Below are 57,671 nucleotides of genomic sequence, written 5' to 3' on the forward strand. Positions count from 1 at the left end.
ATTATAAGGGCGGAGCGGGCGAGGTCGGCAAGGGCGCCGAGATCGTTCTATCCGTCAATGGTCGCGACGTCGCGCGAGGTCAGATGGACTCGACCGTCGCCGGCCGCTTCGGCGTCGACACCTTCGGCATCGGCGAGGACACCGGTCAGCCGGTCACCGAGGAGTATGACCCACCATTCCCCTTCACCGGAACGATCGAGAAGGTCGTCGTGGAGGTCCGATGAAGCGGTTCGATCCGTCCGCAACCCCTTGATCGAAAACGCTGCGCCTCTCCGAGCGGCGTTTTCGAGAGAGTGCGAGACATAACCGGAAACCGCGTCGAACACCCAGCGGCCAATCGCTCGCGCGTTGGAGGGCGATGCGATCCTCTCCTGGGCAGACCTATCGCCGCGCAATCTCGTCCTTGCGATTGTGGGCGCGCCTCACTCAAATGCACCGGCCGAGGACGAGACCGGACCCGTCTCGACGGCGGATGTCGCGTGAGGAGACCATGACAGACTTTTCCCGATTCACCGGGCTCACCGAGGCGCAGAAGGCGCTTTTGTCCCTCGAGGACGCGTGCGACAGGGCCGTGATCGAAGGCTTCGCCGGGGCGGACGAGGACACGCTCGCCCGCATCTCCGCCGTGCTCCACTTCTTCGAGGGCGTCCTCGAAGGGGTCTACGACCGACCCGCCGTGCCGAAATATGTCTACGCCTACGTCCCGGCCGATACCGGGTTCGCCTTCATCGAAAACCGAGGCGGGGCGGAGCGATAACGGCGCGCGCGATCGCCGAGGAGACGATGCGGGGGGCGCGCGAGAGGCCGAGGGGAACGAGCCCTCCCAAATAAGACGGCTGGCCGCCGCGGCCAAATTGGGCGATGTGCTGGTCTCACGCGGCGATTTCACGACAATGTGGTCGCATACACGCAATATGCTGTCGCACGAGCGCGGGGGCGCGGCCCGGTTGCGACCCTGCAAGGAGACTTGCCGAAATGAATGTGCCTCAGTTCGATGATGTCGTTCATGATATCTACGGGGTGGCGCTGAGCGCCGAACTTTGGCCGCAGACGCTCGACGCCGTCGCGGCGCTATCCGGGTCGAAAGGGGCGATCCTTTATGTGAAGACCCCCGACGGGTGGACCTTTCCGGTCCATTCGCCGAGCGTGACGCCCGCGCTCGAAGCCTATGTCGAGGAAGGTTGGGAAAGCCGCAATCCTTGGCTTCAAAACCGCTTGGAGGCGGGGTTCCGCATCGGTGACGTCTATCGCGATTTCGATGTCGTTACGCGCGAGGAAATGGACACGAACCCGTTCTATACGGAGTTCCTGCGCCGCTTCGGCCTCGGCCGGCAGATGGTTGCGATCATCTATTCCGAGCTCGGCAATCCGACCTGCTTCGTGGTGCACCGGGAGATGGCGAAAGGCCCGTTCGGAACGGACGAGATGCAGACCCATCTGCGGATCGCGCGCCACCTCGAACAGTCGCTGCGCATCAACACCCATCTCGGGCAACTCTCCTCCGAAAACGCATCGCTGTCGGAGGTGTTCAACACGATGAAGCGCCCCGCCTTCATCGTGGACGGGGACCTCAATCTCAAGAAGGCGAACAAAAAGGCCAGCGAGGTGCTGGGCCGCTTCTTCGTCAACGGGGAGGGGAAGCTGGCGCCCGCCGCCTCGCACGAGACGGAGACGTTGCACTCCGCCGTCCGGCGCGCCCACGACTTTGCCGGGCAGGAGGAGGGGGATCCGAGGCCGATCACATTGTCGAGCAAAGACGGGGACGAGCGGATCGTCGTCTGGAGTGCGCCCCTCGTGGGACATTCGGCGGACGGGCTTGGGCTCGACGCGCCGGGGCGTCACGTCCTGCTCCTCGCGCAACCGCTCAGCGATCAGCAGCGGATCGATCCGACGGTGATCCGCTCGGTCTATGCGCTCACCACCGGCGAGGCGCGCCTTGCATCGGTGCTCGCGGCAGGGCGGACGGTGAAGGAGGCTGCGATCGAACTCGGCCTGGCCGAGAGCACGGCGCGGCTGGTGCTCAATCGCATCTTCAAGAAGATGGGCGTCCACCGGCAACCCGATCTCGTCGCCCGCATCCTCGAACTCGGACGATAGGGCGACGGGACCGGCGGCGGCGAACGAAACCCCGCTTGGAGGCCGCGGGGTTTCTCATCGTCCGCGGCGACGACGCCTAGCGGTGTCGCGAGCGGGCGTTCGTGCTCAGCATCGACCCGACGACGACGCCGGCTGCAAATGCGAGGAGGCCGATCGAAGCCGACACGGTCGCGGCCGTACCGGGGTGCTCGCGCGCCGCTTCCGTTACCTCGTGCGCCTGATGGCGGACATGCCGCGCGACATCGCCGGCGCGCTTGCGCATCTCGTCATAGGTGAATTCAGCGTCCTCCATCGTGTCCGAGGCCTGCGATGCCAGGGACTTGCTAAGCCGACCCACCTCGCGCTTGAGGCTCGAGATCTGCCGTTCGAGGTCGGCTCGGACATCGTCAGTGATGTTTGCCATTTTGGACTCCGCTATCAGGAATACTGACAATTCCAGGACGTCAGTGGAGGTTCCCACCGCGCGCCCTCGCAATCTAGGTGGGGGCGCGGGGCCGAAAATCATAGGCGTTCGGTGATGACGATCCGGCAAGGTCGCACGGAATCGCGGAAAACGGGCCGCACGGCTGGAAAAAGCCAAGACCGGCCGACCCGCGTCGCGCCCTCGTTTTCGGCGAGGCGGCGGCGGAACGGATCGTTCGGTGCGGCGTTTCGCCCGTCAATCGCCGGTGCGTTTCGCCACGCGGGCGAGCATTTCCATCACCGTCGCGGCCGAATAGGGCTTCTTGATCGACGGCGTACCGGGGGCGGCCTCGTCCGGTAGGGTCAGCGTTTCGCCATAGCCCGTCGCGAAGACATAGGGCACGCCTTTCTGGTTGAGCGGCTCGATCAGCGGGAAGCTCGTCTCGTTGCCGAGATTCACGTCGAGCATCGCGACGTCGATATGCTCTTCCATGACGATCCGCATCGCGTCCGACAGGCTCATCGCGGTAAAGACGCGGGCGATACCGCCGTCGAGCAGGAACTGCTCGGCATCGAGCGCCATGATCATATTGTCTTCGACAAGGAGCGCCGTCAGCCCGGCAATGGCCTCCGTCGGCGGCACTTTCGGTGCGGGCGGCGGCGAGGGGGCGGCGTTCGAGGTGCCCAGCGAAACGACATTCGACGGCAGCACGAAGCGCGCCTCGAGGCCGGTAAGGCGCCATGACAGTGTCGCCTCGCCGCCGAGTTCGTGCGGAATCGAGCGCTCGATGATCGCCGATCCGAAGCCGCGGCGGGACGGCGCCTGGACCGGCGGACCGCCGCTCTCGCGCCAGTCGATCGTGCAGCAGGCATTGTCGTCGATCCGCCAGTCGACGTTCACGACGCCGAGCGAATCGGACAGCGCGCCATACTTGGCCGAGTTCGTCACCATCTCGTGGACGACGAGCGCGATCGTCGAGAATGCCTCCGCGTTCACCAGGATCGGCGGGCCGGTCAGCATAAAGCGGCCGGCTTTCTCACCGACATAGGCCTGCGCTTCGGTGCGCACGAGATCCTCGAGGCTGCGCGCGGCGAAGGCGGAATCGGTGATCTGATCGTGCGCGCGCGCGAGCGCCTGGATGCGCCCGCCGATGATGGTGGCGAAGTCGCCGATCGAACTCGCGCTGCCACGGCTTTGCAGGACGACGGCGCGGATCAGCGCCAAAATGTTGCGGACGCGGTGATTGAGCTCGGCGATCAGGAGCTCTTGCCGCTGCGAGGCGACGTCACGCAGGCGTTGGCTCTCCTCGTTGAAGCGCAGCAGCACTTCCATGATCGCAACGCGCAGCGCCTCGGCGGACTTGCGCTCCGAGGCTGTCCACGGCGCGGACCGGCCGCGCACGGTCTCCTGCCACGCCTCGAAGCTCTTGCGCGGGGTGAGGCGGGGCCCGTTGGGGCCGAAGGTCGTCTCCTTCTGGGACGGGTCGCCGGCCCAGGTCACGGTTTCCACCAGCTCGCGGCGGAAGAAGATGAGATAATCCCGCGGCGTGCGCGAGATCGGGATCGCGAGGAGCCCCGCCGCGCGGTGGGCGAATTCGTCCGCCTTCGGATAGACCGCGCTGATTTCATCCGTCGCGTAGACGCGGCTTGCGGCCGCCCGGTTCAAGAACCGCGCGAGCCCCGGCATATCGTCCGCGAAGGGGCACGTGCCGACGGAGCGGACGTGGCCCTCCGACCATACGGCAAACCCGTCGGAGGGGATCATCTCGCGAAAGTCGCCGGCAAAATCGACCAGCTCGTCCGGCGAGGGCGAAGTGGAGACGAGGCGGCCGACCACCTTGTCGTGAAGTTCGCGGGCGGCTTCTTCGACTTCGCGCATTTCCTTGGCGCGCCGCCCCTCGATGACGAGGGCAACGATCTGGCCGAACAGTTCGAGCGTCGAGCGCAGCTCCATCGAAAGCCGGCGCGGGGCATAATGATGGAGCGCGAACAGCCCCCACAGCTCGCCGCCGATCACAATGGAGATCGAGAAGGACGCGCCGACGCCCATATTGGAGAGATACTCGATATGGATCGGCGAGACCGCGCGCGTCACCGACAGGGACAGATCGAGCACCTCGCCGTGTGGATCGATGCCGGGGACGACCGGGATCGTGTCGCCGTTGACGTCGGCGATGATGCGGCTGCGATTCTTGACGTAGAGGCGCCGGGCCTGCGCCGGAATATCGGTCGCGGGATAGTTGAGGCCGAGAAAGGGCTCGAGCCCGCTGCGGGCCGATTCGCCGATGACGTTGCCCGATCCGTCCGGCGCGAAGCGGTAGAGCATGACCCGGTCGAACCCGGTGACGGCGCGAAGCTGGCGAACCGCCTCATTGTAGAGCGCGCCGAGCGTCGAGCAGCGTTCGATCCGCCCGATCATCGTCTTCACGAGCGTGCCGGAGTTGATGGGCGAGGGGACGAAGGGTTCCGCCTCGATCACGATCGAATGGCCGGAAATGCTGACCGCGAGGTCGAATCGCTGGCCGTGGCCGAAGAGATCGATCCCGAAAATCCGCTCCGAGCCCTCGCCGGGTGCGAGGCCCTGGAGCCGATCGCGGATGGCATGGATGCTCGAACCCGGCAGAATCTCCTGAAGCGGCAGGCCGAGACAATCCTCCGCCGCGCGGCCGACGATCTCACCGAGATTGGCCGAAACGTGTTGGACCATCCAGTCCATCGAGACGGCGACGAGATAGCCGAATGGCTGGATGCGACCAAGGAGATGGATCGGCTCGCGGTCGCAATTCGACAGGTCGACGGCGTTGATGTCAGGTTCGTCAGTCATGTGTCAGCGCCGATTGCGAATGTGCTCGCCGATTGAAATAGATTAAAAGCCGCTTGCGCCGCACATGCCACTCGCGCATAATCCGAAAGTCGGATTTGTGCGGCCAGTTCATCGAACGCGGCAAAAACCGGCCCTGGCGACGCGGCGGCGTTGAGATATGCCGTTCCGGGGCGCGCGGTCGCGTCGACGCCAAAAGTGTCATCGACAGGGGTGGCCGCAGACGGATCGCCCGTCGATCGGGACGCGCCTCGTCGTGCCCATTCCTTCAGAATCATCCGCGCTCCGAGACGTGAACCGTCGAGGACATAGACGACGCCAGCGGCTTCCGCCACTGCCTCGTGCATCGGCCACGCGCGGCCGACATCGGACACGATCGGTTCCGTCGGAAGTGGCGTCAGGCCGAGCGCTTCCATGTCCGCGCCGAGTTCATCGTCGAGCGGGCGGCGCAGCGGGAGGATCGCCGGCGGAACGGCCTTCGCGAGCCAGGGCTCCAACACAGTGTGGCAGACATGGTTCATCCGCACGAAGGCGCGATAAATCTCGGTTTCGGACGGGTCGGCCACCGCCTCGAAGCGGCGGTCGAGTTGCGCGTGTGAGGAGGCGGTGGCTTCGCGCAGATGGCGACGGAATTGCGCGGGATCGGCGACAGACACGGCGGCAGGTGGACAGACGGATTGCAGCATTCACGACCTATGGGGCCGCCGCGGGGAACAACGCAAGCGCACCCGATGGAAGACGACGACATTTAACTTCCCCCGAAGCCTACCTAGGGCGCTTTCATCAATTGTCTTCAAGCATGCGGCGCTGTTATCCAAAATAAGGGTGTGGCCGCCGATATGACGCACACAAGCGGCGTTGGCCCCGTACATCCTGGTTTCGAGCGGTCCGCCGGCCGTCAGCGGAGCAAATGGAGCCGCAACATAATTCTTAGAATATACCTGGTATATTAACGGCATCCCATTCAGCAGGGCACGCGTAGCCTGTGAATACGTGCGGCGTCCACCTTAAAGTGCGGCGACGCGGCCCGTGATCTCGTTCGCAGGCAAAGCCTCATGGCGATAGGAAGAGGCTTTTATTGCTGGATCTTTCCTTCTCGATTTGCCAAGTTCGGGCGATTGAAACGGCAGGCCAGCGGCCCCGATCCTCATGATCGGCCCGGCCGAGGCCGCGCGAGCGACGAGGTGGGCGTGTCGCCAGCTCCTTATCCGGTTCCGGCGAACGAAGAGGCGCGGCTGAAGCTCCTCGCCGAGTATCATATCGTGGATACGCCGCCGGAAGAGGAGTTCGACCTTCTGGCAAGGCTCGGCTCCCGCCTGTTCGATGTGCCGATCGTGCTCATCAGTCTGATCGAACGCGACCGACAGTTCGTGAAGGCGAATGTCGGCTTGGACGTGATCGAAACGAGCCGCGACACCTCCCTCTGCCAGTACGCGATCTTGCAGGACGAAATCCTCTTCGTCCCGGACGCCACGAAAGACAGCCGCTTTTCGGCCAATCCGCACGTCCTCGCGGCGCCGTTCGTCCGCTTCTACGCGGCCAAGCCGATCAGTGCCCCGACGGGGGAGCGGATCGGGGCCGTATGCCTGATCGATACGAGCCCGCGCGAGACGTTCTCCTCCGAGGACCGCAAGAATCTCAACGATCTCGCCAAGCTCGTCATGGATCAGATGGAAATCCACCGTCTCGATCATGCCCGGACGGTGAGTCAGGCCCGTTTCGAGAACATTGCCGCGGCTTCGGCCGATGCGATCATCTGCTTGAACGCGCGCGCGCAGATCACCTTCTGGAACCGCGCCGCGAAACGCCTGTTCGGTTACACCTTCCCTGAGATCGTCAACCAATCGTGCGACGCGATCTTCATCAATGGCGCACAGGCGATCCTGGAGCACGAGGAGAGCGCGGGAACGGACGACGCGGAGGAGGGGGCGGCACAGACCTTGGAGCTGATGGGCCTTCGCAAGGATGGCACCGAGTTTCTGGCCGAGCTCACGTTTTCCACCTGGAATGATGGCCGGTGGATGACCCTCGGCGCGATCGTCCGCGACGTGACCGAGCACCGCAAGGACGAGGAGCGCCTCTTCCGCCTCGCCGCGCGCGACCCGCTCACGGACCTGCCGAATCGCGGCGCATGGCGCGAATGCATTATGGCGACCTTGAGCGCGGAGGAGGCTGCGACGGTCTTCCTCCTCGATCTCGACGGCTTCAAGGCGGTCAACGACACGCTCGGTCATTATGCCGGCGATCTCGTGTTGAAGGACGTCGCCGCCCGGCTCCTCGCCGCGTGCAATGAGGCTCGGATCGTGGCGCGCCTCGGGGGCGACGAATTCGTGGTCCTTTATCTCGGTGAGGAGGAGCGGCGGGCGCGGGCGCTCGCGGCGAATATCGTGGCGATCCTGTCCGAGCCTTACGACATCATGGGCGAGCGAGTCGAAATCGGCGTCAGTGTGGGCATCGCCCTCGCGCCGGTCCATAGCGTGCAGGGCGAAGACCTTCTCGGCGCGGCCGATCTCGCCCTCTACCGCGCGAAGGCCGCCGGCAGGGGCCAGGCGCAGATGTTCGAGCCCACCTTTCGCGAGCTCGCGACCGCGCGGCGCAATTTCGAGCAGGCGCTTCACCGCGCTTACGATAATGGCGAGTTCGAGCTGTTCTATCAGCCGCAATACGAGCCCGGCAGCGGGCGGATGACGGGGGCGGAGGCGATCCTCCACTGGAACCATCCCGAACGGGGCTGCCTCGCGCCGGGTCATTTCATGGAGGTTCTGCGCGACATTCCGGTCGCCACCCGCACCGGGGAATGGGCGCTGTGGCAGGTCTGCGAGACGGCGGCGGCGTGGCGCAGGACCGTCCCGGATCTCAAGATGGGGATCGATCTCTTCGAGGCGCAGTTCCGGTCCGGGCGGCTCGTCCGCTCGGTCGAGGCCGCGTTAGAGGAGACCAATCTGCCGCCCGAGGCGCTGGTGCTCGAGGTCGCCGAATCGATCCTCCTGAAGGCCGATCCGATGACGGTGGGGCTGCTACAACAGCTCAGCGAAATCGGCGTCTGTCTGGCGTATGACCATTTCGGAACGGGCGTCGAATCGATCGCGCCTCTGCGCCGGCACCCGCTGTCGATCCTCAAGATCGACCAATCCCTCCTCCGCGCCCAGGAGGCGCGGGATCCGGGCGCCTCCGTCGTAACCGGCATTCTTTATCTCGGCGATCTTTTGGGGATGGACGTGATCGTCGACGGTGTCGAGACACGGGCCAACCTCGACGCCTTGGACCCGGCGAGCCGACTGATGGTGCAGGGTACTCTCTTCGGTGCGCCCACGAAGGCCGACGCGCTCGGTGAGATCTTGTCGCCGAACGGCGCCGCCGGCCGCGCCTAGCGATCCCCCCACGCACGGCCGATGACGGATGCTCGATGCCTGGGCACGCCGCCGCGCCGATGCGGGGGCGGGGCCCCGCTCTGCGGGCTTAGGTGAGGACTTCGACCGAAAGCACCGTCGGAAGATGGCGGGCGATCTCGTCCCAATGCTCGCCCTCATCGGCGCTCATGAAGATCGAACCGCTGTTGGTGCCGAAATAGAGCCCGGCCGGGGTCAAAGGGTCGCCCGCCATCGCCTGACGGAGAACGGTGAAATAGCAGGCCGTCTGCGGTAGTCCGTCGCGAAAGCCCTCCCACGTCGCGCCGCCATCGCGGGACCGCCAGACGGCGGCGGCAGCCTCCGGCGGAAAGCGGCCCGCCATGTCCCCGTTGAGCGGAATGGTCCAGATCGTATCGGGGTCGCGCGGGTGGACGCGGATCGGAAAGCCGAACATCGACGGGAGCCCGGCCGAAATATCGTCCCAGCTTCGCCCGCCATCGTTCGAGCGCCACACGCCATGATGGTTTTGTTGATAGAGCCGATCGGCATTCCCGGCCGCGCGCATCATGTTGTGCACACAATGGCCGATCTCGCCGCCTTCGGGGCCTGCGGGGTGGTGATGCTCGGCGGTGGCGCCTTGGTTGGAGAGGCGGTTGCGCCGGTCCCAGGTCGTCCCGCCGTCCTCCGTCGCGAAGACGCCGGCGGCGGAAATGCCGATCCACATCGTGCCGGGATCGCGCGGATGCGGCACGATGGTGTGGAGGACGAGGCCGGCACCGCCCGGATTCCACGTCTCGCGCGAGGGATGGTTCGCGAGGCTTTCGTTCACCGTCCACGACGCGCCGCCGTCCTCGCTCTTCAAGAGCTGGGCTGGTTTCGTCCCGGCATAGAGCGTGCCGTCGGCGAAGGAGAGGCTCCAGATCTGCGAGAAGGCGTCACCGAACGGAAGGGGCTCGTCGGTCCACCCGATCATCGCGGCGAAGGCGGCGTCGCCGGCGGCCCAGCCGTCCATCTCGCCCTTCGTGAGGCGCGTCAGCGACCAGGTCTGCCCTCCGTCGGACGTCGACCAGATGCCGGCGCCGTGAAAGTCGCTCCCGCCGCCGGCCCAGATCCGGCCGGTCGCCGGATCGCCGACGACATGGTTGATCGGCCATCCATCGCAAAAGGGCCCGCTGACCGTCCAACCGGAGCGATCCGCTCCGCCCGAGACCAGAAACGCGCCCTTGGTCGTGCCAACGAGGACCGTGATGCCATCGACCGACATGAGACCACTCCGATGCGCTGCTATGGCGTGCACCTGCTGAGCGAAACAATTATCACGGGTTCAACGAGAAGGCGAAGCGGTCCGTGCGGTCGAACTGGGGGCCTCACGCCGATGCGGCGCGATGCCTTCAATGCCTTGGCGCAACGCGGATGGAGGCACGCCCGCCGACCACGAGGCCGGCGGGCGGAATCAGCTCAGGCCGCGGTGTCGCGGATCGAGATCCCGGCGTTGGTGAAGTGCTCCTGCAACTCACCGGCCTGGAACATTTCGCGGATGATGTCGCAGCCGCCGACGAACTCGCCTTTGACGTAGAGCTGCGGGATCGTCGGCCAGTTGGAATATTCCTTGATGCCGCTGCGGACGGCGTCGTCCTCGAGGACGTTCACCGAACCATATTGGACACCGAGATAGTCCAGAATCTGCACCACCTGACCGGAAAAGCCGCACTGCGGAAAGTTCGGCGTGCCCTTCATGAAAAGGAGCACGTCGTGGGCCTTCACGGCGTTGTCGATCGTCTCGTGCACGTTACTCATGCCAATTCCTCGAGGGTTTGAGGATCAATCTATGCGTCGGGCGCGACGGTTTGTAGGGCGAGGGCGTGCAATTCGCCGCCCATGCGCCCCTTGAGGGCGTCGTACACCAGTTTGTGTTGCGCGACGCGGGTCTTGCCCCGAAAGGCTTCCGACACCACCGTCGCGGCGTAATGGTCGCCGTCACCGGCGAGGTCGCGAACTTCCACCCGCGCATCCGGCAGCGCCTCGCGAATGAGGCGTTCGATCTCGTGTTGATCCATGGCCATGGCCGGTCTCCCGTAGCGAGCGTTAGGCGGAATGGCGCGCCATGTACGACGGCATCCACCCTTCATGCGCGGACTTCAATTCCGCGCACGATACACTGAAGCGGCCCTCCACGGTCAAATTCTCGCCGCCCACCATGCCGATCGGCGCAATCGCCACGCCCGCAGTGATCGCGGCCTGCAGGAGCGCCTCGGGTTTCGCGGTGGACAGGACATATCGTCCCTGATCCTCGGCGAAAAGATAGATGTGGAGCGGGTCCGGAATCTCGAGTGTCGCGCCGAGGCCGGAGGCCATCGCCATCTCGGCGAGTGCCACGCCTAGCCCGCCCGCCGACACGTCGTGGCAGGCCGAGACGAGACCGCCGCCGATCGCCGCGCGCACGAAATCGCCGTGCCGCTTCTCGCGGTCGAGATCGACGGGGGGCGGCGGGCCGGCGCGCCGATCGCGCGTCACGTCGAGATAGAGCGACTGGCCGAGATGGTCGCCATGACCGCCGACGACGAAAATCGTCTCCCCGGCGGCGCCGAAGGCGAGACCGACGCGCTTGTCGATGTCGGCGAGGCGGCCGACGCCGCCGATCGCGGGCGTCGGCAGGATCGCCGCGCCGTCGGTCTCGTTGTAGAGCGAGACGTTGCCGGAGACGACGGGGAAGGCGAGGGCGCGCGAGGCCTCGCCGATCCCTTGGATGCAGCCGACGAACTGGCCCATGATCTCAGGCCGCATCGCGCTGCCGAAATTGAGGTTGTCGGTGATCGCGAGCGGCTCGGCGCCGACAGCGGTCAGATTGCGCCAGACCTCCGCCACAGCCTGCTTGCCGCCCTCGACGGGATCGGCCTGGCAATAGCGGGGCGAGACGTCGACCGTCATCGCGAGCGCGAGCGGGCCGTCACCGATCCGCACCACCGCCGCGTCTCCGCCGGGACCGGCGGCGACGTTGCCGGAGATCACGTTGTCATACTGCTCCCAGACCCAGCGCCGGGACGAGCCGTTGGGGCTGCCGACGAGATCGACGAGCGCGGCGGCGACGTCGTTCGGGGCTTCGAGGTCGGCGTCTTCGAGCGGGGCGGGGGCGGGCGGCGCGGTATAGGGGCGGTGATAGACGGGCGCCTCGTCGCCGAGCTCCTTGATCGGCAGATCGGCCTCGACGCGGCCTTTGTGGGTGATCTTGAAGCGCAGATCGTCGGTCGTCTCACCGACGATCGCCGAATCGAGCGTCCACTTGCGGAAAATCGCCTGCGCCTCTTCCCAATGCGCCGGGTCGAGCACCATGAGCATCCGCTCCTGGCTCTCCGACAGCATCATCTCGTAGGCCGTCATGTTCTCTTCGCGGCAGGGAACATTGTCGAGGTTGAGATGGATGCCGAGATTGCCCTTCGCGCCCATCTCGACGGCGGACGAGGTGAGGCCCGCCGCACCCATGTCCTGGATCGCGATCACCGCGCCGGTCTTCATCAGTTCGAGGCACGCCTCGAGGAGGCGCTTGCCGGCGAACGGGTCGCCGACCTGAACGGCGGAGCGCTCGGCCTGGTCCTCGGTCTCGAACGTCGCAGAGGCCATCGTCGCGCCGTGGATGCCGTCGCGCCCGGTCTTCGAACCGAGATAGACGACAGGCCGGCCGACGCCCTCCGCCTTCGACAGGAAGATCCCGTCCTGGCGCGCCAGTCCGACAGCCATCGCGTTCACGAGGCAGTTGCCGTCATAGGACGGATCGAACTCCACTTCGCCGCCGACGGTCGGAACGCCGAACGCATTGCCATAGCCGCCGATCCCCGCGACGACGCCGGCGAGGAGGTGGCGCGTTTTCGGATGGTCGGGCGAGCCGAAGCGGATCGCGTTGAGCGTCGCGATCGGCCGCGCGCCCATCGTGAAGACGTCGCGCAGGATGCCGCCGACGCCGGTGCCGGCGCCTTGATAAGGCTCGATATAAGAGGGGTGGTTGTGGCTCTCCATCTTGAAGACCACCGCGAGCCCGTCACCGATATCGACCACGCCCGCATTCTCGCCGGGCCCGTGGATCACCTGCGGCCCCGTCGTCGGCAGCGTCTTCAGATGCGGGCGGGAGGATTTGTAGGAACAGTGCTCGTTCCACATGGCCGACACGATGCCGAGTTCGGTCAAGGTCGGCGTGCGGCCGATCAGCGTCTTGAAACGCTCATACTCGTCTTCGGTCAGACCATGGGCCCGCACGAGATCCGGCGTGATATAATCTTCCATGGCCCCTCGCATACAGTTGTCACGGCGCTTATGGGCGCTAGGCCAGCGCGTCAAGGCGAAGAGGATCGCAACGCTATGAAGGTCGTCGTCCTCGCACTCATTTTCAGCATCCTGAGCGGCGGCGTGATGGCGCAGTCCATCCCCGGCGTCCCCTCCAAAAGCGGCGGTTCGGACGGTTCGAGCGGCCTCGAGCAAGCGGTGAAGACGCTGGAGGCGGCGGGCAACAACGTCTTCATCGTTCCGGCCGCGCCGACGGCCGCCACGGCGCCGACCATGGCCCCGATGGACAAGATGTTTCAAGCGAGGATGGAATTTGCGAGCCTCGTGCGCAATATTCCGCACCTTCCGGGCGATATCGCGAACGGCTTCCGAACCGTCGGCCGCGGCTCGATCACCTGGCTCGCGACCACGATCCTCTATATTGCGCTGACGCTGATGGTGGGCGCGGTCGCCTATCTCTATATGGCGCGGCTATTGAACCGGGTCGTCGGGGTGATCGGAACGGCGCCGCTCGATACGCGCGCAGGTCGGGTCGGGTATGCGCTTTCGGTGCTGCTGCGCCATCTCGGCGGCGCGGCCGCGCTTCTTGCGGCGGGCACCGTGACGCTCGCGATCGTGCAGCCGCAACCTTCGCCCCAGCGGGCGACGATCTTCACCGGGCTCCTCGCCGCGACCCTCTTCCTCGCGCTGCGCGCCGTGCTCCTCGCGGTCCTTGCGCCACGGGAGCCGCATGTGCGCCTCGCCCCGTTCGACGATGCGCTCGCGCAAGCTCTCTTCCGCCAGCTTCTGGGCGTCCTCCTGATCGCCGATTTCATCGGCTTCTTCGCGATCAGCTTTTCCCATCTGCCGCTCGCGCAGGCGAGCCGGCAGACCCTCATCCTCATCCCGGCGACGGTCTCCGTCATCCTCTTGTCGGTGATGGTGGTCATCCATCGACGGGCGATCAGCAGGGTGATCCTCGGCAGGCATCCACGGCCGAACGGCCTGCGCCGCTTCCTGTCGATCGTGTGGCCGGTGCTCGCGATCCTCTATCTCGTCCTGTCGCTGAGCAACACGGTCGCCCGCCTCACGATCGACGGGGTCTATAGCGCGGGGCCGGTCGTCGCGCCGATGGTGGGGCTCGTCGCGGCGCTGGTCGTTGCCGGCCTTCTCATCCTCCTCCACGATCAGCGGCTGAAGACGGGAATCGTCCACGCGGCGTGGACCGACCTTTATGAGCGCGTCGCGATCGGCGTCTCGGCGATCATCGGCTTCCTGGTGCTCGGCGCGGTGTGGGATGTCGAGCGGACGGCCTGGGCGGACAAGGCCGAGACGCTTCTCGGCGTCGCGACGGTCGCCCTCATCGCGTGGGCGGCGTGGCAGGCGGTCCGCCTGTGGGTGACGATCCGGCTCGAGGACGAGGCCGATGCGGGCGGCCATGACGGGGAGGGGGAAGGCTTCGGCCCCGGCGTCTCCCGGCTCGCGACGCTCCTGCCGATCTTCCGCAACGTGATGCTCTTCTTCATCGTCTCGGTGTTCGTCATGGTGGTTTTGTCGACGATGGGGGTTTCGGTCGCCCCGCTCTTCGCCGGCGCCGGGATCGTCGGCCTTGCGATCGGTTTCGGCTCGCAGACCCTCATCCGTGACGTCTTCTCCGGCGCCTTCTTCCTCCTCGACGATGCGTTCCGCCGCGGCGAATATGTGCAGGTCGCCGGGATCGCGGGCCAGGTGGAGAAGATCTCCGTCCGCTCCTTCCAGCTCCGCCACCACGAGGGGCCGCTCCACACCATCCCGTTCGGCGAGATCAAGCAGCTCACCAACTTTTCGCGCGATTGGGTGATCATGAAGCTGCCCGTCCGCCTCACCTACGACACCGACGTCGAACTCGTCCGCAAGCTCGTCAAGAAGCTCGGCCAGGAGATGATGGCTGATCCCGAACTCGGGCACCTCTTCCTCGAGCCGCCGAAGAGCCAGGGCGTCGTCCAGATGGAGGATTCGGCGATGATCATCCGCATCAAGTTCAAGACCAAGCCCGGCGACCAGTTCCTGGTGCGCCGCCACGTCTACCAGCGGGTGCGGGAAATTTTCGCCGAGAACGACATCCACTTCGCACACCGCGAGGTGACGGTGCGGGTCGCGGGGACGGACGATGAGGAGGTGCGCCGCCGTGCGGCGATGGGGGCGGTCATCGCCGCCGAGCAGGAGGACACCGCCGCCTAAGCGGCGGCGGATTTTTCGGTTCCATATTGGCGCCTGAGCGGCGGCGGCCTTCTCTGTCCTGTTCAGGCGGGCACGAACCGCATCGTGATGCCAGCGCCGCATTCGGGCGGCACCGTGAGGCTCGCCGGCTCCGGAATGTCGGCGTCCTCGAGGACGGCGCGCGTCTTGCCGAGATCGCCCGACAGGAAGACGAGCGCGGCAAGGCTCGGCTCGGTGGACGGCGGCGGTCCGTAGGCGTCGCCATAGGCGGCGGGGGTCATGAACTCGACGGCGGCGTTGCCGAAGTCCATCGTCACGCGGCTTGGCTCCACCTTCGGCGCGGTCGGGGAGAGGTGGCCCCAGCGCGCGGCGATCATGTCGAGATCCTCCGCGACGCCGATGATCGACTTCAGCCCGACGACGGCGTTCGACTGATCGAGAAAATCGGGCCGCCACACGACATCCGGGGTGAGATGCTCGCACACGAAAGCGTGCGCGCCGGGGGTCGCCTTGTGGGCGATGTTGGTCGTGCGGAAGGACGCCTCGTGCGTGCCGTCGGCGAGCTCCACCGGGCGGGAGAAGGCGTTCATCGCCTCCGCGCCGATGCCGGCTTCGGCAAATTCGTCGAACGCGGCGGCGGCGTCGGTCGTCTTCATCGCGACACCATAGAGATAGCGGTGCGCCGCGAGGGCGTCGCGCAGCGAGGTGTTCCACTCGGTCGGCGCGGTCACGCCGAGGATCTCGATATAGGTGCCGTTCTTGAACACCGCGGTCGCGTTCGCCGTCCCTTTGTGGGCCGAGTGGATGCCGCGCGGGGTGAGGTGGAAGCCGAGCCGCGTCAGCGCGATCTCCCCCTCCGACAGATCGTCGACCGCGATGATCGTGTGGTCGACGCCGTTGATCGTCTTCATGATGTCAGCTCTCGTTTCGGCATCCCGCCCGCCGCTCAGTGCGGCGCGGCATTCTCAAGGCGTTCCGCGGCGACCTGGCGGATCGCGTCGGCAAGGATCTCGGCCGGCTGCGCCCCGCTCACCGCATAGCGACCGTCGAGGATGAAGCAGGGAACGCCCTGCACTCCGATCGCCTGGGCGTGCACGATTTCCGCTTCGGTCTCGGCAAGGTCGGCGTCGGAGGCGAGAAGGCGGCGCACGACGTCGCCGTCCATCCCCGCATCGGTTGCGGCACTGACGAGTGTCTCGCGCTCGGCAAGGTTCGCCCCTTCGACGAAATAGAGCTGGAAGAGGCGCTCCACGACCGCATCCTGCACGCCCTCGATGCCGGCCCAGCGGATCACGCGGTGAGCGTCGAGGGTGTTCGGGGAGCGGGTGATCTTGTCGAGGGCGAAGGGAATGCTCTCGGCCGCGCCGGCCTCCTCGATCGGACGATAGCGTTCGGCCGCCTTGTCCGCGCCGCCGAATTTTTCGGCGAGATATTGCTGCCGGTCCTTGCCTTCGGGCGGCAAGGTCGGGTCGAGCTGGAAGGGCAGCCAGTTGACCTCGACATCGACGTCGGAGGCCGCCTCAAGGGCTTTTTCCAGCCGGCGCTTGCCGATGAAGCACCAGGGACACATCACGTCCGAGACGACGTCGATGCGCAACGGTTCGATCGCGCTCGTGTCGATTTGGCTCATGGGTTGACCCACCATGTTTCGAGTTCAACGCCGGAAAGGCTCTGTTTGTTCGGGACGCCGAGCCGGCTCGACCGGGCGACCCACTGCACCGGCGAATGGTAAAGCGGAATGACATAGACGCCGGACAGAAGCACTCTGTCGAGGGCGTGAACGGCGTCGGTGAACGCCGCGCGATCCGTCGCGGCGAGCATCTCCGCGATCATCGCGTCGATCGCGGGATCTTTGGCGCCGGCATAATTGAACGAGCCCTCGATGTCCGCCGCCGCCGCGGACCAGCGGTGCGTCTGCTCGTTGCCGGGTGAGAGCGACGTAGGCCAGAAGACGCGCGCCATGTCGAAATCGAAGGCGAGCATCCGGGCGTTATATTGGCTGGAATCGACATAGCGCACGCGCGCGTCGATCCCCACTGGCCGCAGGAGGCGCTGGAAAGCGAGGGCAAGGCGTTCGTCGTCCCGCGTCGCGACGAGGATCTCGAACGAAAATGGCGCGCCGCTCTCGTCGAGGAGCCGCCCGTCCCGGATCCGCCATCCGGCTTCGGCGAGGAGGCCGAGCGCCTCGCGGATCTTCGCCCTGTCGCGCCCCGATCCATCGAGCGTCGGGGGCGTCCAGGTCCCTTCGACGATGCTCTCGGGAATACCGTCGAGATAGGGGGCAAGCATCGTGCGCTCGGCCGCGCTCGCCGGGGTTCCGGTCGATTGCAGCTCCGAGCTCGCGAAATAGCTCGTCGTGCGGCGCAGCGCGCCATAAAAGAGCTGCTCGTTGATCCAGGGAAAATCAAAGAGGTGGTTGAGCGCCTCGCGCACGCGGATGTCGTCGAACGGCGGGCGACGCGTGTTGAACACGAAGGCGAACATGCCGCGCGGGATGCCGGTCGGAACCTCCATCCGCACCGCGCGCCCGTCGCGGATCGCCGGAAAGTCGTAGCCGGAGGCCCAGCGCCCGGCATCGGCGTCGAGATAGAGGTCGATCTCGCCGGTCTTGAACGCCTCGAACATCGCGGTCTCGTCGCGAAAGAAGTTGAAGCGCACCTCGTCCGCATTGTAGCGGCCGGCATTGAGGGGATGGTCGTTCCCCCAATAATCCGGGTTGCGGCGATAGGTGATGCTGCGGCCCGATGCCACCGCGTCGATCCGGTAGGGCCCGGTGCCGACCGGCGGGCTGAGGGTGGTGCGGCCGAACGTCTCCGGGTCGGTGCCGTGCTCGGACAGGATCGGCATCAGCCCGAGGATCAGCGGCAGTTCTCGATCGTTGGCGTTCGGAAAGCGGAAGGTGATGGTGCGCGCGTCCGGCGTCTCGACCGTCTCGACCTTGGAATAATAGTTGCGCGCATAGGGCCAGCCTTGTTCGCGCAGGAGATCGAGCGTGAAGGCGACGTCCGCCGATGTCACCGGCTCGCCGTCGGAAAAGCGGGCCTTCTCGTCGATCGTAAACGTCACCCAATCGCGTTCGGGTGACATCTCGACGTCGGAGGCGAGGAGACCGTAGAGCGAGAAGGGCTCGTCATAATTGCGGTCGAGCAGGCTCTCATAAACGAAGTTGCCGTAGAGCTGATCGCGTAGTCCCGGCGCTTTCGCCCCGCGGGGGATCATCGGATTGAGCGAATCGAACGAGCCGAGCGCGCCGAACGTCATGCGTCCGCCTTGCGGCGCATCGGGATCGGCGTACGGCAGCGGCGTCTCCGGGCCGAGCTCCGGGTCGCCGTGCATCGCGATTCCATTGGCTGCTTGCGCTTGGGGCCCCGAAAGTGCAACCAACGCCGCGACGGTCGCGATGAGGCACGGGGTCACCAATCGACGCAGTAATGAAGCGGTCATATTGCGTATGGGCGTCACATTCACCATCGTCGCCCTCTCCGGGTACCGTGAGGTACGTGAATTATCGGATTCGTCATAGTCGCTCTTCTAGCCATTTTGGCCGACCCGGTCTAAGCGTTCGTGTGGACCGGGCAGGGCGCGACCTGCCACAAGCCATGAGTACGGGGGAATAGAGCATGCGTTTGGCAAAGATGTTCGCTGCATTGGCGTTCGCGACAGCGGCGGCCTTTCCAGCGGCGCCGTCGATCGCCCAGGAAGCATCCGACGACAATGCGTGGGTGAAGATCTGCAATCGTGATCCGCAGGCCAACAAGGAATTGTGCCTGATCACGCAAGAGCTACGGACCGATTCGGGCCAGTTTCTCGCCTCGGTCGCGATCCGCGAGGCCGAAGGTGAGGCGCGCAAGAGCCTGCTCGCATCGGTGCCGGTCGGGATGCTGATCCAACCGGGCGTGCAGCTTCAGATCGACGGGAACCAGGCCCAGCAGGCCCGTTACTCGATCTGTTTCCCGAACGCCTGCTACGCCGAGCTCGCGATCGACGCGGCATACGTCAACCGCCTCAAGGGCGGCGGCAAGCTGCAGGTCACGACCATGAATCAGCAGGCCAAGCCGGTCCGCTTCGACTTGACGCTGATGGGCTTCACGTCCGCCTATGATGGCAGCGGCATCGACCCGCAGGCACTCGAGCAGAAGCAGGCCGACCTGCAGCGCCAGCTCGAAGAGCGGGCCCAGGCCGCGCGCGATCGCCTCGTCGCCGAGCAGCGCCGCGCGATCGAAGACGCGAACCAGTAAGCCGGACAAACGAAAAGGGCGCCGCGATCGGCGCCCTTTTCGATTTCATCGGACGGGTCCGGTCGGCCCCGTCACGGTGTTTTATGGCGATCCCGCTGGGCGGGACGTCCAATCAGTGGAAGTTCGACGAGCGGGCGCAATAGGCGCCGTCGCGACGCTCGAACATGTCGCTCACCTGGGGGTGGCGCACGGGCTCACCCGTATCGTCCGGCAACAGATTCTGTTCCGAGACGTAGGCGATATATTCCGTTTCGTCGTTCTCGGCGAACAGGTGATAAAAAGGCTGGTCGCGCCGGGGACGGATGTCCTCGGGGATTGCTTCCCACCATTCTTCGGTGTTCGAAAAGGTCGGGTCGACGTCGAAGATGACGCCCCGGAAACTAAACACACGATGGCGGACCACTTGGCCGAGCTGAAACTTAGCCGTCCGAATTTTCTTCATGCGTACTGCCCAACTAGAGGTCGACGAGCGACCAAGACACGGGACCACAAACTCCGATCGGCCGGACGCGGCGGGGAGAGCACCGCCCCCTCGGCGTCGCTCTTCGAACGGCATCCGCATCGAGACCGATCACATTGCGTGTTGTGAATGTCGTCCACCCGTGTCTGGTTCGAATGCGAGCACAGCCTCGCGAAAGGCGGCGCTCTTAAACCTGACTAGGCGTACCGAGCACATGCGAACGGCGCAAGCCTGTGTTGACGGTGAGATAAGGCGCCGCGCCCGAAACTGCTAATCATTATGAACGGCGGGCTGCCTTGCAGCGGTGGCGGGCGGTCTCTCGTCGGCCGCCGACGGCGCGATTTCCGCCGACGGCGGGATCGACACCGATGCGCCATCGGACGCACTCGCCGTGTTGACGGTTAACTCTCGCCGATTTGAGCGGGCCCACTTGCGATGTGTCCACATCCATTGGGACGGTGTCTCGCGGATCCAGCGCTCGTAGACGTCGTGCAGGGCCTGGGTCGCCTCGGCGATATCCCTGTCGCGATCGTCGGTGACGTTGACCGGCACCTCTTCCAACATCGCCCGGAAATGAACGCCCTTGGTGCGCACCACGGCGCCGACGATGAGGGGCTTTCCCGCCATCCGGGCGAGCATTGCGGGAAGGGGCGTCGCGAACGCGGGGTGGCCGAAGAAATTGACGCCGATCCCGCGCTTTTCCCGAAAATCGGCGACGATTCCGACGCCGGCCCCCTTGCGGGCGAGTTGGATCAGCGTATGGCCGAGCTCGGGGCCTTTGCTGTAGAGCCCTTTCGGATAGGCGCTCTCGCGCATTTGGCGCAGATAGTCCTCGACCATCGGATTGTGGAGCTTTTGGTAGACCCCCGCGATCTCGAGCCCGGCCTTGCGGGGAAGGCTTCCCGCGATCTCCCAGTTGCCGAGATGGAGCGCGGCGGCGATCGCGCCATCGGCGACGCGGGCTTTATAGTGGTCGAAATCGGCGGGAAGCTCGACGCGGCTGATATCGTCGGTGAGGCGGTCGATCTGGAAGGCTTCGCCGAAGACACGGCCGAGATGGTGCCACATCGCCTTCGTGAGCGCGCGGATCTCGGCCTCGGACTTTTCCGGCATGGCGAAGGCCATGTTCTCCATCGCGCGCGTGTTGCGGCTCGTCAGCGGCATGATCGTGCCGAGGACGGCGCCGCCGATCGCCGACGCCGCGTCGACCGGAATATGGCGCAGCACGAGGCCGAGCGCGCGCGTGATTGCGTATTCGAGATACTGGCCGGCCGTGGGGCGTTTGCCGGCGCGTTGGCGCGTCTTGCTGTGCGGCGATGGCTTGGTGGCGGACGTGTCGTCCAAGGACGGCTCCTTTTATTGTCGCGTCGGCCCTGCAAAGTCGCGTCGGCCCGGCGATCCGGCGGGCGCGGATATGGTGCCGCGCGGCGCACGATGCCATGCGGCGTGATCGCCGCGGCAGGGGCGGGCGATCAACCCCATCATCGGACATGGAAGGGGAGCGGAAAAGGCATCGCGGACGATTTCACCCGCAGCCGCGCACCTTCCCGCCCTTTACGGCGAGGGGCGAGATGCCTTAACGCCGAGACATCCGGTCACAGGCATCGAGGGCGACCGGCTTTCCGACGGGCGATGGCCGCGCTCGGCAATGCGGAGCGACGCAGCGATCGCCATGGGTGACGTTCTTTCCCTGACCATCCCGTTCTTCGGGCTCATTTTTCTCGGCTTCGTGTTCGGGCGTATCGTGCGCCGGCCGGCGTCCGGGCTCGAATGGCTGAACATCTTCATTCTCTATCTCGCGCTGCCGGCGCTGTTTTTTCAGCTCATCGGCGAGACGCCCTTTGCCGAATTGTCGAATGTCGGCTTCATCCTCGCGGTCCTCGCCTCGACGCTCACGATTTTCGCCATCGCCTTCGCGATCGCGATGATCCGCAGTCGCTTCGATGTCGAGCGGGCGACGATCCAGGCCCTCATCGGCGCCTACTCCAACAACGGCTATTTGGGCCCCGGCCTCGCGATCTCGGCGATCGGTACCTCGGCGACGGTGCCGGTCGCGCTGATCTTCGCCTTCGAGAATATCGCCTTCTTCACGATCACTCCGATCCTGATGGCGCTCGGCGGCCGGCAGACCGAATCGGCCGGCGAGATGGCGTGGCTGATCCTGAAGCGCATCTTCACCCACCCGTTCATCCTCGCGGTGATCGCCGGAGCACTCGCCGCCGCCTTCGAATGGCGCCCGCCCGAGGCGCTCGACCGGCTCCTCACGATGCTGCGGGGCGCCGCCGCGCCGTGCGCGCTGTTTGCGATGGGGGTGACGGTCGCGCTGCAGCCGCCGCCGACGCGCAAGTCGGTCGGCGACATCTCGATCTTCCTCCTGATCAAGCTGATCGCGCACCCGGTAATGGCCTATCTGTTGGTCAGCATGGTCTCGGTGGATCCGGTGTGGCTGACCACCGCGGTGCTGATGGCCGCGATCCCGCCGGCCACGAACTGCTTCGTGATCGCCACCCAATATGGCCGCTTCGTCGACGGTGCATCGAACGCGATTCTCGTCGGCACGGCGGTCTCCGCCATCACGGTGACGGGGATCCTCTACGCAATCCGCTCCGGCGTTCTCTAGCCCGGCCAAGCGCCTTAGCGCGCCCGCGGTGCCTGGCGATCCGCCGTCCGCTCAGGCTGAGCCGGGGATGGCGAAACGCACATGCCTGCTATCCGGTCCCTCACCGCAAAGAGGGTGCTGCATCGCCGGTTGACTTATGGTATCGAAATCAAGGTCTTGTTCGATGTTCATGGGTTGATCGTGACGAAGCGAACAGATATTTGCACAAAAGAAATTGCGAAAGGTGTGTCGGGTTGAGTGAGGTTGTGCGCTCGGGGAAGGTCAAAAAGCATCAACGTTTGAAGGTTTATTTAGGAAACCTATCAAAGATTGATGCGATTCGCTTCAAGCCGACCCAGCGTTGGGAAGGTGTCGTGTGTTCCGTCGGCATGACGCTGGAGGAGTTCGCCGCGGACGCGCCGTTCGAGGCGGTGACGGCGGAGCGGATTTTCCGGGGTTATGTCGAGCCGCTCATCCGCATTCACGACGCGGCGGGCCTGAAGAACGACTTTCTCGTCGTCGCCGGCGACAACGCGAAAAGCCTCTATTTCCCGGCCTTCTGCAAATCCGGCCCGATTTATGATCCCGGCCTGCCGGTGCTGATGCGCCTCAACGCCCACCGCCATTTCGGTCCGGTGCGCGACATCCCCGAGAACGACATTCCGTTCCGGGAAAAGGACCGGCGTCTCCTCTGGCGCGGCACGACCACGGGGCGTTTCCATCGCACCAATCCTCATCATTGGGAGGATCGCGGGAGCCGCTATTTCATCATGCGTTTCAATGCGCAGAATGAAAATCCGAACATCGATATCGGCTTCACGGACATTCTGGACAACATCCGGCAGCGCCTCGCTGACGAGAGCGATGTCAACCTCGACGCGCATGTCCGGCCGAAAGTGTCGCTCGCCGAGCATCTTCAATCAAAATATCTGTTGTCGCTCGAAGGCAACGACGTGGCGACGGGGCTGAAATGGATGCTGGCGTCCAACTCGGTCGTCATCATGCCGCCGCCGTTAATCCAGACCTGGGCGTGCGAGGGCCTGCTCAAGCCGTTCGTCCACTATGTGCCGGTGCGCCAGGATCTCGCCGATCTCGAGGACGTCTATCAATGGTGCGTCGCGCACGATGACGAGTGTGAGGCGATCGCCGAACACGGCAAGGCGTTCATCGCCTCGTTCATGAGGCCGAAGCTCGAAGAGGAGCTGATGGTCCACCTCGCCGAGGCGTACGCCAAGCGGGTGATGATCGAACGCCCGGCGAAGGGGCAGGTCGGCGGCCACCAGCTCGAAAGCCAATCGGACGCCGCCTGACGCCCGCGCGACGCCTCAGCCGCCGAGGCCGAGGCGCATCATCGTCCGCCGCAGCGGGGTGATGCCGTGCGCGGCGGCGAGGCTCGCCGTCCGCAGCAGCGTCACCGGCAACGCACCGGACAGGAGCGAGCGGTTCAAGAGATCGACGCCGATCGTCCGGGTCTCGACATCGAGCCGCCGCTTGCGCGCATAGCGCGTCGGAAGGCCGACGAGATCGCCGGTCATCCTGGCCGCCTTCAATAGCCCGCCCAGCGTTTCGACATCCCGCAGGCCGAGATTGAGCCCCTGCGCCCCGATCGGCGGGAAGCGGTGTGCCGCTTCGCCGACGAGGACCACACGGCCTGCTCCGAGCTCCCGCGCGACGAGACCGTCGAGCGGGATCGCAGCGCGCGGGCCGTCGACGGACATGTGGCCGAGAATGTTGTGGGCGCGCGTCTCGATCAGCCGGGCGAGGGGGCCGGGATCCATCGCGGTGAGCCGCTCCATCGCCTGCGGCCGGCCGACCCAGACGAGCGAGGACCGATTGCCGGGCAGCGGCACCAGGGTGAACGGTCCGTGTTCGGTGTGGAATTCGGTCGACGTGCCGCCATGCGGGCGCTCGTGCGAGAGCGACGTGACGAACGCCGCTTGGTCGTAGCTCCAACGCCGCACGCCGAGCCCGGCCGCCTCGCGCACCAACGAATGGGCCCCGTCCGCGGCGATCACCAGATTGGCCTCGACATCGCCTTCGGGCGTGCGGATCCGGGCCGGCGCGCCGTCCTCGAAGGCGTCCGCGGTCGTCTCGATCCGCAGGGCGCCGGTCTCTTCGAGCCGGTCGTGGAGGGCGCGGTTCAAGACCTCGTTCGGAATGTTGAAGCCGAACTGGCTGCGGCCGATCTCATGCGAATCGAACGCGATTTCGGGCGCGCGGGGGAGGCGGCCCGTGTCGTCGACGATGCGCATCGTGATCAGCGGCGCCGCATTGTCCTCCACCCGGCGCCACACATCGAGGCGTTCCAACAGTTCGACGGCCGGCATCATCAGCGCCGTGGTGCGCGGGTCGTTGCCGAGCGCCGGCGCGACCAAAGCGACCGGCCAGCCGGCCTCGACGGCGACGAGTGTCGCGATCATCCCGGTCGGTCCGCCGCCGACCACGGCGATATCGACGGTGGCACGCTGTCCGTCCGCGCGCGCTCCGTCGATCACCGTCCCGTCATCCACCGTGTCCATCTGTCCCTCCGCCGTTCCCCCTGGGCCCGTGCCTTGATAGACCTTACGTCCAAAACTAACGTCCGCGATCGAAATGCGGAGAGGGAATATGACGCACGCTATCGTCGTTGAGGAACCCGGTGGACCGGAAGTCCTCAAGTGGAAGACCGTCGACGTTCCGTCGCCGGGGCCCGGGCAGCTCCTTGTGCGGCACACCGCGATCGGGCTCAACTTCATCGACACCTATTTTCGCACCGGCCTCTATCCGCCGCCCGGCGGGTTTCCGCTGATCATCGGCAACGAGGCGGCCGGCGTCGTGGAGGCCGTCGGCGATGGCGTCGCGAACTTTGCGCCGGGGGACCGCGTCGCCTATGCGAGCCCCATCGGCGCCTATGCCGAAACGCGCGTGATGCCCGCCGACACCGCGCTGAAGCTCCCCGACAGCGTGAGCGACGAGCAGGCCGCCGCCATGATGCTCCAGGGCATGACGGTGCGATATCTCGTCAAAGAGACCTATAAAGTGACGCCCGATTCGGTCGTCCTCTTCCATGCCGCGGCGGGCGGTGTCGGCCTCATCGCGGGCCAGTGGCTGAAATCGATCGGCGCGACCGTGATCGGCACCGTGTCGAGCGAGGAGAAGGCCGAGCTCGCCCGCGCGAACGGCTACACCCATGTCATCAACTACAAGACCGAGGATTTCGTCGCCCGCGTCAAAGAGATTACCGACGGCAAGGGCGTCGACGTCGCGTATGATTCGGTCGGGCAGGACACCTATCCGGGCTCGCTCGACTGCATCAAGCCGCTCGGCCTCTGGGTGCCGTTCGGCCAATCCTCCGGGCCGATCAAAAATTTCGCGCTCGGCGATCTGTCCTCCCACGGCTCGCTCTTCACGACGCGGCCGACGCTCTTCACCTATGTCCGCACGCGGGCGATGCTGGAGGCGAACGCGGCCGATCTCTTCGATCTCGTCGGCAGCGGTAAGGTGAAGATCAATGTCGGCACGACCTTCCCCTTGAAGGACGCCGCCGAAGCGCACCGCGCGCTCGAGGGACGACGCACGACGGGCTCGACCGTGCTCGTGCCGGACCGATGAGTTCTTCCTCTATCGAGGCCGTGGCCGACGAGGTCACGGCCGATGAGACGGCGCTTCTGAAGGCGCTCGTCGTCCGCCCTACCGAGAACCCGCCGGGCGACACCAACGCGGCGATGGAGTGGCTCGGCCTGTGGCTTCAGGACCGGGGGCACACGGTCGAGTGGCACCCCTGTCCGGCGCCGTTCGGCCGGCATTATGGCCGCGGCGAGGTGATCAACCTCGTCGTGCGCCACACCTTCGGGGCGGGGCCCACGGTGGCGCTCCACGCCCCGCTCGACACGATCCCGGCCGGCAGCCATTGGCGGCACGATCCGTTCGGCGCCGAGATCAAAGACGGCCTCCTGTTCGGCCGCGGCGCGCGCGACAGCAAGGCCGACATCGTCGCTTATATCTTCGCGTTCGAGGCGCTGATCGCCGATCCGGCGGGCCTCTCGGGCACGCTCGAACTCCACATCACCGCGGACGAGGAGAGCGGCGGCTTTCTCGGCCCCGCCTTCCTCCTCAGCCACCATCTGTCCGCGCCCGATGCGGTGATCGCCGCGGGAACGGCCTATCAGGTGATCGTCGGCCAGGAAGGCGTCCTCCATATGGAGGTGATCCTGCGCGGCCGGCAGGCCCACGCCTCACGCCCCGAGGACGGCCACGATGCGATGATCGCCGCGGTGGCGATCCTGTCCGCCCTCACCGACGGCGGGGCGGAGCGGGAGCCGCTGACGATCGGCCTCATCGAGGGCGGGCGCGGGGTCAATCTCGTCGCCGACAGGGTGCGCTTCACCATCGACCGGCGTTTGAAGGCCGACGATGACGGGGAGGCCGTCGAGGCCGCTCTGATCGAACGGATCTCGGCGGTTCCGGTGAACGCCAATGTCGAGGTCGAGTGCCGCCGGCTCCTCCTCGCGGAACCCGTCGAGCCGACCGAGCGCAGCGCACGGCTCGCCGACACGCTGTCACGCCATGCGGAAGCCGCGCTCGCCCAGCCGGTGCCCGTCGTCTCCGCCCCCGTGGTGAGCGGCGCGCGCCATTATGCGCTCGCGGGGATTCCGACGGCGCTCTATGGCGTCGGCCCGCCGATCGTCGGCGAGGCGGTGGATTTCTCGGCCGACGAGAGCGTCCGCCTCGGTGATCTGTCCCGCTCGACGAAGGCGATCATCGGCGCGGTGCGGGAGCTCCTCACCGCGCCGTGACGCGCCGCGCCGCGTCGGTCAGCGCACGCTCCAATCCGGCGTGCGCACGTTCCGCACGACGAGGAGCGGCACGATCGCGAGGAGCTGGAGCACCAGGAGGATGCTGAGCGCGACCTGGTAGCCCGCTCGTGTCGCGCCGCCCGCGCCGTTGGGGAAGAAATCGAGGACGATCCCGAAGCCCCACTGCACCAGGAAGGCGAAGAAGAACACGATGAAGTTGACCGTCGTGTTCACCCGCCCGGCCATCGCGTTCGGGAAGGACTGGGTGGCGATCCCGTAGCTGAGGACGCCAGCCGAGCCGGTGATGGTGTAGAGGATCCAGAGCGGCGTCGCCGTCTGCGGGGGCAGGACGATGATGAGAAGCTCGACGAGGGCGAAGGCGAAGCTGCCCGCCACGAAGACGTGCACCGCGTGCCCGGAGCGTTCGGCGCGTCCGGTGATGAAGCCGAATCCGAGATAACCGATCAAAAGCCCGATCGAGGTGATCGACAACCACATCGCCGCGGTCGCCGAATCATGGCCCGCCGCCTCGCGGAGCCACGGCCCGGTCCAGAGGCTGACGATCGCCAGCATTCCAGCTTGCGATGTCGCCGAAAGCGGCGCGATCCGCCACATCGCCGGGCTCTTCAGGATGGCGCCGACCTCGATCGCCAGCGTCTTCATCGGGACCGTTCCGACAGGGTCGTTGCGGCGCGGGACGACGAAGAAGATCATCGCGGACACCACCACGACGAGGCCCGCGAGGAGGCCGAACATCGCCCGCCATCCGGTGATGCCGAGGAGCCACTCGGTTGGGCCGCCGCCGAGGGAGGCGCCGATCGCGCCGAACGACATGTGGATGCCGACGACGAGGGGCACGCGCTCCGGCGAGAACCACCGGCGATAGGCCGTGAAGGGCGCCATCAGGCACATCGCGGCGCCGATCCCCATCATGATTCGGCCGAAGAGAAGCTCGGCGAAATCGGTCGCGACGGCGAAGATCACGCAGCCGAGTGCGGCAAGGAGGAGGAGAATGGCCTCCACTCGCCGCGGGCCATATCGATCCATCAGAATGCCGAAGGGGAGCTGGAAGAGGGCGAAGCCGAGGAAATAAAGGCTCGTCAGAAGCCCCAGCTCGCTGGTCGACAGGCCGAGCTCCATCCGCAAGGGATCGCCGGCGACGGCGTTCACCACCCGTAGCAAATAGGCGATCAGGTAAGCGAGGGAGAAGGGGAGTAGAACCCTGAGGGCGAGGATCATAGTGCTCTTGTCTTAGCCAGTTGCCGATCAAAGAGGCAATCTGATTCCGCACGTGCGGCCTAATCCGTCGTCAATCGGCGGACGAAGGCGCGGTCGATCCGGTCCTTCAAACGCCACACGAGGCGGCCTTCGAGGGCGATGCCGTTGCGCGTGCCGATCGCGCGGCGCCCGCCGGTCGACAGGAGGACGAGCCCGTGACGCTGCAACCGGGCGGCCGGCGGCGGGCGATGCGCTGCGATCGCCTCGATGGTCGCGGCAAGATGCGGCCCGGACCGCACGGAAAAGACCCCGGATTTCGGACGCGGATCGTCCGCATTGGTGGCGACGTCGCCGGCGGCGAAGACGTTGGGGTGGGAAAGGGACCGCATGTCGGGCCCCACCGCGAGGAAGCCGTCCGCGGCCTTCGCAAATGGCGTATGGGCGACAAACGCGCCGGGGGCCGGACCGGTGAAGGCGAGGACGATGTCCGCCGGCACCCTCTCCGCGCCGAGCATCACGGCGCCGGGCGCGCACTCTGTCACGGTGCCGAGGCGCAGATCGATCGCGCAGGCGGCGAGACGGGCGAGGATGCGCGCGCGAAAGGCGGCGGGGAAGTCCGGCAGGATCGCGGCACGCTCGATGAGGGTGACGGCGGCGTCCGGCCGCCGCGCCCGCAAGGCGAAGGCGACCTCGACGCCCGCCGCACCCGCGCCGATCACCGCGAAGGATGCAGCGGTCTGAAGGTGCGGGCCGAGCCGCTCCACCACCCCCTCGAGCGGGCGTCCGGGGATCACAGAGGGTGCGGCGAGCGGGCCGGCGCGGCGCGTCTCTCCGCCGGAATTGACGATCAGCGTATCGAAGGACAGCGACCGCCCGTCGGTGAGGACGAGCCGTTCACCATCGGCCTCGCGCGCTTCGCCGACGACGAGATCGACCTCGTGACGGGCGCAAAAGGGCGCGAGCGGCACCCGGATCGCATCGGCCGGATAGATCCCCTCGATCCAACCGGGCACCATTCCGCTATAATGGGTGTGGGGCGAGCGGGTGAGGAGCGTGATGCGCGCATTCGCGGGCGTCCGGCCGAGTTCGCAAAGGGCGACGAGCGCGGCGGGACCCGCGCCCGCGATCACGATATGTGTCGGCATACGGGCATTCCCGGTGCGCATCGCCTTGCATTGCTTGACCGAACCATCCGCGGCCCACATACGTCCTCTTCTTCGCAAGTGAAGTGTAGGAGCGTCCATGAGCGACGCCACCGTTCCTTATAAGCCGCCATTCGATTCGCCCGTGCGCAGCATCGGCGTGGTGCTGATCCCGCTCGCGCTGCTCGCCTGCGCGGCGACCTTCCTGATCCTGACCGGCCTCACGCCGATCACGCCGACCTCGCGCGTCATCATCGTCGCGCTCCTGATCAACGGCGTTCTCGTGATGCTTTTGATGGCCGGCGTCGGTTACGAGATCATCAAGCTCTGGCGGGCGCGCTCGGCGCGGCGCGCGGGGGCGCGGCTTCATGTGCGGATCGTGGCGCTGTTTTCGATCATGGCGGTGCTGCCGGCCGCGCTCGTCGCCGTCGTCGCGACGCTGACGCTCTCGCGCGGTCTCGACCGTTGGTTCGAGGAGCGAACGCACGCGATCGTGGCGAACTCGGTCGCCGTGGCAGACGCCTATGTCGGCGAACATGCCGCCGTGCTGCGCTCCGATCTCGTGGCGATGGCGCGCGACATGGACCGGGCCGAACCGATCTACAGTTTCGAGCCGACCCGGTTCGACGCGTTCTTCCAGACCCAGGCGGGCCTGCGCCAACTGCCGTCCGCCTTCCTGCTCAACGGGGCGGGCGAGGTGCTGACGAAGACCGTCATCAATCCCGAGATCACCCTCAGAATGCCGCCGCCCGATGCGATGCGCGAAGCGCTGAAGGGCGAGCCGGTCCTCATTGCGCCGGGCGAGGCGGATCAGGTCGGCGGCATTATGAAGCTCGATGCCTACCAGGACACCTACCTCTACATCGCCCGCCTGATGGATCCGCAGGTCAACGGCTTCCTGCGCCTGACGCGCGCCAACGCGCAAGAATATATCCAGATGGAGAATTCCCGCCTCGGCGTCTCCGTCGCGTTCGGGCTCGTCTATGCGGGCATCACGATGGTGCTGCTCGTCTGCGCGATCTATCTCGGATTCGGTTTTGCGAACCGCCTCGTCGCACCGATCCGCGAGCTGATCGGCGCCTCGGACGCGGTCGCGAAGGGGGATCTCAATGTCGAGGTGCCCGTGCGCTTCTTCGACGGCGACATCGCCCAACTCGGCGAGACGTTCAACGGGATGACCGAGACGCTGCGCAACCAGCGCGAGGAACTCGTCGCCGCGAACGATCAGCTCGACAGCCGCCGCCGCTTCACTGAGGCGGTGCTCGGCGGGGTGACGGCCGGCGTCATCGGGATCGACGCCGACGACAAGGTGACGCTCGCCAATCCCTCGGCGCTCAACATGCTCGACCTCACCGGGCCGGAGATCGTCGGCAAGCGGGTGAGCGAGGCGGTGCCGGAGCTCGCCCCTGTGCTCGACACCAGCGAGAAGCTGGTGCGCCTGCGCGTGAAGCCCGAGCAGATCAGCCTGCGCCGCAAGGGCCGCGAGCGCACGATCTCCATCCGCGCGACGATCGACCGTGGCGACGTCTCCCGGCCGGGCTACGTCCTCACGCTCGACGACATCACCGATCTCGTCACCGCGCAGCGGACCTCGGCCTGGGCCGACGTCGCGCGACGCATCGCGCACGAGATCAAGAACCCGCTGACGCCGATCCAGCTCTCGGCCGAGCGCATCAAGCGCCGCTATGGCAAGCGCATCGAGGACGATCGCGAAGTGTTCGATCAGTGCGTCGACACGATCGTGCGCCAGGTCGACGATATCGGCCGGATGGTGAACGAGTTCTCGAATTTCGCCCGGATGCCCGCGCCTGCGATGGAGCGGCGCGACGTGCGCGACGCGGTGCGCGAGGCAGTCTTCCTGCAGGGGATCGGCCATGCCTCGGTCGTGACCGAAACGCAGATTCCGGATCGGCCGGTGATCGCCGATTTCGATCAACGCCTCGTGACCCAGGCGCTGTCCAATCTCGTGAAGAACGCCGCCGAGGCGATCGAGCAGACGAGCGAGGAGGACCGCGGCGGCGAGCCCGGCCGGATCCGCGTGCGCCTCTATCACAACGAGGCGGGCGAGGTGGTGACCGACATCATCGACAACGGGATCGGCTTGCCCAAAGTGGGCCGCGAGCGGATCCTCGAGCCCTACATGACGACGCGCGAGAAGGGCACCGGGCTCGGTCTTGCGATCGTGAAGAAGATCGCGGAGGAGCAGGGCGGACGAATCGAGCTTCTCGACGCGGCCGCAGTCAGCGACAATAGCCGCGGGGCTTGCATTCGATTCGTTCTTCCCGGTCTCGAGATCGAAGCGCAGACACAATCGGCCTCACTTGACGGCGAGGCGGTGGCGCGCGACGAACAGACCGAGTCGGCGGCTGAGGGCCACGACGGCAACGGTGCCGTCGATGGATCGTCGACCGCCTCACGTCAGGTGGAGTGCTGATGGCATCGGACATTCTTGTCGTCGACGACGAGATCGACATTCGGAACCTGATCGCCGGCATCCTTGAGGACGAGGGCTACGAAGTTCGTACCGCGGCCGATAGCGACGAGGCGTTGGCGACGATCGGCGCGCGGCGGCCGCAATTGATCTTCCTCGATATTTGGTTGCAAGGCTCCAAGATGGACGGGCTCGCGCTGCTCGACACCATCCGCGCGCAGCATACCTCAATGCCGATCGTCATGATCTCAGGCCATGGCAACATCGAGACGGCCGTCTCCGCGATCAAGCGCGGCGCGTACGACTATATCGAGAAGCCGTTGAAGGCGGACCGTCTCGTGCTTGCGGCCGAGCGGGCGCTCGAGGCTTCGCGCCTGCGCCGCGAGGTCGAGAATCTGCGCACCAAGACCGGCGAGTTCCAGGATCTCATCGGCGGCTCTGCCGTGATGAATCAGCTCCGCGGCACGATCGAGAAGATCGCGCCGACGAACTCGCGCATCATGATCATGGGACCCTCGGGATCCGGCAAAGAGCTGGTCGCCCGGACGATCCACAGAAAATCATCCCGCGCCGAGGCGCCCTTCGTCGTCATCAATTCGGCGACGATCACGCCCGACCGGATGGAAGAGGCGCTGTTCGGCGCCGAGGCGCGGCCCGGCCACGAGCCGTCCGTCGGCGCGCTCGAGGAGGCCCATGGCGGCACCCTCTATCTCGACGAGATCGCCGACATGCCGCTCGAGACGCAGGCCCGCGTGCTGCGCGTCCTCGTCGACCAATCCTTCAACCGTGTCGGTGGCACGCAGAAGGTGAAGGTCAACGTGCGCATCATCTCGTCCTCCTCGCGCGACCTTCAGGAGGAGATCGCCGAGGGGAGGGTGCGGGAAGACCTGTTCCACCGCCTCTCGGTGGTGCCCGTGCGCGTGCCGGCCCTTGCCCAGCGGCGCGAGGACGTGCCGATGCTGATCGACTATTTCTTGCGCCAGACGGCGGAGAATCAGGGGCTGCCGCGCCGTCTCATCGGCGAGGACGCGATGGCCGTTCTTCAGGCGCACGACTGGCCGGGCAATGTCCGTCAGCTCAAGAACAACGTCGAGCGTTTGCTGATCCTCACCCGCGACGGTGATCCCAACGACCCGATCTCGGCCGACTTCCTGCCGAACGAGATCGGCGCGATCGTGCCGCCTCTGTCGTCGCAATCGGGCGGCGAGCACATCATGGCGCTGCCGCTGCGCGATGCGCGCGAGATCTTCGAGCGGGATTATCTGAGGGCGCAGATCAATCGCTTTTCCGGCAACGTTTCGCGCACCGCGGAGTTCGTCGGCATGGAGCGTTCGGCGCTTCACCGCAAATTGAAAACGCTCGGTATCGCGTGAGGCTCATGCCTCGCGCGACCGGCACCCTGGGGCACTAGATGCGCGTCATCATCTGCGGGGCGGGGCAGGTGGGCTTCGGCATTGCCGAACGCCTTTCCTATGAAGGTCACGACGTTTCCGTCATCGACGTGTCGGCTCGCCTCATCACCAATATCCGCGATCAGCTCGATGTGCGGGCGGTCGTCGGCCACGGCTCCCATCCCGACGTTCTCGCCGCCGCCGGCGCGGAAGATGCCGATCTTCTGATCGCCGTCACCCAGGCCGACGAGGTCAACATGGTGGCGAGCCAGGTCGCGCACACGATCTTCCAGATCCCGACCAAGATCGCGCGTGTGCGCGCCCAGTCCTATCTCTCGCCGGTCTATTCGAGCCTGTTTGCCCGCGACCAGCTCCCGATCGACGTGGTGATCTCGCCCGAGATCGAGGTCGGCGAGATGGTGATGCGCCGCCTCGCGCTGCCGGGCGCGGTGGAAACGGTGCGATTCGCCGATGGCAAGATCACCGTCGTCGGCATCCTGTGCGCCGACGATTGCCCCGTCGTCGATACGCCGCTGCGTCAGCTCACCGAGCTCTTTCCCAATCTCGGCTCGGTCGTCGTCGGCGTCTTCCGGCAAGGCCATCTCATCGTCCCGCGCTCGGAGGATATGCTGCGCGTCGGCGATCTCGTCTATGTGGTCGCGCCGCGCGATCAGGTGCGCCGCACGCTCGTCATCTTCGGGCACGAGGAGCCGAAGGCGAGCCGCGTCGTCATCGCCGGCGGCGGCAATATCGGCTTTTATGTCGCCCAGCAGCTCGAACTGCGCGAGCCGCAGACGAAGGTGAAGATCATCGAGGCCTCGCGCCAGCGCGCGCTCGAGATCGCCGACACGCTGCACCGCGCCGTGATCCTCAACGGCTCCGCGCTCGACCAGAACATCCTGCGCGAGGCCGATATCGAGGACGCCGACACGATGGTCGCCCTCACGAACGACGATCAGGCGAACATCATCGCCTGCGTGATGGCGAAGACGCTCGGCTGCGTGCGCAATCTCTCGCTGATCAACAACGTCTCCTATCCCGCCTTCGCCAATGCGCTCGGCATCGACGCCTATGTGAACCCGCGCGCCGTCACGATCAGCCGCGTCCTGCGCCATGTGCGGCGCGGGCGCATCGAGAGCGTCCATTCGCTCCAGAACGGGCAGGCGGAGGTGATCGAGGCCGAGGCGCTCGAGACGTCGCTTCTCGTCGGCCGGCCGCTGCGCGATCTCGACCTTCCGGTCGGGGTGCGGGTGGGCGCGATCATTCGACGCGGTGCGGCCGTCGAGCTTCGCGGTGATACGCAGATTCTGTCCGGCGATCGCGTCATCATGTTCGCGCTCTCCGAAAAGGTGCATCAGGTGGAGCAGATGTTCCGCGTGAGTCTGGAATTCTTCTAAAGGGATCGGGATGAGCCGGATCGCATATGTGAATGGACGCTATGTGCCGCATGGTTCGGCACAGGTGCATGTCGAAGATCGCGGCTACCAGTTCGCCGACGCGGTCTACGAGGTGTGCGAGGTCTTCGACGGCAAGATCGTCGACATGACGCGCCACCTCGATCGGCTCGACCGTTCGCTCCGCGAGCTCTCGATCGGCTGGCCCGTGGCCCGCCCGGCGCTGGAGCGGATCCTGCGCGAGGTCGTGGACCGAAACCGGGTGACGTATGGGCTCGTCTATCTCCAGGTGAGCCGCGGTGTGGCGCGCCGTGACTTTCCGTTCCCGCCGGCCGGGACGAAGCCGGCCCTCGTCGTCACCTCGCGCGCGATTCCCCGCACGGTGGCGGCCAAAGTGGCAGACGAGGGAATTCGCGTCATCACGACACCGGACATTCGCTGGCAGCGGGTCGACATCAAGACGACCGGCCTCCTCGCTCAGGTTCTCGCGAAGGAAAATGCCAAGCGCCACGGCGGCAAAGAGGCCTGGATGTACGACGCTGACGGAAACGTGACCGAAGGCGGCTCGTCAAATGCATGGATCGTCACGGCGGATGGCGTTCTCGTCACACGTCCGGCGGAAAGTGGGATCCTCAAGGGGATCACACGTGCCGCGGTGATGGATTTTGCAGCGCGGGAAGGACTAAAAGTCGAAGAACGTCCCTTTACGATCGACGAAGCCAAACATGCACGTGAAGCGTTCGTGACGTCGGCGACGGGAATCGTTTCACCCGTCGTCCAGATTGACGATGCCATTCTCGGCAACGGGCATCCCGGCGTGTTGGCTTCCGACTTGAGACGACGATTCCACGAGGGCGTCGAGCTTCTGCCAGTACGGGCATATTGACAACACTGTCGCCCCGTATCGGCTTGCGGAGCGACGTTCTTTCTCTAGCTAGATTGAGATCCTCGCTGACTGGTGCCACTTTAACGTGTGTGTCGGCAACCGTGCGAGCTCATGACACAACGATGCGAATGCGGAAATAAAAATGGCTGAAAAAGCTCAGAACCTACAGGACACGTTCCTCAACCACGTCCGAAAGTCGAAGACGCCTCTAACGATTTTCCTGGTGAACGGCGTAAAGCTGCAGGGCGTTTTGACGTGGTTTGACAACTTTTGTGTGCTGCTGCGCCGCGATGGACACTCGCAGCTCGTCTACAAGCACGCGATTTCGACGATCATGCCCAACCAGCCCGTCCAATTGTTCGATCCGAACGAGGACGAGTCGGGCCGCTGACGCGCGATCGAGCCCGTTGACCATGGACGTCGATCGACGCGCCGAAACTTCGCCCCCGCTGAGGCGTTCGCAATCGTGCGCGCCGCGCGGTGGGTTGCGGCATGGACCGAGGGGGTAGCGATGGACGTGCGTGAAGGCGAACGCCGCGCCGAGCTCGGCACCAAGCCGACGGCCGAACCGCAGACCCGCGCAATCGTGCTCCTCCCGATCATCCGGGGTGACGGAGAGGAGCGCCGTCCGCCGGAGGGCCGGCTCGCCGAAGCCGTCGGCCTCGCCGATGCGATCGCACTCGATGTCGTCGAGGCACGCGCCGTGCCCGTGCGCAATCCGCGGCCCGCGACCCTCTTCGGCTCCGGCACCGTCGACGACATCACCGCCGTCGCCAAGGGGGCGGAGGCCGAGCTCGTCGTCGTCGATCATCCGCTGACGCCGGTGCAGCAGCGCAATCTGGAACGCGCTTGGGGCGCCAAGGTGCTCGACCGCACGGCGCTGATCCTCGAAATCTTCGGCGAGCGCGCGCAGACTGCGGAAGGCTCGCTCCAGGTCGAGCTCGCCCATCTCACCTATCAGCGCAGTCGGCTCGTCCGCTCGTGGACCCACCTCGAGCGTCAGCGCGGCGGCTACGGCTTTCTGGGCGGGCCGGGCGAAACGCAGATCGAGGCCGACAGGCGGCAGATCGCCGAGCGGATCGCACGCGTCGAAAAGGCACTCGACGAGGTGCGCCGCACGCGCTCCCTCGCGCGCGAGCAGCGCCGGCGCAACAATCAGCCCGTCGTCGCCCTCGTTGGCTACACCAATGCCGGCAAGTCGACGCTCTTCAACGCGCTCGCCGGCGCCCATGTCGAGAGCCGCGATCTCCTCTTCGCAACCCTCGATCCGACGCTTCGCAAGCTCGACCTGCCGCACGGACGCACCGCGATCTTGTCCGATACGGTCGGCTTCATCTCCCATCTTCCGACGAGCCTCGTCGCCGCCTTCCGGGCGACGCTCGAAGAGGTGACGCTCGCCGATCTCATCGTCCACGTGCGCGACATCTCCCACGAGGAGAGCGAGGCGCAGGCCGAGGACGTGCTCGCCACCTTGCGCGGCATCGGCGTCGAACCGGGCCGGCGCGAGATCCTCGAAGTGTGGAACAAGGCCGATCTTCTCGGTGAGAGTGAGCGGCAGGAGCGGGAAGCGGCGGCATCGGCGCAAGGCGCGGTGCTGATTTCTGCGGAAAAGGGGGAGGGGATCGACCGCCTTCTCGAGGCGATCGAAGGCCGCCTCGCCCGCTATGCCGAGGTGCGCGACGTCACGGTCGACGCGGCCGAAGGTGCGCTGATCGCCTGGCTCTACCGTAACACCGAGGTGTTGGAGCGGGTCGACGCGGAGGAGGCCGTCCACCTCACCATCCGCATTCCCGAGGCGCGGCGGAGCGATACGCTGCACCGTCTCGGTATCGAGGAGCCGGAAGTGCCGGCGCCCAGCGAGCCTTACCAGCCTTGAGCGACGGATTCCGGCCCGTCTCTTAGCGGAGCGGCCGTTTCCGCGTCCAAGTTCGGGACCGGCGGCGGCCGGATCCGCTGGACGGGGAAGGGTGGTCCGATCCGCTAGCGGGGAAGGGCGGTTCGACCCGGCGAAGAGAAGGGCGGTTCACCCTGCCAGAAGGGAAGGCGGCTCGCCCCGCCAGAAGGGAAGGCGGCTCACCCCGCGGCTTTCGCCCGCTCCCACCGCCGGTCCCATTCCTCGAGCGACTGACCGCCGAGTGTCGCGCCCTCCTCCCGCGCCGCCGCTTCCATGTGGCGGACGCGCTTGGCGAATTTCGCATTCGTCGCCCGCAGCGCCGCGTCGGCATCGATCCCGGCATGGCGTGCGAAATTGACGAGGGTGAAGAGGAGGTCGCCGAATTCGGCTTCCGCGCCGGCCTTGTCTCCGGCCTCGGTGGCGGCGGCGAACTCTCCGACTTCCTCGGTGATCTTGTCGAGAACGCCGGTCTGGTTCGGCCAGTCAAAGCCGACCTTCGCCATGCGCGATTGGAGTTTCTCCGCCCGCACCAGGCTCGACAGATTGACTGGCACATCCTCGATCAACCCGTCGGGTTTGCCGGCCCGCTCCTCGGCCTTGATCTCGTCCCAGACGCGCTTGATCTCCTCCGGCGTCCGGGCCCGCCCGTCGCTGAAGACGTGCGGATGACGGCGCACCAGCTTCTCGTTGATCGCCGTCGCCACGTCGTCGAAATCGAAGAGGCCGTCTTCCTCGGCCATCTGCGCGTGGAAGACGACCTGGAGGAGGAGGTCGCCGAGCTCGTCCTTGAGGTCGGCGATATTGCCGCGCTCGATCGCGTCGGCGACCTCGTAGGCTTCCTCGATGGTGTAGGGGGCGATGGTCTCGAAGGTCTGTGCGAGATCCCAGGCGCAGCCCCCGTCGGGATTGCGGAGCTGGGCCATAATCTCGCGCAGGCGGTCAATCGGAGTGGTCATCTTGTCTCCCTTGCCACGAACGTGGCGGACCGGCTTGCCGCGATCGCAGCGCACCGTGTCCCGCATCACCGGACGGAACCACTAAAGCACCTTGGCCGGCGATGACATCGTTCCGTGCGCTGGTCCCGGATTATGAACGACGATCCGAGCGGCTCGGGGCGTTTTCTCCGCGGGTCGATTCAAATGGCGGGCGAGCTGCTCTAGTGTCCGTCGCTCGACCCACGGAGCCCGCAAGATGGACGATGTTTCGACCTTCGCCTCGGTGAGCGAGACGATCCGCATCGCGTTCGCGCCGATCTTCCTGCTGGCCGGCATCGGTGCGATGCTCAACGTCATGACCGGGCGGCTCGGCCGGATCGTCAACCGCGCGCGGGTGGTGTTGGAGAATGCGCGGATGCGCAAGGCCGACCGTGCCGATTGCCGGTTGGAGCTCGCGCTGATCGACAAGCGGATCCTCGCGATCAACCTGTCGATCATCCTGTGCGTCGCCTCAGCGCTCGCGACGTGCCTTCTGGTGGCGCTTCTTTTCATCTCGGAGATGATGCACCTCGAGATCGCCTCCATCGTCGCGACCGCATTCGTGACGTCGATGGTGCTCCTGATGGCAGGGCTCATCTGCTTTCTCGTCGAGGTGAGGCTGTCCCTGAGGGCGCTCCATTTCAGCCGGGAGAAGCTGCCCGACGACGACTGACGCCTCAGGCCGGGCAGTCGCTCACGCCGATATCGGTTTCGACGAACACCTCGCCATCGACGGTGCGGAAAACGTAGCGGATGCGCCAGCCGGCGCGGAGCTTGTCCCGATAGTCCTCGGCGCAGACTGCGCGGAGCGTCTCGTCGCGAAAGGCCGCCTTGGCATCTTCGCTCGCGCCCTCGAAGGTCGCGGGAAGGACATAGCCGAAAACGAGCGTCTTTCCGTCGGCCGTCGCGGTCTCCCAACGGATTCCGCTCGACAAGGTGCGCGGCAGACGCTGAGACGTGATCGCCGCTTCGGCCGCGACCTCGTCCTCGACGCTGACGACCGGCTCCAGCGCCTTGAAGACCGCCATCGGCGCGAATGCGAGAATGAACGCGAGCGGCACGGCGTAACGGCGAAATCCGGGCCATGGGGTCGACGCGAGATAGAGCACCAACGCCAGCGCGAGCGCGCCGAGCAGAATGCGGCCGGCGAGCCAGGCGATGGCCTCGCTGTCGAGGCCCTGGACGGACGCCGCGACGACGAGGCCGGCGACGCTCGCTGCAGCGAGGAGAATGGCGAACAATCTCATGAGGGTTCAAAGTCCCAATGCGCGGGTCGGTGACGGCCGGCGGTCGGAGCGAGGGCCGATGATGAGGGGGCTCCGTTCGGCCCTCCGCCGATCATGGCGACCCCATAATGCCAGTCGCATAAGATGGATTATGGAACGCACGAATCGATCCGTGAGATCGGGTGGAAGGCCGCGAGCCGCCCGGAAACGGCAATAACGCCTCTCGGAGGCGTCAGGAGCGGTCGAGCGCTCCCGAAATCATAGGGTTGAGCTCAGGCTTTTCACGCGCCCTGCGTCCTCATAAGGCGCTTCGAGGCGCATCAGGTCGAACGCCGGCACCACGTGCTCCGGCAGATAGTCCGCCAGCGACGCGTAATCGAGATCGTGATGGAGGTTCGTGAGAACGCCTGATTTGGCGCGCATCCGGTCGATCCATCCGACGGCTTCGTCGACCGTCAGATGGCTCGCATGGGTGGTGTAGCGCAGCGCGTCGATGATCCACACGTCGAGATCTTCGAGATGCGCGAGCGAATGCGGTGGCAGATCGTGAAGGTCGCTCGAATAAGCGAGATTGCCGATCCGGTAGCCGAGCGAGCGGATATGGCCGTGGAGCTGCTCGAACGGCAGCAGCGTCAGCGGACCGCCGGGGCCGTCGATCGTCACCGGCGCGCCGGGCTCGACGATGTGCGCGTTGAGGATCGCCGGATAGCCCTTGGCGACCTCCTTGAAGCAGTACGCGAACGCCTCGCGGGCGCGCTCGAAGGTCGGCTCGTCCATATAGACGTCGACCCGGCGCTTGCGCGCGACGGCGAGCCCGCGCAGATCGTCGATCCCGTGCAGGTGGTCGGCATGGGGATGGGTGTAAAGAACGGCATCGAGATGCGATACGCCCGCCGACAGGAGCTGCTCGCGCATGTCGGGTCCGCTGTCGATCAGGACGCGCGTCGTCCCATCCCGCCCGACGCGCTCGACGAGCAGCGAGCAGCGCCGACGCCGGTTCTTCGGGTTCGCCGGATCGCACGCGCCCCATTCGCCGTCGATGCGCGGCACACCGCCGGACGAACCGCAGCCGAGGATCGTATAAACGAGACGGGTCATGCCGCGCTCGCCGGAGCCCTGACCTTGGAAAACAGACGGTAGAAATTTTCCGTCGTCGCTTCGCCGAGCTGTTCGGGGGCGATGCCGATCGCTTCGGCGAGCACCGTCGCCGTGTCCGCGACGAAGGCCGGCTCGTTGCGCTTGCCGCGGTTCGGCGGCGGGGCGAGATAGGGTGCGTCCGTCTCGACGAGCATCCTGTCGAGCGGCACCTCGCGCGCGACGTCTCGTATCGCCTCGGCATTGCGGAAGGTGACGATACCGGAGAACGAGACCATCAGCCCCAGAGCGAGCCCGCGGCGGGCAAGCTCGGCGCCGGAGGAGAAGCAGTGGAGAATCGCGTTGAACGCGCCCTTCCCCATTTCGTCCTCCAGGATCTCGGCGATGTCCGTGTCGGCCTCGCGGGCGTGGATGACGAGCGGCAGGCCGGTCTCCCGCGCGGCGGCGATGTGGCGGCGGAAGCCTTCCGCCTGCGCCTCGCGGGGCGACTTGTCATAATGATAATCGAGACCCGCCTCCCCGATCGCCACCACCTTCGGGTTCTCGGCGAGCCGCACGAGGTCGGCGACGGTGATGTCGAGTTCCTCGTCGGCATTGTGCGGATGGGTGCCGATCGAGGCGTAGACGTCATCATAGCGGTCGATGATCGCCTGGAGGCGGTCGAACTGCTTCACGCGGGTCGAGATCGTCACGAACCGCTCGACGCCGCGTGCCCGCGCACGGTCGAGGAGCGCATCGCGGTCCGCCTCGAAATCGGGGAAATCGAGATGACAGTGACTGTCGACGAGCCTCATGATGCGGCGGGCTCCTCGAGTTTCGGAACGATCGGCTTCGGCGCCGGCAAGGCCGTGCCGGCCACGAGGGGCGTTCCGAGCGCGGCGAGCGTGCGCTGATCCTGCGGCACCGCGAGAAGGTCGAGAAGGTCCGCCGCCGTCTTCGGGACGAACGGCAGGAGGAGGATCCCGAACCAACGCAGAGCCTCGGCGGTGACGCCGAGAACGGTCGCCATCCGCGCCGGATCGCTCTTGCGCAGCACCCACGGCTCTTGCGCCGCAAAATAGCGGTTCGCCTCCGACACGACCTCGAAGATCGCGCCGAGGGCGGTGTGGAGCGCCTGGGTGTCGATCGCCTTGCGGCAGGCGTCCGGCAACGTCGCGACACGCGCCAGAAGCGCCTCGTCGGCCTCGGTGCGGGTTCCATAATCGGGCACCGCGGCGTCGCAATGCTTGTTGATCATGGAGAGCGAACGCTGTGCCAGATTGCCGATATCGTTGGCGAGATCGGCGTTCACGCGGTTGATGAAGCTCTCAACCGACCAGTTCCCGTCCTGTCCGAACGGCACTTCGCGCAGGAAATAATGGCGGATCGGATCGACGCCGAACGCCTCGATCAACGCGAACGGGTCGAGCACGTTGCCGACCGACTTCGACATCTTCTCGCCGGCATTGAACAGGAAGCCGTGGCCATAGACCCGGCGCGGCACCGCGATGCCGGCGCTCATCAAAAAGGCAGGCCAGTAGATCGTGTGGAAGCGGACGATGTCCTTGCCGATGATGTGGAGGTCGGCCGGCCAATATTGCGCAAAACGGTCCGCGTCGTCGGGATAGCCGGTGCTCGTGATGTAGTTGGTGAGCGCGTCCACCCAGACGTACATCACATGGTCCGGGTCGCCCGGCACCGGGATCCCCCAGTCCAGCGTCGTGCGCGAGATCGACAGATCCTTGAGCCCGCTCTTCACGAACGCCACGACCTCGTTGCGCCGGGTCGTCGGGCCGACGAAATCGGGATTTTCCTCGTAAAGCGCGAGGAGACGGTCCTGGAAGGCGGAGAGGCGGAAGAAATAGCTCGGCTCTTCCATCCACTGGACGGGCGCGCCGGTCGGCGCACGTTTGACGCCGCCCTCCTCCGTCAACTCGCTTTCGGAGAAGAACGCCTCGTCCCGCACCGAGTACCAGCCGCCATACTGGCCGAGATAGATGTCCCCGGCGTCCTGCATCGCGGTCCAGATCGCCTGGCTCGCCTTGACGTGCCGGGCCTCGCGCGTGGTGATGAAATCGTCCTGCGAGGCGTTCAGCGCCTCGGCCATCTTGCGAAACAGCGGCGTGTTGCGGTCGGCGAGCTCTTCGGCGGTGATGCCGAGCGCGGTCGCGGTCTCGACCATCTTCTGCCCGTGCTCGTCCGTGCCGGTGCAGAAATGGACGTCATACCCGTCGAGGCGCTTGAAACGCGCGATCGCGTCGGCCGCGATCAGCTCGTAAGCGTGACCGATATGCGGGGCGCCATTCGGATACGAGATGGCTGTGGTGATGGTATAGCGAGGCTTCATGTTGCACTGCATCTGCTGCCTTGAGGCGGATTGTCAAGCAGCGTTCGCCGCCGCCCGGTCCGCCGCCGCAAGTCGGTCACAAAGGGCGAGCACGACCTCTTTGCGGTCGAGGTTGAAAACATCGACGCGCCGGCTGTCGGCGACCGCGTCGAGATAGGCTTGGGCATAGGCGTCGAGGGCGGCGAGGGGCAGGCGCGCGGCCCCTTCCCTCACCCGGTTCGCCATCGCGTCGAGCACGAGATCGACGACGGTCGCGAACTGGTCGTCCTTCCGCTGCGCGGCGAGCTCGGCGAGCTGATGGTGATGGCGGACGTCGCGGATCGCGGTGCGCGCCAGAAGTCGGCGCGTCTGATGGACGAGATCGGCGCCCGCCGCGGCGAGGATCAAGGCGCGGCGCAGGCTGCCCTCCCCGGCTTCGGCAAGGCTCGGATCCTCGTTCATCGTGGCAAGCGCGCGCCGCATCTCCGCGTCCGTCAGCGGACGCAGCCGGATCGACCGGCAGCGCGAGCGGATCGTCGGCAGGACGCGGCCCGCAATATGGGCGACCAGAATGAAGATCGTGCGCTTTGGCGGCTCTTCGAGCGCCTTCAACAGGGCGTTGGCGGCGTTGATGTTCATGTCGTCCACCGCGTCGACGATGACGACGCGCCAGCCGCCATCGGCCGAGGTGGAGCCCAGAAACGGAACGATCCGGCGCACCACGTCGACTGTGAGGTCGCCCTTGAAGCGCTTCGCCTTCTCGTCATAAGGGCGCGTCAGGTGCATGAGGCCTGGATGCGTACCGGCGGCGACTTGCCGGGCGGTGCGCCCTTCCGGGTCGCTCGCAAGGTCGGCCGGAAGCGCTTCCCCCGGCACCGTCGACAGGAGCGCACGGGCGAGGCGAAAGGCGAGCGTCGCCTTGCCGATCCCGCGCGGGCCTTCGAGGAGGATCGCCTGCGGCGGCGTCTTCTCGAAGGCGGCGGCGAGACGGGAGACCGGCTCGGCATGGCCGAACAGGCGCGTCGTCTCCCGCGGCGGCGGCGCGTTGTCGAGAAGGTCGGGTTCGGCCGGCGCGGCTTCCACCATCGCCGCCTTCGGAACGCGAGGCTGGCGCGCCATCAGCCCTCCTTCGCGAGGCCGAGACGGGCCTCCACGACCGGCCAGATCGCCTCGGCGAGACGGTCGGCCGGAAGGCTCGCATCGAACACGACGCAGCGATCGGGCTCACGGGCCGCAATGTCGAGAAAGACGGCGCGGCGGGCGGCCTGGGTCTCGAGGTCGTCCTTCTCGAACGGGTCGAGGGCCTCGCGGCCGCGGGCGCGAGCGATTCCGTCCTCCGGGGCGATATCGAGGATCAGCGTCAGGGTGGGCATCACCGGGCCGACGGCGACGAGGCGCAGCAGCGACAGCATCTGCGTCGGCACACCGGCCGAACCCTGATAGGCCTCGGTGGAATCGGCGAAGCGGTCGCAGATCACGGTCTGTCCGGCCTTCAGCGCCGGGGCGATCAAGGTGTCGACATGGTCGGCGCGGGCGGCGGCGAAGAGCATCGCCTGCTCGGTCGGATCGAGCGCGCGGCCGGCCTCCGTCAGCAGCGCCGTGCGCAGCCGTTCGGCCCAAGCCGAGCCGCCGGGCTCCCGCGTCAGCACGACATCGCACCCACGGGCGCGCAGGCGCTGGGTGAGGCGCTTGGCCTGGGTGGATTTCCCGGCCCCCTCGCCGCCTTCGAATGTGATGAATGCGCCCTTCAAGGCGTCAGGCTCCGAGCCGTCGCAGCAACATGGGGGGAGTTGAACGGGCAAGCGCCGATCGCGCAAGACTTTTCAAGTTGCGATCGCCAACCCGTACGCGCGGTGATCATGACGGGGGGACCTGAATGCGAAAGCGGGCCACTCGGGCCCGCTTCGAACTTATTGCGCGGCGGCCGTCTCGTCGTCGGCGGCGGGCGCCTCCGGCGCTGCGCTCGCGGTCTCCGGCGTTTCGGCGCTCTCGGCCATCGGCGCCATGCCGAGGGAGGCGAACATGTCGTGCGCGCCCATCACCCGGCCCTGGCTTTCTTCCTCGGCCGTTTCCGGCAGCGGCTGCACGGCAACCGGGGGCGCCTTTTCGGCTTCCATGGCGGCGAGCGCGGCCTCGGCGTTCATCGTCTCGAGGGCGTCCATCGGGCCGTCCGAGGATTCCTGATAGGCGGAGGCGGAGGCGGGCGTCATCGCGTCGGCGTTCGGACGCATCGGCGGATCCGGAAGATGGACGCCCGGCAGGGAGCCGTTGCGCGCGATGCGGCCGCTGCTTTCGCGGCTCGGCGTCATCGGCGCGTCCGTCGCGGCCGCGAGGCGAACCTCGATGTCCTTGGCGTCCTTGTCCTTGTTGCCGCCGAAGCCGAAGAAGCCACGCGAGGGCTGCTTACCGGGCTGGGTCTTGTTGAACTCGGCTTCGGCCGCGAGGGTCTCCTTATCGGAGCCACCGACGGGGGCGGGGCCGAGATATTCGACGCGGACCTTCGCCGAGCCGTTGAGGCGGAAGCCGAGCTTCACCGCGGCGGCCTTCGACACGTCGATGATGCGGTTGCCGTGGAACGGTCCGCGATCGTTGACCCGGACGACGGTCGACTTGCCGGTCTTCGCCACGGTGATGCGGACATAAGACGGAATGGGCAGCGTCGGATGGGCGGCGGTCAGCGCGTTCTGATCGAAACGTTCACCGTTCGCGGTCGACTTGCCGTGAAATTTCGGCCCGTACCACGAGGCCATGCCGACCTCGTTATAGTCCTCGTCGACCTCGGGGTGATACCAGCGGCCGCCCACTTTGTAGGGCTTGCCGATCATTTTGCGGCCTTCGACATTCTTGGTGTCGCCACCATCCGTCGCGAGGGCCGTTTCGATCGAAGAGACGCTACCACCGCATCCTGCAAGCCCCAACACGCCTACGCATAGGACAACGGGCAACAGGGATCTGCGGACCAGGGTTTGCACTGGACATGACCTTTTGTCTGCAGGAGGGCGTACGCTCCCCTCGGGCACGGAAAACACTACGCTTCGCAAAAGCGCGTGCCCACCGACTTGGCCAATCTGTCTAAACAGAAACTTTACGGGTCGACTTTTTTGCCACAGACTTTCTGCGGACCCCGCCCATGTAGGGAACCCGCGGCACCCGTGCCCGTTTCGATTAAAGGATAAAATCGCGCCGATTTCCCAACGATTTGGAGCGTGTCGCCGAGGGCACACCGAAGGAAAAGGGATTCGCGGCGGGCCCTCTTCCTCAGGCGTCGCGTCCGGTGTCAAGAAATTCGTTCCGAGGCGTGAAACCCGCTGTTTTCAACAGCCGACTCACCGATCAACTGATGAGTGCGACCGCCTCGGCCACGCCGACACGGGGCGTGTGCCCCGCCAGCACCTCCGCAAACACCGCCGTGTCGACATTCCCGCCGCTGAGGATCACGCCGACATTGCGCCCGGCCATCGCGTCCCGCTCCTTCATGAGCCCGGCGAGCGCGGCCGCGCCGGCCCCTTCGGCGACATTGTGCGTGGCGCGGAAATAGAGCCGCATCGCGGCGGCGATCTCCTCGTCGGAGACCGTCAGGATCCGTTCCGCCCCGGCTTTATAGATCGCGAACGCGTCGTCCATGATGACACGGGTCGCGATGCCGTCGGCGAAGGTGTCGGCGGTCTCCGTGTTCATCGGCCGCCCGGCGGCGACGGAGCGCTTCACCGCGTCCGCCCTCTCGGAGACGACGCCGACGATCTTGGTCTTGAGGCCGAGCGCGTTGCGCACATGGATGAGGCCGCAAATGCCGGATCCGCAGCCGATCGAGACATAGATCGTATCGAGGTCGGAGACCGCCCGCATCAGTTCGAGCGCATAGGTCGCGACGCCGGCGACGATTGCCTCGTGAAAGGGCGGGACGAACGCGTAGCCGCGTTGGTCGGCGTCCTTTTGCGCGGCGACGCGCGCCTCGTCGAAATCACGGCCGGTCTCGATCAGGATGCCGCCGAAGGCGCGCATCGCGGCGTTCTTCTCGGTCGAGTTGCCGATCGGGACATAGATCCGGGGGACGAGGCCGGCCGCTTTCGCCGCCATCGCCTGCCCCTGTCCGTGATTGCCCCGCGTCGCGGTGACGATGCCGCCGACTTCGGGATGGGTGCGCTTCAGCCAATCCATATAACTGAGGCTGCCGCGGATCTTGAAGGCGCCGATCGCGGTGTGGTTCTCGTGCTTGACCCACACATTCGCGCCGACCGCCGAGGAGATCTGCGGCCACATGAATTGCGGCGTCTGCGGCATGTGGCGATAGATGATGCGCGCGGCGCTTTCGATCGTCTCGAGCTTCATCGGACCCCCTCCCCGCAGATTTCGTTCTGCTTGTTTTCACCATGATCGCGGACCATCCATCCTGACAAGGAGAGATTGCGGGCTGCGCGATCAAAGCGCGTGGGCGGCGAGGCGCTCATAATATGGGCGCGCCTCGTCGGCGAGCGCGCGGGCGCGATCGGTGATCGGCGGGGCGGTCTCGCGCGGCGGGGCGAACCCCGTCGAGGCGATCACCGAATGATACCAATGCGGCGCCCACACCCCGTCTTCGGGGCGCGGACCGGGCTCCCAGGAGAGCATCGCCGGGTCGAAGGGAATGGCGAGCGCGGCGCACAGGGCCGCGAGCGCCTCCCGCGGGGCCGACGCGATGCGCGCGGCATCGATGACCGGCGGGGCGCGTCCGATCCGGTCGGCCTCGCGGTCGAACAGCTCACGCTGGCGCACGATGCCGAGATCGTCGAGCGTCGGCTCTTCGCGCTTGACCTCGTAGCTCGCCGCGACGAGGGCCGGATCGCGAATGAGGAAGGCGCTCGTCACCCCCTCGGTCCACGACAGATCGAAAGCGTCGATCATGTGGTGGGTCATCTGCTTCTGGTAGAAGATCGGCTTGCCGCCGGGCACCGGGCCGAGGCACGCCCGCGCGACCGCCGCCGGGTCCGTGTCGTAGGCGGCGAGGATCGCCTCACGCATCGGATGGTCGAGACCGGTGGCGGCGAGGAAGGCGGCATAAAACGGCTCATCCGAGACGGCCGTGTCGGATCGCGCACCGAAGGAGCGCATCATCGCGGTCGACAGATTGCGCGGCCCGGACCACATCGCGATCCGCACCGGGGGCTCGGCCTCATTCGTCATGGCGTCTCGTTCGTCGTCCGGCGGACCGGCACAATCCTCATGCGGCGACTTTTTCCTCGGCCTCCGCGAGCTTTGCAAGGTTCGACAGGATCACGGCGACGCCCTTCGTCCGCTTTTCGGGTGTCGGCCAGTCGCGGATGAGGACGACCTTGTGGTCCGGCCGGATCTTGGCGAGGGAGCCCTCTCCGGCGATGAACTTCACGAGGCCCTGCGGGTTGGCGAAGAGGCCATTGCGGAAGGTGATGACGGCGCCCTTCGGCCCCGCGTCGATCTTCTCGACGTTCGCCTTGCGGCACAGGCTCTTGATGTAGACGATCTTGAGCAGCCACTCGACCTCATCCGGCATCTTGCCGAACCGGTCGACCATCTCCGCGCCGAAAGCGTCGATCCCGCGCGCGTCGTCGAGGTCGGCGAGGCGGCGATAAAGGCTCATGCGAAGCTGGAGATCGGGCACATAGTCCTCCGGGATGAGGACCGGAATGCCGATCGAGATGTGCGGCGACCAGTGATCGTCCACCTCCTCCGTCTCGCCCGATTTGAGCGACGCGACGGCCTCCTCCAACATCGACTGGTAAAGCTCGAAGCCGACCTCCTTGATGTGCCCCGACTGCTCCTCGCCGAGGAGATTGCCGGCGCCGCGAATGTCGAGATCGTGGGAGGCGAGCTGGAAGCCCGCGCCGAGATTGTCGAGGCTTTGCAGCACCTTGAGGCGGCGCTGGGCGGTGGCGGTGAGCGTCTTGTCGACGGGGGTCGTCAGCAGCGCGTAGGCGCGCGTCTTCGACCGGCCCACCCGGCCGCGGATCTGGTAGAGCTGGGCGAGGCCGAACATGTCCGCCCGGTGGACGATCAGCGTGTTCGCCGTCGGAATGTCGAGGCCCGATTCCACGATCGTCGTCGCGAGGAGGACGTCGTAACGGCCTTCATAGAAGGCGTTCATCACGTCGTCGAGCTCGGTCGCCGACATGCGGCCATGCGCGACGCCGACTTTCACCTCCGGCACATGCTGCTCGAGGAACTCCTTCTGTCCCGCAAGATCCGACACGCGCGGGCAGACATAGAAAGACTGGCCGCCGCGATAGCGCTCGCGCAGCAGCGCCTCGCGGATGGTGAGCGGATCGAACGGGGCGACGAAGGTGCGCACCGCCAGCCGGTCGACCGGCGCGGTCGCGATCATCGAGAGTTCGCGCACGCCCGTCAGCGCGAGCTGCATCGTCCGCGGAATGGGCGTTGCCGACAGCGTGAGGACGTGAACGTCCGATTTCAGCGCCTTCAGCGCCTCCTTGTGCTTCACGCCGAACTTTTGTTCCTCGTCGACGATCAGGAGCGCGAGGTCGCGGAACTCGACGGTCTTCGACAGGAGCGCATGGGTGCCGACGACGAGATCGATCTCGCCCGATTTCAGCCCCTCCCGCACCGCCTTCATGTCCTTCGCCGAGACGAGGCGCGAGGCTTGCGCGACGCGCACCGGCAGGCCTTGGAAGCGCTCGGCGAACGTCTTGTAATGCTGCCGGGCGAGCAGCGTCGTCGGCACGATGAGGGCGACCTGACGGCCGGTCATCGCGGTCAGGAACGCGGCGCGGATCGCGACCTCGGTCTTGCCGAATCCGACATCGCCGCAGACGAGCCGGTCCATCGGCAGACCGGCCGACAGATCGTCGGCGACGGCCTCGATGGCGGCGAGCTGATCGTCGGTCTCGTTATAGGGGAATTTGGCGACGAACTCGTCATAGACGCCGGTCGCCGGCTCGATCACCGGGGCCTTTTTCATGAGGCGCGCGGCGGCGGTCTTGATCAGCTCGTCCGCGATCTCGCGGACGCGCTCCTTCATCTTCGCCTTGCGCGCCTGCCAGCCCGCCCCGCCGAGACGGTCGAGGGTGATCTCCTCCGAATCGGAACCGTAACGCGACAGAAGGTCGATATTTTCGACCGGCAGATAGAGCTTGTCGTCGTTGTGGTAGGCGATCTCGACACAGTCGTGCGGGGCGCCCGCCGCCGTCAGCGTCTTGAGGCCGATAAAGCGGCCGATACCGTGATCGACATGGACGACGAGATCGCCCTCGCCGAGCGAAGCCACCTCGGTGAGGACGTCGGCGTCGCGCCGCCGCTTGCGGCCGGAGGAGACGAGACGGTCGCCGAGTACGTCCTGCTCGGCGATGATCGCATAATCGGGCGTCTCGAACCCGTGCTCGATCTCGAGGATCGCGAGCGCCGCCTTGTTCTTGGCGAGCGCGCCCGCCTCGCCGAAGGTCGCGACCTCCTCGGCATTCTTCAGGTGAAGGTCCTTGAGGACCTGTGCCATCCGGTCGCGCGAGCCTTCCGACCAGGCCGCGACGATGACGCGGAGCCCCTTGTCGCGCAGCGCATCGATATGCTCGATCAAGGCCGCGAAGATGTTGACGTTCTGCGCCGAACGCTCCGCCGCAAAGGAGCGGCCGACCCGCCCGCCGGCGGACACGGTGTGGACGCCCTCTTTCTCCGGCACGGCGAAGGGGGACAGGCGGACGATCTTGTGCCCGGCGAAGATGCCCGGACTTCCCTCGGTGAGATAGAGCGTGCTCGGCGGCAGCGCGTTATAAGGCGCGCCGGAGGACTGGGCGAGGCTCGACGTGCGGGCGGAATAATGGTCCTCGATCTCGGCGAGGCGCTTTGCGATCGCGTCCTCGGTGAGGTGGTCGAGGACGACCGGCGAGGCCGGCACGTAGTCGAAGATGGTGGCGAGCTCTTCGTGAAAGAGCGGCAGCCAATGCTCGAGCCCGCTCGCCCGAACGCCCTCCGACACCCCATGATAGAGAATGTCGTCCTTCGTCGCCGCCCCGAAGGCGCGCAGATAGCCCTCGCGAAACCGGCTGATCGAGGTCGGGGTGAGGACGACCTCGCTCATCGGAATGAGCTCGATCGACGTCCACTGCCCCGTGGTGCGCTGCGTCTCGGGATCGAACGGGCGGATGGTCTCCAGCGTGTCGCCGAAAAAGTCGAGGCGCACCGGCGCGTCGGTGCCGGGGGCGTAGAGGTCGACGATGCCGCCGCGCACGGCATATTCGCCCGCCTCGCGCACCGTCGGCGTGCGCAGAAAGGCGTTGTCCTCGAGCCAGGTGACGACATCCTTCATCACGACGTCGGCGCCCGCGGCGTGGCGCAGCGTGGAGGACCGGATGACATCCGGCGTCGGAACGCGCTGGAGGATCGCGTTCGCGGTCGTCATCACGACCGTCGGCCCCTTCGCGCCGCTCGCGAGGTGTTCGAGTGCGGCGGTGCGCCGCGCCTGGACGAGGGACGACGGCGAGGCCCGGTCATAGGGCATGCAGTCCCAGCCCGGCAGGCGCACGATATCGATTTCGGGGTCGAAGAAGCGCAGCGCGTTTTCCGCGCTCGTCTGCCGCGCCCCGTCGCGGGCGACGAAGACGACCGGGCGATCGCTGCCGCGCGCGAGGCGGGCGAGCGCCTCCCCCTCCATCCCGTCCGGAAGGTTGGTGACCGTGATCTCGGCCGGAAGATCGTCGTTGGCGAGGATCTTGAGGCTTGGTTTGGCCGCGTCTCGAATCTCGGCGATCGACCTCGCCTTTTCGCGCGCTGCCATCACTGCCCCTTGTGAAACGCGATCACTCGGTCGAGAAGAGCCGAGCGATGGTTGGGAGGGACGTCGTCCTGTTCGGTGATCCAGCGATAGAGTTCGGTGTCCGGAAGGCGCATCAGCGCTTCCATCTCGGCCACATCGTCCTCGCTCCATTGGTCGATCGTCTCGTCGGCGAAACGGCCGAGAAGAAGGTCCATCTCGCGGGTGCCACGATGCCAGGCGTGAAACAGGAGCCGCTTGCGCCGCGGCTCGAGATCGGCGGAGGAACGGGTGGTGCCGGTCACTAGCGTCTCCAAATCGAAGTCGGCGCGCGCTGAGGGGGAGCGGACGCCGGGAACGGAGCGTGGGCGTTCGGCCGCGCGCACGCATTCTTGCCGCCGCCCCGAGAGGACGCCGGTGTGAGTGTGGTCTTTGATATCGGTCCGCTGACCGCCCCGGTCAATCGTCTGCAAGGTGTTGGGCCCGCCCGCGCGGAGCGGCTTGCCCATCTTCTCGATCGGCCGAGCGCGGCAGAGACGCGCGTCTTCGACATTCTATCCCATTGCCCCGTCGGCGTCATCGACCGACGACACCGCGTCGCCGTCGCCGAGGCGCCGGACCGGGCGATCGCGACGCTGACGGTGAAGGTCGTTCGCCACGAAAACGCCCGGCGGCCGGGCGCTCCGTCCCGCGTCATCGGCGAGGATGGAACGGGCGAGCTCGCCATCGTCTTCTTTCGTGGCGGCGAAGCGTGGCGTCTCGGCAACTATCCGATCGGGGAATGGGTCCGCGTCTCCGGCCTCGTCGAGTGGTGGGAGGGCCGACCGCAGATCGTCCACCCCGACCAGTTCGCCAAGGTCGAGGGGCCGGATGCGCCGTTCGACGCCCGATTTGGCCTCGAACCCATCTATCCGCTCACCCAGGGCCTCACCGCGGGCGTCCTGTCCGGTCTCGTCGCGGCAGCGCTCGAGAAGATCCCGGACCTTCCCGAGTGGCTCGACGGCCCGTTGGTGAAGCGGGAGAAATGGCCGACCTTCGCCGAAGCGGTCGCCGCCATCCATCGGCCGGAGGACGCGCACGATATCAGCCCCGACGCTGCGTGCCGGCAGCGCCTTGCCTATGATGAGCTTCTGGCGAGCCAGCTCGCCCTTGCGATCGTGCGCGACCGGGAGCGCAATCATCGCGGCCGGGCGCGGCGGTGGGACGACGCCATGATCGCGGCGATCGAAAAGAGCCTTCCGTTCTCGCTCACCGCCTCTCAACGCCTCTCCCTCGCCGAAATCGCGGGCGATCTTGCGGCCGAGCACCGGATGATCCGCCTCGTTCAAGGCGATGTCGGCTCCGGCAAGACCGTGGTCGCGCTGCTGGCGGCGGCGATGGCCGCCGGCGATGGCGGGCAGACCGCGATGATGGCGCCGACCGATCTCGTCGCCCGGCAGCATTATGAAACGCTCTCGAACATCCTCGAACCGCACGGCATCAGGGTCCGCCTCCTCACCGGACGCATCACCGAGGCGGAGCGGGCCGAGGCGATCGCGGGGCTCGCCGACGGCTCGGTGACGATCGCGGTCGGCACGCATGCGCTTTTCCAGTCGGCCGTGACCTTCCGCGATCTCGCCCTCGTCGTGGTCGACGAGCAGCACCGTTTCGGCGTCCATCAACGCATGGCGCTGTCGGAGAAGGGTCCCCACTCCGACCTCCTCGTGATGACGGCGACGCCGATCCCCCGCACCATGGTCCTCGCTCAGTTCGGCGACATGGACGTCTCCCGCCTCACCGACAAGCCGGCCGGCCGCCAGCCGGTCGAGACGCGGGCCGTCGCCCTCACCAATATCGACGCGGTGATCGAGCGCCTCGCCGCCGCCGTCGCGCGGGGGGAAAAGGCGTATTGGGTCTGCCCTCTCGTCGAGGACAATGAGGCCTCGGAGCTCGAATCGGCCGTCAACCGGCACCGGATCCTGTCGAAGCGGGTCGGTGATGTTGTCGGTCTCGTCCACGGCAAGACGCCGACGGCCGAGCGCGAGCGGATCATGAGCGCCTTCAAAGACGGGCAGATCGCCGTCCTCGTCGCGACCACGGTCGTCGAGGTGGGTGTCGACGTACCCGATGCGACGATCATGGTGATCGAACATGCCGAGCGCTTCGGCCTGTCCCAGCTCCACCAGCTTCGCGGGCGCGTCGGGCGGGGCGCGAAAGCCTCGACCTGCCTCCTCCTCTACAAGGCCCCGCTCGGCGCGATCGCCCGCCAGCGGCTCGACACGATGCGCGCCACCAATGACGGCTTCCGCATCGCCGAGGACGATCTGAAGCTGCGCGGCGAAGGCGAGATCCTCGGAACGCGCCAATCGGGCGCCCCGTCCTTCCGCTTCGCCGACCTCGAGCACCATGCCGCGCTTCTCGCGATCGCGTCGGACGACGCGCGTCTCGTGGTCGCGACGGATCGGAACCTGGAGCGCGAGCGGGGCAAGGCCTTGCGCGCCCTCCTCACCCTCTTCGAGCGACGACGGGCGATCGAGCGGCTCCGCTCCGGCTGAGCCTCAGGGGCTCGGCATCATGGTGGTGGTGAGATCGGCCGGCGGGACGACTTCGATCACGTCGGGACTTTGCGGCGGCACCGCCTCGACCGCCGTCGCGCCGTTGGTGCGCACTTCACGCAGCACCGCCGACGGCGCATTGGGGCGCTCGAAGGCGGTGGGATCGAAGGCGAAGACCTCGGGAAGCCGCTCCGTCACCGTCGCCTGGACCGCATCGAAGGGAAGACGCAGGCTCGCGGAAAAGCGGCGGCGCTCGGGCGAATTCAGCGTCGTGCGACCTTCCTCGATCGCCTTACGGATCGATTGCAACAGCGTGCGGACCGCTTGCCCGGAGGTCGTATAATCCTCCAAAATCATCGACTGGATCGAGATCGATTTCGCGAGACCGTCGAGATATTGGACGACATAGCGCCGGCGTCCGAACGGCAGTTCCGGGTTGTCCCGTTCCATGACGATGAAACGGTTGATGTGCCGGTCGAGAAGGTCGGTCCCGTTGATGAGCCCTTGCACGAGATCGCGCAGGATCAGCCGATCGCCGAGTTCGGCGTCATCGTCGCGCCAGTGCACGTCGAGCGTCGTGCGCTCGGTCCACACGCGCAAGGCGTCCTTCGCCTGGCGTTGCAGATGGGCGGCGATCGTGACGGCGAGATCGCAGCCATTGTCGAGCCCGCCATCCACCGTCTTGCCGTCGCGAAGGAGGAGCTGCTCGAGCGCCGAAAGGCCCATCAGCGCCGGCTCGTAGGTGCGAAGATCGGACAAGGTGCGGGGCGCGACGTCGGTGCCGGCGATGATCGCGCGGATCTGGTCGCGGCTGAATGCGGTGGCGGACGCATCGGTGAGGACGCGGGCCGGGAGTTGCTTCAGCGAGGGGGAGCCGAACGCCAACGGCACGAGCCCCGCCGCATCGTGGATCGAGGTCAGGAACGCCTCGTCGAGCGCCCGCTTGGCGCTTTCATTGCGCGACACGCAAAAGCGCACCACCGCGTTCTGCAGTGTCACGGTCGATTTGGAGAAGGTCTCGACCTGCGGGACGATCCATTTCTGGATGACGACAGAAGCGACCGGCGGCCGCGCGACGGTGCCGGCGGGTGGGGCCGACGGCGGATCGTCCTGCACCCATAGCGCGTCGAGCGCCGCCTCGGGTGTCAAAACTCTCGGTTCGTTCTCGGCGAGTTCGGTATCGAACGGCGCGGCGTCGCGCTGCGCTTCGAGTTCGGCCGGCCCCGGCGGCAGAACGCCCCCGAGACCGCGTTGCGGGCCCGGCGGGGTTTCGGGCTCATCGAGTCCGACCGTCTCGTCGACGGCGTTCGGCGACGGGATGACGGCCGGTTGCTCTTCGATCCGCTGACTGTGGGCCGGTGTCGCGACGGCGACCAGCGACGTCAGGAGCAAGAGGCTCCACGATCCGAGGGACGATGCCGCTCGGGACCGTCGCCTGGACCGTTTCCGCCGCGACGCCATTCTATCCCTCGCCGAGCGAAGCCATGATCTCGTCGAGGCGCGCCTCATACTTGCGGGCTTGGGCATCGAGCGAGAAATTCTCGTTCACGAAGGCGAGCGCGTTGGCGGCCCGCCGTTCGCGTTCGGCCGTATTGGAGCGAACCGCGCGGAGCTGCGCGATGGCGCTCTCGCGGCGCGGATCGGCCCACACCTGGCCACGATCGACGAAAATATACTCGTTCGATCGCGGTTCGACGAGATCATAATCCACGAGCCACGCATTGTCCGGCTTGGTGAAGTCCATATTGCCGGAATAGCCGGTGGTGAGCACCGGGGTGCCGAGCGCCATCGCCTCGATCAGCCCGAAGCCCCACCCCTCGGAGCGGTGGAGGGAGACATAACAGTCCGTCCCCTTCTTCAGCTTCATGAGGTCGTTATAGCGCATCGTCTCGTTGAGGATGACGATCCGCGGATCGGCCGCCGCGATCTCCTGGATCCGCTCCCAGCGCATCGCCTGATGCCGGTCGGCGACGAAATCCCGATTGTGGGTCTTGAGGACGAGAAGAACGTCCTCGTCCGGTCCGAACGCCTCGCAGAACGCGTCGACCAGCCCGTGCGGGTTCTTCCGCTCCAGGAAGGAGAAGGAATCGAAGGTCGCCATGAACACGAAGGTGTCCGGCCCGACCGGCAGGCGCTCGCCGATATAGGCCCGCGCCGCCGAACGGCCCGGATCCGGCACCGGCTCCACCGCCATGCCGACGCTGCGCACCGGCTTGTCGGTCGCCGAGGTGTAGATGTCGACGCCGTATTCGGTCGCGACCCAGATCTCGTCGAGAAGGCCGATCGACAGGAACTGCGTGCGCGCCGGCGTCGACAACTCCCAGAAGAAGTAACCGATATTGTACGCGCCGTTGAAGACGTCGTTCATGTAGGCGAGCGCGATCGGCACCGTCTCGCCATTGAGGTGGACGAGGTTGACCCGCGCCGGCTTGGGCGCGTCGGTGCCCTCCACCGCGTTGTTCATCCCGACCGGGGCCGGATTGTCGAGCCCGAAATTGACGTAGTTCGCGTTATAGCGCGTGCGCTTGATGGTTTCGGCCGAAAGGCGCGAGGCCTGGCCGAGACCGGACGATTTCTCGAACGGACCGATCACCTGCAGCTTGACCCGCTCGTCGGACGGCTGGGTCGCGGCGGGATAACGCGCGGCCTCGAAGCGGTTGCCCTTCGCATCGAAGAAGAGGAAGCGGCCGCGGGTGATGTCGAAGCCCTTCTGCCAAAGGAGGTCGGCGAAGCGGTCCGCGTTCAGCATCTCGCCGAGCCCGGCGCCGTGGCCCTGAAGCGATCCGAGCACGCGGTCGAACAGCGTGTCGCCCCGCTCGCCCTCGAACAGCGCCTTGACGTTCTTCGGCGGCAGGAAGCGGATCGTCCCCGGCGAGGTCACCCCTTCGAGGAGCATCCACACATGCATGAGGATGCGGTCGGCCTCCGAATGGAGGTCGAGGATGTGAAAGCGCTTATCGCGGTTGAAGCGATGGATCATGTAGGCCGACGGCGCGAACGCGTGGCCCATGAAGTTGAGCGGCATCCGCCGCAGCGCCTCGATGTAGAAGTTCGGGACGAGGCAGTCCTCCATGTGGAGGAAGGGCGCCTGCTCGGTGCACCACCACACGAGGAACGCCTCGTAGCTCTCCCGGTCGACTATCGGCAGAAGCTGCGCCCCCGCGCCGAGGGTCATCGCGTAGGAGAGCGAGGCGCGGGAGATCTTGAACTCCATTCCGACCATCGGAACGGGTTGGTTGAGATAGGCGATCTCGTCCGCCCCAAGCGGCACGC

47 protein-coding genes (2 of these 47 cut by a window edge) are annotated in these 57,671 nt (G+C 66.4%); 18 read left to right on the forward strand and 29 right to left on the reverse strand.

Features of this window, described 5'->3' with window-relative positions:
* The 3 genes from L1787_RS03885 to L1787_RS03895 form a co-directional block, all read left to right on the forward strand.
* Nucleotides 1-224 carry the final stretch of a sulfatase-like hydrolase/transferase gene (locus L1787_RS03885; RefSeq protein ID WP_235707223.1) on the forward strand. Its footprint begins 2,119 nt before the window's first position, so only the last 224 of its 2,343 coding nucleotides appear in the window; its start codon lies beyond the left edge, outside the window; its stop codon occupies nucleotides 222-224.
* 266 nt (nucleotides 225-490) lie between these two features.
* Nucleotides 491-757 (forward strand): hypothetical protein, encoded by a 267-nt coding sequence (locus tag L1787_RS03890; protein ID WP_235707224.1) that lies wholly within the window; start codon nucleotides 491-493, stop codon nucleotides 755-757.
* 218 nt (nucleotides 758-975) lie between these two features.
* Nucleotides 976-2,097 carry a helix-turn-helix transcriptional regulator gene (locus L1787_RS03895; RefSeq protein WP_235707225.1) on the forward strand — a complete coding sequence of 374 codons (1,122 nt, stop codon included), beginning with the start codon at nucleotides 976-978 and terminating at the stop codon, nucleotides 2,095-2,097.
* A 76-nt stretch (nucleotides 2,098-2,173) separates the two neighbouring features.
* Here the strand turns inward: L1787_RS03895 and L1787_RS03900 are convergent, their stop codons facing one another.
* From L1787_RS03900 to L1787_RS03910, 3 genes are all read right to left on the reverse strand, one after another.
* Nucleotides 2,174-2,500: a hypothetical protein gene (locus L1787_RS03900; protein WP_235707226.1), complete on the reverse strand. Its 327-nt coding sequence runs from the start codon at nucleotides 2,498-2,500 to the stop codon at nucleotides 2,174-2,176.
* 255 nt (nucleotides 2,501-2,755) lie between these two features.
* A complete protein-coding gene (locus tag L1787_RS03905) occupies nucleotides 2,756-5,323 on the reverse strand; it encodes an HWE histidine kinase domain-containing protein (protein ID WP_235707227.1) in 2,568 nt (855 codons plus the stop codon).
* A complete protein-coding gene (locus L1787_RS03910) occupies nucleotides 5,320-6,006 on the reverse strand; it encodes a biliverdin-producing heme oxygenase (RefSeq protein WP_235707228.1) in 687 nt (228 codons plus the stop codon). Before L1787_RS03910 ends, L1787_RS03905 begins: the two co-directional genes overlap by 4 nt.
* Before the next feature lie 504 nt (nucleotides 6,007-6,510).
* On the opposite strand from L1787_RS03910, the gene L1787_RS03915 reads away from it, so the two are divergent.
* Nucleotides 6,511-8,691 carry a putative bifunctional diguanylate cyclase/phosphodiesterase gene (locus tag L1787_RS03915; protein ID WP_235707229.1) on the forward strand — a complete coding sequence of 727 codons (2,181 nt, stop codon included), beginning with the start codon at nucleotides 6,511-6,513 and terminating at the stop codon, nucleotides 8,689-8,691.
* A gap of 88 nt (nucleotides 8,692-8,779) precedes the next feature.
* Here L1787_RS03915 and L1787_RS03920 read toward each other — a convergent pair whose 3' ends face one another.
* From L1787_RS03920 to purL, 4 genes are all read right to left on the reverse strand, one after another.
* Nucleotides 8,780-9,934, reverse strand: coding sequence for a WD40/YVTN/BNR-like repeat-containing protein (locus L1787_RS03920; protein ID WP_235707230.1), 1,155 nt, complete (start codon nucleotides 9,932-9,934; stop codon nucleotides 8,780-8,782).
* A gap of 194 nt (nucleotides 9,935-10,128) precedes the next feature.
* Entirely contained in the window at nucleotides 10,129-10,467 is a 339-nt protein-coding gene (gene grxD / locus L1787_RS03925) for a Grx4 family monothiol glutaredoxin (RefSeq protein ID WP_235707231.1), read from the reverse strand.
* A gap of 29 nt (nucleotides 10,468-10,496) precedes the next feature.
* Entirely contained in the window at nucleotides 10,497-10,733 is a 237-nt protein-coding gene (locus L1787_RS03930; protein ID WP_235707232.1) for a BolA family protein, read from the reverse strand.
* Nucleotides 10,734-10,755: 22 nt separating this feature from the next.
* Nucleotides 10,756-12,945, reverse strand: coding sequence for a phosphoribosylformylglycinamidine synthase subunit PurL (gene purL, locus L1787_RS03935; protein WP_235707233.1), 2,190 nt, complete (start codon nucleotides 12,943-12,945; stop codon nucleotides 10,756-10,758).
* A gap of 75 nt (nucleotides 12,946-13,020) precedes the next feature.
* On the opposite strand from purL, the gene L1787_RS03940 reads away from it, so the two are divergent.
* A complete protein-coding gene (locus L1787_RS03940; RefSeq protein ID WP_235707234.1) occupies nucleotides 13,021-15,144 on the forward strand; it encodes a mechanosensitive ion channel family protein in 2,124 nt (707 codons plus the stop codon).
* A gap of 62 nt (nucleotides 15,145-15,206) precedes the next feature.
* Here the strand turns inward: L1787_RS03940 and L1787_RS03945 are convergent, their stop codons facing one another.
* From L1787_RS03945 to L1787_RS03955, 3 genes are read right to left on the reverse strand one after another with little or no spacing between them, the layout of a single operon-like run.
* Nucleotides 15,207-16,034, reverse strand: a complete 828-nt coding sequence (locus L1787_RS03945; protein WP_235707235.1) for a VOC family protein — start codon at nucleotides 16,032-16,034, stop codon at nucleotides 15,207-15,209.
* Nucleotides 16,035-16,069: 35 nt separating this feature from the next.
* Nucleotides 16,070-16,753 (reverse strand): DsbA family oxidoreductase, encoded by a 684-nt coding sequence (locus L1787_RS03950; RefSeq protein ID WP_235707236.1) that lies wholly within the window; start codon nucleotides 16,751-16,753, stop codon nucleotides 16,070-16,072.
* Nucleotides 16,750-18,459 carry an extracellular solute-binding protein gene (locus L1787_RS03955; protein ID WP_235707237.1) on the reverse strand — a complete coding sequence of 570 codons (1,710 nt, stop codon included), beginning with the start codon at nucleotides 18,457-18,459 and terminating at the stop codon, nucleotides 16,750-16,752. The genes L1787_RS03950 and L1787_RS03955 overlap by 4 nt, the downstream gene beginning before the upstream one ends.
* Nucleotides 18,460-18,743: 284 nt before the next feature.
* Here L1787_RS03955 and L1787_RS03960 point away from each other — a divergent pair, with 284 nt between their 5' ends.
* Nucleotides 18,744-19,361 (forward strand): invasion associated locus B family protein, encoded by a 618-nt coding sequence (locus L1787_RS03960; RefSeq protein WP_235707238.1) that lies wholly within the window; start codon nucleotides 18,744-18,746, stop codon nucleotides 19,359-19,361.
* A gap of 112 nt (nucleotides 19,362-19,473) precedes the next feature.
* Here the strand turns inward: L1787_RS03960 and hspQ are convergent, their stop codons facing one another.
* Nucleotides 19,474-19,803 carry a heat shock protein HspQ gene (gene hspQ, locus L1787_RS03965; protein WP_235707239.1) on the reverse strand — a complete coding sequence of 110 codons (330 nt, stop codon included), beginning with the start codon at nucleotides 19,801-19,803 and terminating at the stop codon, nucleotides 19,474-19,476.
* A 288-nt stretch (nucleotides 19,804-20,091) separates the two neighbouring features.
* Complete coding sequence (locus L1787_RS03970; protein WP_235707240.1) at nucleotides 20,092-21,165, reverse strand: lysophospholipid acyltransferase family protein; 1,074 nt, start codon at nucleotides 21,163-21,165, stop codon at nucleotides 20,092-20,094.
* A gap of 328 nt (nucleotides 21,166-21,493) precedes the next feature.
* On the opposite strand from L1787_RS03970, the gene L1787_RS03975 reads away from it, so the two are divergent.
* Together L1787_RS03975 and L1787_RS03980 are read left to right on the forward strand one after the other, a co-directional pair.
* Nucleotides 21,494-22,441, forward strand: a complete 948-nt coding sequence (locus L1787_RS03975) for an AEC family transporter (RefSeq protein ID WP_235707241.1) — start codon at nucleotides 21,494-21,496, stop codon at nucleotides 22,439-22,441.
* Between the two features lie 353 nt (nucleotides 22,442-22,794).
* On the forward strand, nucleotides 22,795-23,730 hold the full coding sequence (locus tag L1787_RS03980) for a glycosyl transferase family 90 (protein ID WP_235707242.1): 936 nt from the start codon (nucleotides 22,795-22,797) through the stop codon (nucleotides 23,728-23,730).
* Nucleotides 23,731-23,745: 15 nt separating this feature from the next.
* On the opposite strand, the gene L1787_RS03985 is transcribed toward L1787_RS03980, so the two are convergent.
* Entirely contained in the window at nucleotides 23,746-24,939 is a 1,194-nt protein-coding gene (locus L1787_RS03985; protein ID WP_235707243.1) for a UbiH/UbiF family hydroxylase, read from the reverse strand.
* An 88-nt stretch (nucleotides 24,940-25,027) separates the two neighbouring features.
* On the opposite strand from L1787_RS03985, the gene L1787_RS03990 reads away from it, so the two are divergent.
* Nucleotides 25,028-26,011, forward strand: a complete 984-nt coding sequence (locus L1787_RS03990) for a quinone oxidoreductase family protein (protein ID WP_235707244.1) — start codon at nucleotides 25,028-25,030, stop codon at nucleotides 26,009-26,011.
* On the forward strand, nucleotides 26,008-27,195 hold the full coding sequence (locus L1787_RS03995; RefSeq protein ID WP_235707245.1) for a M20/M25/M40 family metallo-hydrolase: 1,188 nt from the start codon (nucleotides 26,008-26,010) through the stop codon (nucleotides 27,193-27,195). The genes L1787_RS03990 and L1787_RS03995 overlap by 4 nt, the downstream gene beginning before the upstream one ends.
* A gap of 18 nt (nucleotides 27,196-27,213) precedes the next feature.
* On the opposite strand, the gene L1787_RS04000 is transcribed toward L1787_RS03995, so the two are convergent.
* Nucleotides 27,214-28,434: an MFS transporter gene (locus tag L1787_RS04000; RefSeq protein ID WP_235707246.1), complete on the reverse strand. Its 1,221-nt coding sequence runs from the start codon at nucleotides 28,432-28,434 to the stop codon at nucleotides 27,214-27,216.
* Nucleotides 28,435-28,493: 59 nt separating this feature from the next.
* Nucleotides 28,494-29,558, reverse strand: a complete 1,065-nt coding sequence (locus tag L1787_RS04005) for an FAD-dependent oxidoreductase (protein WP_235707247.1) — start codon at nucleotides 29,556-29,558, stop codon at nucleotides 28,494-28,496.
* A 97-nt stretch (nucleotides 29,559-29,655) separates the two neighbouring features.
* On the opposite strand from L1787_RS04005, the gene L1787_RS04010 reads away from it, so the two are divergent.
* The 6 genes from L1787_RS04010 to hflX all read left to right on the forward strand — a co-directional run bounded on the left by L1787_RS04010 (nucleotide 29,656) and on the right by hflX (nucleotide 37,533).
* Complete coding sequence (locus tag L1787_RS04010; RefSeq protein ID WP_235707248.1) at nucleotides 29,656-31,989, forward strand: sensor histidine kinase NtrY-like; 2,334 nt, start codon at nucleotides 29,656-29,658, stop codon at nucleotides 31,987-31,989.
* Entirely contained in the window at nucleotides 31,989-33,359 is a 1,371-nt protein-coding gene (gene ntrX / locus L1787_RS04015; RefSeq protein WP_235707249.1) for a nitrogen assimilation response regulator NtrX, read from the forward strand. The genes L1787_RS04010 and ntrX overlap by 1 nt, the downstream gene beginning before the upstream one ends.
* Nucleotides 33,360-33,397: 38 nt before the next feature.
* The gene (trkA, locus tag L1787_RS04020) at nucleotides 33,398-34,774 is read left to right on the forward strand and encodes a Trk system potassium transporter TrkA (protein ID WP_235707250.1); all 1,377 of its coding nucleotides are present in this window, start codon (nucleotides 33,398-33,400) and stop codon (nucleotides 34,772-34,774) included.
* 10 nt (nucleotides 34,775-34,784) lie between these two features.
* Nucleotides 34,785-35,657 (forward strand): D-amino-acid transaminase, encoded by an 873-nt coding sequence (locus L1787_RS04025; RefSeq protein ID WP_235707251.1) that lies wholly within the window; start codon nucleotides 34,785-34,787, stop codon nucleotides 35,655-35,657.
* Between the two features lie 142 nt (nucleotides 35,658-35,799).
* A complete protein-coding gene (gene hfq, locus L1787_RS04030; protein ID WP_235707252.1) occupies nucleotides 35,800-36,048 on the forward strand; it encodes an RNA chaperone Hfq in 249 nt (82 codons plus the stop codon).
* Nucleotides 36,049-36,168: 120 nt separating this feature from the next.
* Nucleotides 36,169-37,533 carry a GTPase HflX gene (gene hflX / locus L1787_RS04035; RefSeq protein ID WP_235707253.1) on the forward strand — a complete coding sequence of 455 codons (1,365 nt, stop codon included), beginning with the start codon at nucleotides 36,169-36,171 and terminating at the stop codon, nucleotides 37,531-37,533.
* A gap of 197 nt (nucleotides 37,534-37,730) precedes the next feature.
* On the opposite strand, the gene mazG is transcribed toward hflX, so the two are convergent.
* Entirely contained in the window at nucleotides 37,731-38,507 is a 777-nt protein-coding gene (mazG, locus tag L1787_RS04040) for a nucleoside triphosphate pyrophosphohydrolase (RefSeq protein ID WP_235707254.1), read from the reverse strand.
* Nucleotides 38,508-38,742: 235 nt separating this feature from the next.
* Between mazG and L1787_RS04045 the strand changes: the two genes are divergently transcribed.
* Nucleotides 38,743-39,198, forward strand: coding sequence for a DUF2721 domain-containing protein (locus tag L1787_RS04045; RefSeq protein WP_235707255.1), 456 nt, complete (start codon nucleotides 38,743-38,745; stop codon nucleotides 39,196-39,198).
* A gap of 4 nt (nucleotides 39,199-39,202) precedes the next feature.
* On the opposite strand, the gene L1787_RS04050 is transcribed toward L1787_RS04045, so the two are convergent.
* The 11 genes from L1787_RS04050 to L1787_RS04100 form a co-directional block, all read right to left on the reverse strand.
* The gene (locus L1787_RS04050; protein WP_235707256.1) at nucleotides 39,203-39,772 is read right to left on the reverse strand and encodes a hypothetical protein; all 570 of its coding nucleotides are present in this window, start codon (nucleotides 39,770-39,772) and stop codon (nucleotides 39,203-39,205) included.
* Between the two features lie 237 nt (nucleotides 39,773-40,009).
* Nucleotides 40,010-40,849, reverse strand: coding sequence for an MBL fold metallo-hydrolase (locus tag L1787_RS04055; protein ID WP_235707257.1), 840 nt, complete (start codon nucleotides 40,847-40,849; stop codon nucleotides 40,010-40,012).
* Nucleotides 40,846-41,640, reverse strand: a complete 795-nt coding sequence (locus tag L1787_RS04060) for a TatD family hydrolase (RefSeq protein ID WP_235707258.1) — start codon at nucleotides 41,638-41,640, stop codon at nucleotides 40,846-40,848. Before L1787_RS04060 ends, L1787_RS04055 begins: the two co-directional genes overlap by 4 nt.
* Nucleotides 41,637-43,172: a methionine--tRNA ligase gene (gene metG / locus L1787_RS04065; RefSeq protein ID WP_235707259.1), complete on the reverse strand. Its 1,536-nt coding sequence runs from the start codon at nucleotides 43,170-43,172 to the stop codon at nucleotides 41,637-41,639. Before metG ends, L1787_RS04060 begins: the two co-directional genes overlap by 4 nt.
* 33 nt (nucleotides 43,173-43,205) lie before the next feature.
* Nucleotides 43,206-44,270 carry a DNA polymerase III subunit delta' gene (locus L1787_RS04070; RefSeq protein WP_235707260.1) on the reverse strand — a complete coding sequence of 355 codons (1,065 nt, stop codon included), beginning with the start codon at nucleotides 44,268-44,270 and terminating at the stop codon, nucleotides 43,206-43,208.
* Nucleotides 44,270-44,902: a dTMP kinase gene (gene tmk, locus L1787_RS04075; RefSeq protein ID WP_235707261.1), complete on the reverse strand. Its 633-nt coding sequence runs from the start codon at nucleotides 44,900-44,902 to the stop codon at nucleotides 44,270-44,272. Before tmk ends, L1787_RS04070 begins: the two co-directional genes overlap by 1 nt.
* 159 nt (nucleotides 44,903-45,061) lie before the next feature.
* A complete protein-coding gene (locus L1787_RS04080) occupies nucleotides 45,062-46,072 on the reverse strand; it encodes a septal ring lytic transglycosylase RlpA family protein (RefSeq protein ID WP_439648259.1) in 1,011 nt (336 codons plus the stop codon).
* Between the two features lie 412 nt (nucleotides 46,073-46,484).
* On the reverse strand, nucleotides 46,485-47,480 hold the full coding sequence (locus tag L1787_RS04085; RefSeq protein WP_235707262.1) for a threonine dehydratase: 996 nt from the start codon (nucleotides 47,478-47,480) through the stop codon (nucleotides 46,485-46,487).
* 90 nt (nucleotides 47,481-47,570) lie between these two features.
* Nucleotides 47,571-48,311, reverse strand: a complete 741-nt coding sequence (locus tag L1787_RS04090) for a sulfotransferase-like domain-containing protein (RefSeq protein ID WP_235707263.1) — start codon at nucleotides 48,309-48,311, stop codon at nucleotides 47,571-47,573.
* A gap of 37 nt (nucleotides 48,312-48,348) precedes the next feature.
* Complete coding sequence (mfd, locus tag L1787_RS04095) at nucleotides 48,349-51,765, reverse strand: transcription-repair coupling factor (protein ID WP_235707336.1); 3,417 nt, start codon at nucleotides 51,763-51,765, stop codon at nucleotides 48,349-48,351.
* Between the two features lie 122 nt (nucleotides 51,766-51,887).
* On the reverse strand, nucleotides 51,888-52,169 hold the full coding sequence (locus L1787_RS04100; RefSeq protein ID WP_235707264.1) for an FAD assembly factor SdhE: 282 nt from the start codon (nucleotides 52,167-52,169) through the stop codon (nucleotides 51,888-51,890).
* A gap of 114 nt (nucleotides 52,170-52,283) precedes the next feature.
* On the opposite strand from L1787_RS04100, the gene recG reads away from it, so the two are divergent.
* Nucleotides 52,284-54,398, forward strand: a complete 2,115-nt coding sequence (gene recG, locus L1787_RS04105; RefSeq protein WP_369415054.1) for an ATP-dependent DNA helicase RecG — start codon at nucleotides 52,284-52,286, stop codon at nucleotides 54,396-54,398.
* Between the two features lie 3 nt (nucleotides 54,399-54,401).
* Here the strand turns inward: recG and L1787_RS04110 are convergent, their stop codons facing one another.
* The gene (locus L1787_RS04110) at nucleotides 54,402-55,790 is read right to left on the reverse strand and encodes an imelysin family protein (RefSeq protein WP_235707265.1); all 1,389 of its coding nucleotides are present in this window, start codon (nucleotides 55,788-55,790) and stop codon (nucleotides 54,402-54,404) included.
* Nucleotides 55,791-55,860: 70 nt separating this feature from the next.
* Nucleotides 55,861-57,671 carry the 3' portion of a glycosyltransferase family 4 protein gene (locus L1787_RS04115; protein ID WP_235707266.1) on the reverse strand. Its footprint extends 739 nt past the window's final position, so 1,811 of the gene's 2,550 nt are visible here — the last part of the coding sequence; its start codon lies beyond the right edge, outside the window — the gene reads right to left on this strand; it ends in the stop codon at nucleotides 55,861-55,863.

Origin of the sequence: Acuticoccus kalidii, assembly GCF_021556395.1 — a bacterium.
Classification (GTDB): Bacteria; Pseudomonadota; Alphaproteobacteria; order Rhizobiales; family Amorphaceae; genus Acuticoccus; species Acuticoccus kalidii.

Excerpts from the sequence above, each read along its gene's own strand:
- L1787_RS03890 (WP_235707224.1), top strand. The coding sequence starts at position 491 with ATGACAGACTTTTCCCGATTCACCGGGCTCACCGAGGCGCAGAAGGCG.
- L1787_RS03895 (WP_235707225.1), top strand. The coding sequence starts at position 976 with ATGAATGTGCCTCAGTTCGATGATGTCGTTCATGATATCTACGGGGTG.
- L1787_RS03900 (WP_235707226.1), bottom strand. The coding sequence starts at position 2,500 with ATGGCAAACATCACTGACGATGTCCGAGCCGACCTCGAACGGCAGATC.
- L1787_RS03905 (WP_235707227.1), bottom strand. The coding sequence starts at position 5,323 with ATGACTGACGAACCTGACATCAACGCCGTCGACCTGTCGAATTGCGAC.
- L1787_RS03910 (WP_235707228.1), bottom strand. The coding sequence starts at position 6,006 with ATGCTGCAATCCGTCTGTCCACCTGCCGCCGTGTCTGTCGCCGATCCC.
- L1787_RS03920 (WP_235707230.1), bottom strand. The coding sequence starts at position 9,934 with ATGTCGGTCGATGGCATCACGGTCCTCGTTGGCACGACCAAGGGCGCG.
- grxD (WP_235707231.1), bottom strand. The coding sequence starts at position 10,467 with ATGAGTAACGTGCACGAGACGATCGACAACGCCGTGAAGGCCCACGAC.
- L1787_RS03930 (WP_235707232.1), bottom strand. The coding sequence starts at position 10,733 with ATGGCCATGGATCAACACGAGATCGAACGCCTCATTCGCGAGGCGCTG.
- purL (WP_235707233.1), bottom strand. The coding sequence starts at position 12,945 with ATGGAAGATTATATCACGCCGGATCTCGTGCGGGCCCATGGTCTGACC.
- L1787_RS03940 (WP_235707234.1), top strand. The coding sequence starts at position 13,021 with ATGAAGGTCGTCGTCCTCGCACTCATTTTCAGCATCCTGAGCGGCGGC.
- L1787_RS03945 (WP_235707235.1), bottom strand. The coding sequence starts at position 16,034 with ATGAAGACGATCAACGGCGTCGACCACACGATCATCGCGGTCGACGAT.
- L1787_RS03950 (WP_235707236.1), bottom strand. The coding sequence starts at position 16,753 with ATGAGCCAAATCGACACGAGCGCGATCGAACCGTTGCGCATCGACGTC.
- L1787_RS03955 (WP_235707237.1), bottom strand. The coding sequence starts at position 18,459 with ATGCACGGCGACCCGGAGCTCGGCCCGGAGACGCCGCTGCCGTACGCC.
- L1787_RS03960 (WP_235707238.1), top strand. The coding sequence starts at position 18,744 with ATGCGTTTGGCAAAGATGTTCGCTGCATTGGCGTTCGCGACAGCGGCG.
- hspQ (WP_235707239.1), bottom strand. The coding sequence starts at position 19,803 with ATGAAGAAAATTCGGACGGCTAAGTTTCAGCTCGGCCAAGTGGTCCGC.
- L1787_RS03975 (WP_235707241.1), top strand. The coding sequence starts at position 21,494 with ATGGGTGACGTTCTTTCCCTGACCATCCCGTTCTTCGGGCTCATTTTT.
- L1787_RS03985 (WP_235707243.1), bottom strand. The coding sequence starts at position 24,939 with ATGGACACGGTGGATGACGGGACGGTGATCGACGGAGCGCGCGCGGAC.
- L1787_RS03990 (WP_235707244.1), top strand. The coding sequence starts at position 25,028 with ATGACGCACGCTATCGTCGTTGAGGAACCCGGTGGACCGGAAGTCCTC.
- L1787_RS03995 (WP_235707245.1), top strand. The coding sequence starts at position 26,008 with ATGAGTTCTTCCTCTATCGAGGCCGTGGCCGACGAGGTCACGGCCGAT.
- L1787_RS04000 (WP_235707246.1), bottom strand. The coding sequence starts at position 28,434 with ATGATCCTCGCCCTCAGGGTTCTACTCCCCTTCTCCCTCGCTTACCTG.
- L1787_RS04005 (WP_235707247.1), bottom strand. The coding sequence starts at position 29,558 with ATGCCGACACATATCGTGATCGCGGGCGCGGGTCCCGCCGCGCTCGTC.
- L1787_RS04010 (WP_235707248.1), top strand. The coding sequence starts at position 29,656 with ATGAGCGACGCCACCGTTCCTTATAAGCCGCCATTCGATTCGCCCGTG.
- ntrX (WP_235707249.1), top strand. The coding sequence starts at position 31,989 with ATGGCATCGGACATTCTTGTCGTCGACGACGAGATCGACATTCGGAAC.
- trkA (WP_235707250.1), top strand. The coding sequence starts at position 33,398 with ATGCGCGTCATCATCTGCGGGGCGGGGCAGGTGGGCTTCGGCATTGCC.
- L1787_RS04025 (WP_235707251.1), top strand. The coding sequence starts at position 34,785 with ATGAGCCGGATCGCATATGTGAATGGACGCTATGTGCCGCATGGTTCG.
- hfq (WP_235707252.1), top strand. The coding sequence starts at position 35,800 with ATGGCTGAAAAAGCTCAGAACCTACAGGACACGTTCCTCAACCACGTC.
- hflX (WP_235707253.1), top strand. The coding sequence starts at position 36,169 with ATGGACGTGCGTGAAGGCGAACGCCGCGCCGAGCTCGGCACCAAGCCG.
- mazG (WP_235707254.1), bottom strand. The coding sequence starts at position 38,507 with ATGACCACTCCGATTGACCGCCTGCGCGAGATTATGGCCCAGCTCCGC.
- L1787_RS04045 (WP_235707255.1), top strand. The coding sequence starts at position 38,743 with ATGGACGATGTTTCGACCTTCGCCTCGGTGAGCGAGACGATCCGCATC.
- L1787_RS04050 (WP_235707256.1), bottom strand. The coding sequence starts at position 39,772 with ATGAGATTGTTCGCCATTCTCCTCGCTGCAGCGAGCGTCGCCGGCCTC.
- L1787_RS04055 (WP_235707257.1), bottom strand. The coding sequence starts at position 40,849 with ATGACCCGTCTCGTTTATACGATCCTCGGCTGCGGTTCGTCCGGCGGT.
- L1787_RS04060 (WP_235707258.1), bottom strand. The coding sequence starts at position 41,640 with ATGAGGCTCGTCGACAGTCACTGTCATCTCGATTTCCCCGATTTCGAG.
- metG (WP_235707259.1), bottom strand. The coding sequence starts at position 43,172 with ATGAAGCCTCGCTATACCATCACCACAGCCATCTCGTATCCGAATGGC.
- L1787_RS04070 (WP_235707260.1), bottom strand. The coding sequence starts at position 44,270 with ATGGCGCGCCAGCCTCGCGTTCCGAAGGCGGCGATGGTGGAAGCCGCG.
- L1787_RS04085 (WP_235707262.1), bottom strand. The coding sequence starts at position 47,480 with ATGAAGCTCGAGACGATCGAAAGCGCCGCGCGCATCATCTATCGCCAC.
- L1787_RS04090 (WP_235707263.1), bottom strand. The coding sequence starts at position 48,311 with ATGACGAATGAGGCCGAGCCCCCGGTGCGGATCGCGATGTGGTCCGGG.
- mfd (WP_235707336.1), bottom strand. The coding sequence starts at position 51,765 with ATGGAGGGGGAGGCGCTCGCCCGCCTCGCGCGCGGCAGCGATCGCCCG.